At 45.4% G+C, this 57,671-nt stretch carries 51 protein-coding genes, 4 pseudogenes and 1 riboswitch (1 of these 56 running past the window's edge); of the genes and pseudogenes, 40 read left to right on the top strand and 15 right to left on the bottom strand.

The window, feature by feature from the left end; genetic code table 11:
• Positions 1 to 1,407 carry the 5' portion of a YifB family Mg chelatase-like AAA ATPase gene (locus BLO31_RS18460; RefSeq protein ID WP_070970245.1) on the bottom strand. It extends 105 nt beyond the left edge of the window, so the window shows 1,407 of its 1,512 coding nt (coding positions 1-1,407); the start codon lies at positions 1,405 to 1,407; its stop codon lies beyond the left edge, outside the window.
• A 453-nt stretch (positions 1,408 to 1,860) separates the two neighbouring features.
• Here BLO31_RS18460 and ilvG point away from each other — a divergent pair, with 453 nt between their 5' ends.
• From ilvG to acuI, 6 genes and pseudogenes are all read left to right on the top strand, one after another.
• The gene (gene ilvG, locus BLO31_RS18455) at positions 1,861 to 3,507 is read left to right on the top strand and encodes an acetolactate synthase 2 catalytic subunit (protein ID WP_070970242.1); all 1,647 of its coding nucleotides are present in this window, start codon (positions 1,861 to 1,863) and stop codon (positions 3,505 to 3,507) included.
• A 1-nt stretch (position 3,508) separates the two neighbouring features.
• Positions 3,509 to 3,793, top strand: coding sequence for an acetolactate synthase 2 small subunit (gene ilvM, locus BLO31_RS18450; RefSeq protein ID WP_070970239.1), 285 nt, complete (start codon positions 3,509 to 3,511; stop codon positions 3,791 to 3,793).
• 11 nt (positions 3,794 to 3,804) lie between these two features.
• Positions 3,805 to 4,743: a branched-chain-amino-acid transaminase gene (ilvE, locus tag BLO31_RS18445; protein WP_070970235.1), complete on the top strand. Its 939-nt coding sequence runs from the start codon at positions 3,805 to 3,807 to the stop codon at positions 4,741 to 4,743.
• 14 nt (positions 4,744 to 4,757) lie between these two features.
• Positions 4,758 to 6,598, top strand: a pseudogene (gene ilvD / locus BLO31_RS18440) (dihydroxy-acid dehydratase).
• Between the two features lie 4 nt (positions 6,599 to 6,602).
• On the top strand, positions 6,603 to 8,141 hold the full coding sequence (gene ilvA / locus BLO31_RS18435; RefSeq protein WP_070970232.1) for a threonine ammonia-lyase, biosynthetic: 1,539 nt from the start codon (positions 6,603 to 6,605) through the stop codon (positions 8,139 to 8,141).
• A 182-nt stretch (positions 8,142 to 8,323) separates the two neighbouring features.
• Entirely contained in the window at positions 8,324 to 9,304 is a 981-nt protein-coding gene (gene acuI, locus BLO31_RS18430; RefSeq protein WP_070970230.1) for an acrylyl-CoA reductase (NADPH), read from the top strand.
• Between the two features lie 31 nt (positions 9,305 to 9,335).
• Here the strand turns inward: acuI and BLO31_RS18425 are convergent, their stop codons facing one another.
• Together BLO31_RS18425 and BLO31_RS18420 are read right to left on the bottom strand one after the other, a co-directional pair.
• Entirely contained in the window at positions 9,336 to 10,280 is a 945-nt protein-coding gene (locus tag BLO31_RS18425) for a LysR family transcriptional regulator (protein WP_070970227.1), read from the bottom strand.
• Positions 10,281 to 10,443: 163 nt separating this feature from the next.
• Positions 10,444 to 10,629, bottom strand: a complete 186-nt coding sequence (locus BLO31_RS18420; RefSeq protein WP_070970224.1) for a hypothetical protein — start codon at positions 10,627 to 10,629, stop codon at positions 10,444 to 10,446.
• Between the two features lie 128 nt (positions 10,630 to 10,757).
• On the opposite strand from BLO31_RS18420, the gene tusA reads away from it, so the two are divergent.
• The 3 genes from tusA to BLO31_RS18405 all read left to right on the top strand — a co-directional run bounded on the left by tusA (position 10,758) and on the right by BLO31_RS18405 (position 12,669).
• Entirely contained in the window at positions 10,758 to 11,006 is a 249-nt protein-coding gene (tusA, locus tag BLO31_RS18415) for a sulfurtransferase TusA (RefSeq protein WP_070970221.1), read from the top strand.
• A gap of 110 nt (positions 11,007 to 11,116) precedes the next feature.
• Positions 11,117 to 12,106 (top strand): OpgC domain-containing protein, encoded by a 990-nt coding sequence (gene opgC, locus BLO31_RS18410; protein WP_245688523.1) that lies wholly within the window; start codon positions 11,117 to 11,119, stop codon positions 12,104 to 12,106.
• A gap of 122 nt (positions 12,107 to 12,228) precedes the next feature.
• The gene (locus BLO31_RS18405) at positions 12,229 to 12,669 is read left to right on the top strand and encodes a DUF2141 domain-containing protein (protein WP_070970218.1); all 441 of its coding nucleotides are present in this window, start codon (positions 12,229 to 12,231) and stop codon (positions 12,667 to 12,669) included.
• Here the strand turns inward: BLO31_RS18405 and BLO31_RS18400 are convergent.
• The 3 genes from BLO31_RS18400 to BLO31_RS18390 all read right to left on the bottom strand — a co-directional run bounded on the left by BLO31_RS18400 (position 12,666) and on the right by BLO31_RS18390 (position 15,128).
• The gene (locus BLO31_RS18400) at positions 12,666 to 13,997 is read right to left on the bottom strand and encodes a helix-turn-helix transcriptional regulator (RefSeq protein WP_070970215.1); all 1,332 of its coding nucleotides are present in this window, start codon (positions 13,995 to 13,997) and stop codon (positions 12,666 to 12,668) included. The genes BLO31_RS18405 and BLO31_RS18400 overlap by 4 nt on opposite strands.
• Before the next feature lie 172 nt (positions 13,998 to 14,169).
• Complete coding sequence (locus tag BLO31_RS18395) at positions 14,170 to 14,430, bottom strand: hypothetical protein (RefSeq protein ID WP_070970211.1); 261 nt, start codon at positions 14,428 to 14,430, stop codon at positions 14,170 to 14,172.
• A gap of 140 nt (positions 14,431 to 14,570) precedes the next feature.
• Positions 14,571 to 15,128, bottom strand: a complete 558-nt coding sequence (locus tag BLO31_RS18390) for a TMEM165/GDT1 family protein (RefSeq protein ID WP_070970208.1) — start codon at positions 15,126 to 15,128, stop codon at positions 14,571 to 14,573.
• Positions 15,129 to 15,215: 87 nt separating this feature from the next.
• Positions 15,216 to 15,325, bottom strand: a riboswitch (yybP-ykoY riboswitch).
• Positions 15,326 to 15,537: 212 nt separating this feature from the next.
• Here BLO31_RS18390 and glyQ point away from each other — a divergent pair.
• Positions 15,538 to 16,458, top strand: a complete 921-nt coding sequence (gene glyQ, locus BLO31_RS18385; protein ID WP_070970205.1) for a glycine--tRNA ligase subunit alpha — start codon at positions 15,538 to 15,540, stop codon at positions 16,456 to 16,458.
• Positions 16,459 to 16,469: 11 nt separating this feature from the next.
• Positions 16,470 to 18,536, top strand: coding sequence for a glycine--tRNA ligase subunit beta (gene glyS / locus BLO31_RS18380; RefSeq protein WP_070970201.1), 2,067 nt, complete (start codon positions 16,470 to 16,472; stop codon positions 18,534 to 18,536).
• A gap of 38 nt (positions 18,537 to 18,574) precedes the next feature.
• Here the strand turns inward: glyS and BLO31_RS18375 are convergent, their stop codons facing one another.
• Positions 18,575 to 18,943 (bottom strand): hypothetical protein, encoded by a 369-nt coding sequence (locus BLO31_RS18375; RefSeq protein WP_070970198.1) that lies wholly within the window; start codon positions 18,941 to 18,943, stop codon positions 18,575 to 18,577.
• 272 nt (positions 18,944 to 19,215) lie between these two features.
• Here BLO31_RS18375 and BLO31_RS18370 point away from each other — a divergent pair, with 272 nt between their 5' ends.
• Positions 19,216 to 20,466 (top strand): valine--pyruvate transaminase, encoded by a 1,251-nt coding sequence (locus BLO31_RS18370; protein ID WP_070970195.1) that lies wholly within the window; start codon positions 19,216 to 19,218, stop codon positions 20,464 to 20,466.
• Positions 20,467 to 20,506: 40 nt separating this feature from the next.
• Here the strand turns inward: BLO31_RS18370 and BLO31_RS18365 are convergent, their stop codons facing one another.
• The 5 genes and pseudogenes from BLO31_RS18365 to dnaA form a co-directional block, all read right to left on the bottom strand.
• Positions 20,507 to 20,944, bottom strand: a complete 438-nt coding sequence (locus tag BLO31_RS18365) for an Hsp20 family protein (protein WP_070970192.1) — start codon at positions 20,942 to 20,944, stop codon at positions 20,507 to 20,509.
• A gap of 281 nt (positions 20,945 to 21,225) precedes the next feature.
• A pseudogene (gene gyrB, locus BLO31_RS18360) lies at positions 21,226 to 23,642 on the bottom strand (DNA topoisomerase (ATP-hydrolyzing) subunit B).
• Between the two features lie 17 nt (positions 23,643 to 23,659).
• A complete protein-coding gene (gene recF / locus BLO31_RS18355; protein ID WP_070970188.1) occupies positions 23,660 to 24,739 on the bottom strand; it encodes a DNA replication/repair protein RecF in 1,080 nt (359 codons plus the stop codon).
• A gap of 11 nt (positions 24,740 to 24,750) precedes the next feature.
• Positions 24,751 to 25,851, bottom strand: coding sequence for a DNA polymerase III subunit beta (gene dnaN, locus BLO31_RS18350; RefSeq protein WP_070970185.1), 1,101 nt, complete (start codon positions 25,849 to 25,851; stop codon positions 24,751 to 24,753).
• 64 nt (positions 25,852 to 25,915) lie between these two features.
• Complete coding sequence (gene dnaA, locus BLO31_RS18345) at positions 25,916 to 27,319, bottom strand: chromosomal replication initiator protein DnaA (RefSeq protein WP_070970182.1); 1,404 nt, start codon at positions 27,317 to 27,319, stop codon at positions 25,916 to 25,918.
• A gap of 362 nt (positions 27,320 to 27,681) precedes the next feature.
• Between dnaA and BLO31_RS18340 the strand changes: the two genes are divergently transcribed.
• The 24 genes and pseudogenes from BLO31_RS18340 to BLO31_RS18225 all read left to right on the top strand — a co-directional run bounded on the left by BLO31_RS18340 (position 27,682) and on the right by BLO31_RS18225 (position 49,432).
• Positions 27,682 to 28,428: an amino acid ABC transporter substrate-binding protein gene (locus BLO31_RS18340; protein ID WP_070970180.1), complete on the top strand. Its 747-nt coding sequence runs from the start codon at positions 27,682 to 27,684 to the stop codon at positions 28,426 to 28,428.
• 81 nt (positions 28,429 to 28,509) lie between these two features.
• Entirely contained in the window at positions 28,510 to 29,181 is a 672-nt protein-coding gene (locus tag BLO31_RS18335) for an amino acid ABC transporter permease (RefSeq protein ID WP_070970177.1), read from the top strand.
• On the top strand, positions 29,178 to 29,915 hold the full coding sequence (locus tag BLO31_RS18330; protein ID WP_070970174.1) for an amino acid ABC transporter ATP-binding protein: 738 nt from the start codon (positions 29,178 to 29,180) through the stop codon (positions 29,913 to 29,915). The genes BLO31_RS18335 and BLO31_RS18330 overlap by 4 nt, the downstream gene beginning before the upstream one ends.
• 229 nt (positions 29,916 to 30,144) lie before the next feature.
• Positions 30,145 to 30,279, top strand: a complete 135-nt coding sequence (rpmH, locus tag BLO31_RS18325) for a 50S ribosomal protein L34 (protein WP_070970171.1) — start codon at positions 30,145 to 30,147, stop codon at positions 30,277 to 30,279.
• A 46-nt stretch (positions 30,280 to 30,325) separates the two neighbouring features.
• Entirely contained in the window at positions 30,326 to 30,649 is a 324-nt protein-coding gene (gene rnpA / locus BLO31_RS18320) for a ribonuclease P protein component (protein WP_050796250.1), read from the top strand.
• Positions 30,616 to 30,873, top strand: a complete 258-nt coding sequence (gene yidD / locus BLO31_RS23265; protein WP_084659927.1) for a membrane protein insertion efficiency factor YidD — start codon at positions 30,616 to 30,618, stop codon at positions 30,871 to 30,873. Before rnpA ends, yidD begins: the two co-directional genes overlap by 34 nt.
• A gap of 2 nt (positions 30,874 to 30,875) precedes the next feature.
• Complete coding sequence (gene yidC, locus BLO31_RS18315) at positions 30,876 to 32,495, top strand: membrane protein insertase YidC (RefSeq protein ID WP_070970166.1); 1,620 nt, start codon at positions 30,876 to 30,878, stop codon at positions 32,493 to 32,495.
• Positions 32,496 to 32,627: 132 nt separating this feature from the next.
• Positions 32,628 to 33,987: pseudogene (mnmE, locus tag BLO31_RS18305) on the top strand (tRNA uridine-5-carboxymethylaminomethyl(34) synthesis GTPase MnmE).
• A gap of 35 nt (positions 33,988 to 34,022) precedes the next feature.
• The gene (gene mioC, locus BLO31_RS18300) at positions 34,023 to 34,460 is read left to right on the top strand and encodes an FMN-binding protein MioC (RefSeq protein WP_070970161.1); all 438 of its coding nucleotides are present in this window, start codon (positions 34,023 to 34,025) and stop codon (positions 34,458 to 34,460) included.
• Positions 34,461 to 34,899: 439 nt separating this feature from the next.
• Entirely contained in the window at positions 34,900 to 36,795 is a 1,896-nt protein-coding gene (gene mnmG / locus BLO31_RS18295) for a tRNA uridine-5-carboxymethylaminomethyl(34) synthesis enzyme MnmG (protein ID WP_070970158.1), read from the top strand.
• Position 36,796: 1 nt separating this feature from the next.
• Positions 36,797 to 37,429, top strand: coding sequence for a 16S rRNA (guanine(527)-N(7))-methyltransferase RsmG (rsmG, locus tag BLO31_RS18290; RefSeq protein ID WP_070970155.1), 633 nt, complete (start codon positions 36,797 to 36,799; stop codon positions 37,427 to 37,429).
• 14 nt (positions 37,430 to 37,443) lie between these two features.
• A complete protein-coding gene (locus tag BLO31_RS18285; RefSeq protein ID WP_070970152.1) occupies positions 37,444 to 38,217 on the top strand; it encodes a ParA family protein in 774 nt (257 codons plus the stop codon).
• Between the two features lie 24 nt (positions 38,218 to 38,241).
• Positions 38,242 to 39,144, top strand: a complete 903-nt coding sequence (locus BLO31_RS18280) for a ParB/RepB/Spo0J family partition protein (RefSeq protein ID WP_070970149.1) — start codon at positions 38,242 to 38,244, stop codon at positions 39,142 to 39,144.
• 146 nt (positions 39,145 to 39,290) lie between these two features.
• The gene (locus BLO31_RS18275) at positions 39,291 to 39,695 is read left to right on the top strand and encodes an ATP synthase subunit I (RefSeq protein WP_070970147.1); all 405 of its coding nucleotides are present in this window, start codon (positions 39,291 to 39,293) and stop codon (positions 39,693 to 39,695) included.
• Positions 39,688 to 40,512 (top strand): F0F1 ATP synthase subunit A, encoded by an 825-nt coding sequence (gene atpB / locus BLO31_RS18270; RefSeq protein ID WP_084659925.1) that lies wholly within the window; start codon positions 39,688 to 39,690, stop codon positions 40,510 to 40,512. Before BLO31_RS18275 ends, atpB begins: the two co-directional genes overlap by 8 nt.
• Positions 40,513 to 40,547: 35 nt before the next feature.
• Positions 40,548 to 40,763 carry a F0F1 ATP synthase subunit C gene (gene atpE / locus BLO31_RS18265; protein ID WP_084659923.1) on the top strand — a complete coding sequence of 72 codons (216 nt, stop codon included), beginning with the start codon at positions 40,548 to 40,550 and terminating at the stop codon, positions 40,761 to 40,763.
• Between the two features lie 63 nt (positions 40,764 to 40,826).
• Entirely contained in the window at positions 40,827 to 41,297 is a 471-nt protein-coding gene (gene atpF, locus BLO31_RS18260) for a F0F1 ATP synthase subunit B (protein ID WP_070970137.1), read from the top strand.
• A 104-nt stretch (positions 41,298 to 41,401) separates the two neighbouring features.
• Positions 41,402 to 41,842, top strand: a complete 441-nt coding sequence (atpH, locus tag BLO31_RS18255) for an ATP synthase F1 subunit delta (protein WP_245688522.1) — start codon at positions 41,402 to 41,404, stop codon at positions 41,840 to 41,842.
• Between the two features lie 18 nt (positions 41,843 to 41,860).
• Entirely contained in the window at positions 41,861 to 43,402 is a 1,542-nt protein-coding gene (gene atpA, locus BLO31_RS18250; RefSeq protein ID WP_070970134.1) for a F0F1 ATP synthase subunit alpha, read from the top strand.
• A 35-nt stretch (positions 43,403 to 43,437) separates the two neighbouring features.
• On the top strand, positions 43,438 to 44,307 hold the full coding sequence (gene atpG, locus BLO31_RS18245) for a F0F1 ATP synthase subunit gamma (protein ID WP_070970131.1): 870 nt from the start codon (positions 43,438 to 43,440) through the stop codon (positions 44,305 to 44,307).
• Between the two features lie 30 nt (positions 44,308 to 44,337).
• Positions 44,338 to 45,741: a F0F1 ATP synthase subunit beta gene (atpD, locus tag BLO31_RS18240; protein WP_070970128.1), complete on the top strand. Its 1,404-nt coding sequence runs from the start codon at positions 44,338 to 44,340 to the stop codon at positions 45,739 to 45,741.
• 22 nt (positions 45,742 to 45,763) lie between these two features.
• Entirely contained in the window at positions 45,764 to 46,183 is a 420-nt protein-coding gene (locus BLO31_RS18235) for a F0F1 ATP synthase subunit epsilon (protein ID WP_070970126.1), read from the top strand.
• A 149-nt stretch (positions 46,184 to 46,332) separates the two neighbouring features.
• Complete coding sequence (glmU, locus tag BLO31_RS18230) at positions 46,333 to 47,697, top strand: bifunctional UDP-N-acetylglucosamine diphosphorylase/glucosamine-1-phosphate N-acetyltransferase GlmU (protein ID WP_070970124.1); 1,365 nt, start codon at positions 46,333 to 46,335, stop codon at positions 47,695 to 47,697.
• Positions 47,698 to 47,783: 86 nt separating this feature from the next.
• A pseudogene (locus BLO31_RS18225) lies at positions 47,784 to 49,432 on the top strand (diguanylate cyclase).
• On the opposite strand, the gene BLO31_RS18220 reads toward BLO31_RS18225, so the two are convergent.
• Positions 49,433 to 50,173 (bottom strand): amino acid ABC transporter permease, encoded by a 741-nt coding sequence (locus BLO31_RS18220; protein WP_070970121.1) that lies wholly within the window; start codon positions 50,171 to 50,173, stop codon positions 49,433 to 49,435.
• A 92-nt stretch (positions 50,174 to 50,265) separates the two neighbouring features.
• Between BLO31_RS18220 and BLO31_RS18215 the strand changes: the two genes are divergently transcribed.
• On the top strand, positions 50,266 to 51,042 hold the full coding sequence (locus BLO31_RS18215) for a transporter substrate-binding domain-containing protein (protein WP_070970118.1): 777 nt from the start codon (positions 50,266 to 50,268) through the stop codon (positions 51,040 to 51,042).
• A 46-nt stretch (positions 51,043 to 51,088) separates the two neighbouring features.
• Here the strand turns inward: BLO31_RS18215 and fadA are convergent, their stop codons facing one another.
• The gene (fadA, locus tag BLO31_RS18210) at positions 51,089 to 52,252 is read right to left on the bottom strand and encodes an acetyl-CoA C-acyltransferase FadA (protein WP_070970116.1); all 1,164 of its coding nucleotides are present in this window, start codon (positions 52,250 to 52,252) and stop codon (positions 51,089 to 51,091) included.
• A 15-nt stretch (positions 52,253 to 52,267) separates the two neighbouring features.
• A complete protein-coding gene (fadB, locus tag BLO31_RS18205) occupies positions 52,268 to 54,436 on the bottom strand; it encodes a fatty acid oxidation complex subunit alpha FadB (protein WP_070970112.1) in 2,169 nt (722 codons plus the stop codon).
• 283 nt (positions 54,437 to 54,719) lie between these two features.
• Between fadB and BLO31_RS18200 the strand changes: the two genes are divergently transcribed.
• The 3 genes from BLO31_RS18200 to hemG are packed head-to-tail and all read left to right on the top strand — an operon-like array spanning position 54,720 to position 57,388.
• On the top strand, positions 54,720 to 55,343 hold the full coding sequence (locus tag BLO31_RS18200; RefSeq protein ID WP_070970109.1) for a YigZ family protein: 624 nt from the start codon (positions 54,720 to 54,722) through the stop codon (positions 55,341 to 55,343).
• A gap of 50 nt (positions 55,344 to 55,393) precedes the next feature.
• Positions 55,394 to 56,851, top strand: coding sequence for a TrkH family potassium uptake protein (locus BLO31_RS18195; RefSeq protein ID WP_070970107.1), 1,458 nt, complete (start codon positions 55,394 to 55,396; stop codon positions 56,849 to 56,851).
• 9 nt (positions 56,852 to 56,860) lie between these two features.
• Positions 56,861 to 57,388: a menaquinone-dependent protoporphyrinogen IX dehydrogenase gene (hemG, locus tag BLO31_RS18190; RefSeq protein ID WP_070970103.1), complete on the top strand. Its 528-nt coding sequence runs from the start codon at positions 56,861 to 56,863 to the stop codon at positions 57,386 to 57,388.
• Positions 57,389 to 57,671 lie beyond the last annotated feature (283 nt).

The raw sequence follows: 57,671 nt of genomic DNA, 5'->3' as shown, positions 1-57,671 counted from the left end.
AGTCCGCGCCACCTTAATGATCTTGTGATAAGCGCGCACTGACAAACCAAGAGTGTGTAACGCTTGCTCCAAAAATGCTGCATCCTTCTGCGAGACTTGGCATACCGCTTCCATCTCTTTTCCTGCTAACAAAGCGTTTTCAACACCAGCCCAATTAAGCATTTTTTTCCTAGCCAGAATCACTCTTTGCCGAATGGTTGCCGTTTTTTCTCCTCTATCTCCATCTCCTGACAATGCGCCTTTTTCCAACGCAGGGATCTCAACGGACAAATCGAATCTATCTAACAAAGGGCCGGAAAGCCGACTTAAATAACGAAGGGCGGCCACTCTTGAGCCTTCACTGTCGTGAAGCTGCCCTGACGGTGTTGGGTTAAGCGCAGCGATAAGTTGAAACCGAGCGGGAAAGCAGGTTTTTACCACTGCTCTTGAAATGGTGATCTCGCCAGCTTCAAGCGGCTCCCTTAATGCATCTAGCACTCTTCTTTCAAACTCGGGTAACTCGTCTAAAAAAAGAAGCCCGTTATGCGCTAAAGAAATTTCTCCAGGTCTTGGCGTCGAGCCACCCCCGACTAATGCTGCCATTGAGCATGAATGATGAGGCGTGCGAAAAGGCCTTTTTTTCCAATTACTCAAACCAATATCAAACTGAACCAAAGACTGAATAGCGGCACTTTCCAAAGCTTCGTCATCACTCATTTGCGGTAACAAGTCACTCATTCGAGAAGCGAGCATTGTTTTCCCCGTACCGGGAGGACCAATAAAAAGAAGATGGTGTCCACCGGCCGCCGCGATCTCTAACGCACGTTTCCCCTGTTGCTGTCCAATAATATCCGTCATGTCTCTAGTAGAGCTTTCATTGGGAACGCTCTTCTCAACCTCCATAGCAGGCAGTTCACCTTGACCGGACAAATACGCACATACTTCATTTAAGCTCGCCGCACTTGCGTGGTGAGCGTGTTTAACTAAGTCAACTTGCGCTCGATTTAAGCTGGGTACAATCAGCTTTCTGTTCGATTTTTCCGCCTCTATCGCCGCTGGAAGTGCACCAGAAACGGGCCTCAGTTCGCCTGATAAGGCCAGTTCACCGACAAACTCATGATTGTTTAACTCAATGGGGGGCAGTTGGTCCGAGGCCGCCAAAATTCCAAGCGCGATGGGTAAATCAAAACGCCCCCCCTCTTTAGGAAGATCGGCGGGCGCAAGGTTGACCGTAATGCGTTTAGCTGGAAACTCAAACCGAGAGTTTATCAACGCACTTCTAACCCTATCCTTTGACTCTCGTACGGTGGTTTCCGGCAACCCCACCAAGGTAAATCCAGGCATTCCGTGACTGATATGCACTTCAACCGTCACTTCGGGGGCGTGAATTCCTATGCAAGCTCGACTGTGAATGATCGCCAATGGCATTTTCGTTTCTCATATCCACCAGCTGAATAACTGGTTATTTTCTAGCTAATTACTGTTATATAACTTGCTGGCTTAAAGAATTAATGTGAAAAAAGAATGAGTTTTTGCTTGTCAATTAACGGAAATGTGTGATAACACTAAAGGCGAACAAAATTTAAATATAAATAAGCAACACAACTTAAAGAATTAACAATGAATCTCTTTGCTCGCACTAACGCACTCCTAGTCCTGATTATCGTGGTGATTATTCACACCGCGCGGGGGCTTGTGGGCGAGAGATAACCACAAAGATTTAAAAAAACCCCCGCACTGAAAAGTCCGGGGGTTTTTTACAATTATTGATTTAAAAATTAAAGATCGTCAGAGATGACAATCAGATACAGGAAGAATGGGAGCACACATGACGTGCAATAAAACAAAGTCTGGCTGTAGCAACAGCCAAGGGGGCAAACGATGACAGGCGCTCAGTTAGTCGTTTCCGCATTGCGACAACAGGGTATCAAAACCGTTTTCGGTTACCCTGGTGGTGCAATCATGCCAATTTATGACGCACTTTATGACGGTGGTGTTGAACATATTCTCTGTCGTCATGAGCAAGGTGCAGCTATGGCCGCGATTGGTATGGCACGCTCCACTCAAGACGTAGCGGTTTGCATGGCAACGTCAGGTCCTGGTGCTACCAACCTTGTAACAGGGTTGGCAGATGCTCTTCTCGACTCTGTTCCTATTGTGGCGATTACTGGACAAGTTGCCAGCTCACACATAGGTACTGATGCCTTTCAGGAAATGGATGTCATTGGTATGTCCCTAGCCTGTACTAAGCACAGCTATCTTGTTACCTCTATCGAAGATCTAGCACCAACCCTAGCGGAAGCATTTGAAGTAGCCAAAACAGGGCGCCCAGGTCCAGTCGTGGTTGATATAGCCAAAGACGTGCAACTCGCTGAAGCAATAGACACTTTGCTGCCACCATTCACGCCACCAGAAACCCCACAAGTCATCGCGGAAGAGATCGGTACTGCACAAGCTTTGCTATCTGCGAGTTCGCGTCCCGTCCTGTACGTGGGTGGCGGAGTCCAACTAGGCAAAGCGACGGAAACGGTTAGAGAATTCCTGCGTTTGAATCCTATGCCATCGGTTAGTACCTTAAAGGGACTCGGTACCATTGAGCGCCATGACCCGCACTATTTGGGTATGTTGGGCATGCACGGCACCAAAGCCGCCAACCTCATCGTTCAAGAGAGCGATTTGCTGATTGCAGTGGGTGCCCGTTTCGACGATCGCGTTACAGGCAAGCTAGAGACTTTCGCGCCTCATGCCAAAATAATTCACATCGATATTGATGCCGCTGAGATACACAAACTTCGCCGCGCTAACGCGCCTCTACGCGGTCAGGTCAATGATGTACTTCCCCAACTTGAATTAACTCACGACATCACGCCTTGGGTACAGCACAGCGAGAGCTTGCGCAGCGCCTTTAAGTGGCGCTATGACCACCCAGGAGAGCTGATATTCGCTCCGGGCCTGCTCAAGCAACTATCAGACATGATGCCTGATAGTTCCATTGTTTCTACCGACGTTGGTCAACATCAAATGTGGGCAGCGCAGCACATTCAGCCGCGCCAGCCTCAAAACTTCATTACTTCTGCGGGACTGGGCACCATGGGATTCGGTTTGCCAGCCGCAATGGGTGCTGCAGTTGCAAGACCTGAAGATCAGTCCATTCTTATTACTGGTGATGGTTCATTTATGATGAACATCCAAGAACTGGGGACGTTAAAACGCCGCCAGATCCCAGTAAAAATTGTTTTACTTAACAATCAACGTCTTGGCATGGTTCGTCAATGGCAATCCCTGTTTTTCGACGGTCGCCACAGTGAAACCATTCTGGATGACAACCCTGATTTTGTTATGTTGGCGAAAGCCTTCGATATTCCGGGTAAAACCATTACTCGCAAAGAAGAAGTTGAGCCCGCTCTAAAAGAGATGTTGGCAAGTGAAACGTCCTATTTGCTTCATGTTTTAATTGATGAAGAAGAAAACGTATGGCCTCTAGTACCACCGGGCGCATCGAACAGTGATATGTTGGAGAACACCTAAGATGGAAAGATACCTATTAGACATCAAAGCTGACGACAAACCCGTCTTATTAGAGCGTGTTCTTCGCGTTATTCGTCACCGTGGTTTTGTGATCAAGCAAGTGGCAGCGACTCAAAATCACGAGAGTAAAGTCGCCAGCGTTGAAATTATCGTAGACAGTGACCGTCCTATCTCATTTATTACTAATCAAATTGAGAAATTATGGGATGTGAAAAAGGTTGAAGTCACTCAGATCGCCAGTGACGAGCTACCCAATAACAATTTACAACAAAAGATTTGTGCATAAGGAAGGCAATAATGGCAACTACAACAGCAGAATATATTTGGTTCAATGGCAAACTGGTTCCTTGGGCCGAAGCCAATGTGCATGTACTCACGCACGCCATGCACTACGGTACCTCCGTTTTTGAAGGCGTTCGCTGCTACAACACACCAAAAGGACCAATTGTCTTCCGCCACCGCGAGCACGCGCAACGTCTAAAAGACTCTGCAAAAATCTATCGCTTCCCTATTCCATACTCTGTCGATGAAATCATGGAAGCCACACGCGAAACTCTGCGCGAAAACAAACTCGACAACGCTTATATCCGTCCACTCGGTTTTATTGGCAACGTGGGCTTAGGCGTTTGCCCTCCTGTAGATACAGAAATGGATCTGATTATCGCCGCTTTCCCTTGGGGCTCTTACCTAGGTGAAGAAGCTTTGGAAAACGGTGTTGATGCTATGGTTTCGAGCTGGAACCGAGCGGCACCCAATACTATTCCCACTGCTGCCAAAGCAGGCGGCAACTATTTATCTTCACTACTTGTCGGTGGTGAAGCTCGCCGTCACGGCTATGACGAAGGCATCGCACTGAGTGTCGATGGCTACCTGTCGGAAGGGGCTGGTGAAAATATGTTTGTTGTGAAAGACGGCGTGATTACAACGCCACCAGCAACAGCAGCAATTCTACCGGGTATCACACGCGATACCATTATGACTCTGGCAAAAGAGATGGGTTACGAAGTTCGCGAAGCGAACATTGCTCGTGAAGCGCTCTATCTTGCAGACGAAGTATTTATGACAGGTACCGCAGCGGAAGTGGTTCCGGTAAGTACAGTAGACAAAATCCAAGTAGGTGAAGGGAAACGCGGACCTATCACCAAAGCAGTACAAGAGGCTTATTTTGGCCTGTTCAACGGCACCACTGAAGACAAGTGGGGCTGGTTGGATTACGTATACCCAGCAGCGAAGTAAGAGGGAATTGAACAATGCCAAAGTATAGATCTGCCACCACCACGCATGGACGTAATATGGCTGGTGCTCGTGCCTTATGGCGCGCCACAGGTGTAAAAGAAGAAGATTTCGGTAAGCCAATTATCGCCGTTGTGAACTCATTTACTCAATTTGTTCCCGGTCACGTTCACCTAAAAGACATGGGGCAACTCGTCGCCGGCGAAATTGAAAAAGCGGGAGGTATTGCTAAAGAGTTCAATACCATCGCTGTCGATGACGGTATCGCTATGGGTCACGGTGGTATGCTTTACTCTCTGCCTCACGTGAAATCATTGCCGACTCTGTTGAATATATGGCTAATGCACACTGTGCCGACGCTCTAGTGTGTATCTCAAACTGTGACAAAATCACTCCGGGAATGTTAATGGCGGCAATGCGCCTTAATATCCCAGCAATATTTGTGTCTGGTGGTCCTATGGAAGCGGGAAAAACCAAGCTTTCAGAACAAATCATCAAACTCGACCTCGTTGACGCTATGATCCAAGGCGCCGATCCTTTGGTATCGGACGAGCAAAGCCAGCAAATTGAACGTTCCGCTTGTCCTACTTGTGGTTCGTGTTCGGGTATGTTTACCGCCAACTCGATGAACTGCCTAACAGAAGCGCTTGGCCTTTCTCAGCCTGGTAACGGTTCTATGCTTGCTACGCACGCCGATCGTGAAGAGCTATTTATCAATGCGGGTAAACGCATCGTTGAGCTGACTCGACGCCACTACGAGCAAGACGATTACAGCGTGCTCCCACGCAACATTGCCAATAAAAATGCCTTTGAAAACGCCACGGCACTGGACATCGCTATGGGTGGCTCAACCAATACGGTTCTTCACCTTCTCGCCGCAGCAGTTGAAGGCGACGTGGATTTTGATATGGAAGACATCGACCGCATGTCTCGTCAGGTTCCTCACTTGTGTAAAGTGGCCCCTTCGACTCAAAAATATCACATGGAAGACGTTCACCGTGCTGGTGGTGTAGTCGGCATCCTTGGTGAGCTTGACCGAGCTGGGCTCCTTCACAATCAGAACAAGACCGTACTCGGCCTAACGTGGGAGCAGCAACTCGCTCAATACGACATTATGCTGACTGAATCTGACGACGTTAAAGCCTTCTATCGCGCAGGCCCCGCGGGAATCAGAACCACCAAAGCATTTTCCCAAAACTGTCGATGGGACACTTTAGACAATGATAGGGAAGATGGGTGTATTCGCTCTAAAGCACACGCGTTTAGCCAAGACGGTGGCCTAGCTGTTCTTAAAGGCAATATCGCTCTTGATGGCTGTATTGTAAAAACGGCCGGTGTAGACGAAAGCATTCTCAAGTTCACCGGCCCTGCTATCGTATTTGAAAGCCAAGAAGATGCCGTAGAAGGCATTCTTGGCGGTAAGGTAAAAGCGGGTGATGTCGTCATTATTCGTTACGAAGGTCCGAAGGGTGGTCCGGGAATGCAAGAGATGCTTTACCCGACAACTTACCTGAAATCTATGGGGCTAGGTAAAGAGTGCGCTCTACTCACCGATGGTCGCTTCTCAGGTGGTACTTCTGGTCTTTCTATTGGTCACGCTTCTCCAGAAGCGGCGAACGGCGGTGCAATCGGTTTAGTAAAAAATGGTGACCAAATTGCCATTGATATTCCTAACCGAACTATCTCACTAGAAATTTCTGACCAAGAGCTGGCACAGCGTCGCGAAGCGCAAGATAAGCTAGGTTGGAAGCCAGTTGATCGCCAACGCAAAGTCTCTCTTGCACTGAAGGCTTACGCTAGCCTAGCAACAAGTGCTGATAAAGGCGCAGTGCGAGACAGAAGCAAGCTAGAGGACTAGCTTTATGACCTTAAGTACTCAAACTGGCGCAGATTACCTGCGCCAGATCTTACGAGCTCCCGTCTACGACGTCGCAACGGTTACTCCATTGCAGACTATGACGAGGCTATCTAGCCGTATTGGCAACGAAGTACAGCTCAAAAGAGAAGACAGACAGCCCGTCCACTCTTTTAAACTTCGCGGTGCCTACAATATGGTCGCTAACCTGACACGCGAGCAAAAAGAGGCGGGGGTGATTACTGCATCAGCAGGCAATCACGCGCAGGGTATGGCTCTATCAGGTAGCAAGCTAGGTATCAAAACCATTATTGTCATGCCAAAGACCACTCCTGATATCAAAGTGGAAGCCGTGCGCGGATTTGGCGGTGAAGTTGTACTTCACGGCAATAACTTTGACGAAGCAAAAGCCGAAGCAGTGCGACTTGCTGGTGTGAATGGCTATTCCTTTGTCCCTCCGTTCGACCACCCAATGGTCATTGCAGGGCAAGGTACCATTGGCATGGAGATGCTGCAGCAGAATGGTCACTTAGAATATATCTTTGTGCCAGTTGGTGGCGGTGGTCTCGCGGCAGGTGTGGCTGTACTCATTAAACAGTTGATGCCGGAGATCAAAGTCATCGCAGTTGAGCCTGAAGACTCTTCATGCCTTAAGGCGGCACTCGATGCAGGTGAACCCGTGGTACTCGACCAAGTCAGTATGTTTGCTGACGGTGTGGCAGTTAAGCGCATCGGTGAAGAGACATTCAGGCTCTGTGAAAAGTACATCGATGGCCATATCGCCGTTTCCAGTGATGAAATTTGTGCGGCGGTGAAGGACATCTTTGAAGATACTCGCGCCATCGCTGAACCTTCTGGAGCCGTTGGGCTTGCTGGCCTCAAAAAGTTCGCAGAACAAGAGGGCTTGCAAGGAAAACAACTCGGGACCATTTTGTCTGGTGCAAACACTAACTTTCACGGTCTGAGATACGTCTCTGAGCGATGTGAGCTAGGCGAAAAACGAGAAGGTATCTTAGCGGTAACCATTCCTGAACGACAAGGCGCTTTCTTTGAGTTTTGCAACCTGATCGGTGGCCGTGCTGTTACTGAATTCAACTACCGTTACAACGATGATGACTTGGCAAATATCTTTGTCGGTGTCCGCTTGCAGGGTGGGCAGGAAGAGCTTGAACATATCATTCACGACCTGCGAGAAGGTGGCTATCCCGTAGTTGATCTATCCGATGATGAGATGGCCAAGCTACACGTTCGATATATGATTGGTGGCAAACCGTCCAACCCGCTAAAAGAGCGTTTGTATAGCTTTGAGTTTCCAGAGTATCCGGGAGCACTTCTAAAGTTCCTAAGTACTTTGGGCACCAAGTGGAACATTAGTCTGTTCAATTACCGCAACCAAGGTGCCGACTACGGACGCGTCTTATGTGGTTTTGAGCTCGAAGAAAGTGATTTAGCCGAGTTCTCCTCTCACCTGAGAGAGCTGGGCTACCAGTATAAAGACGAAACCGATAATCCTTCCTATCAGTTTTTCTTATCTTCAAAACGCTAAAACGAAGCCGATCTTATGGTCGGCTTCTCTGTTTTAACCAAATACAAACACGCCCTTAAACTATGCGTGAAACGCATAGATATAATGCTAAAGTTTCATTTCTGTCATCCCCCACATGGGTCTACACTAACGGTTCAAGTTATTAAAGAACCCGCTCTATCGAGACCAATGTGGAGACACCTATGTTTAACGCGTTAATCCTAAATCAAGAAGAAAAGCGTACCATCGCAACCATTGAGCAGATCGAAGAGACTCAGTTACCGGAAGGTGAAGTACTGATCGATGTTGATTATTCGTCACTGAACTACAAAGACGGTCTCGCAATCACCGGTAAAGGAAAGATCATTCGATCATTCCCTATGGTTCCGGGTATCGACCTTGCTGGTACGGTGACATCTTCTAAAGATGAGCGTTACCAAGTCGGCGATAAAGTGGTATTAACCGGCTGGGGTGTAGGTGAAAATCACTGGGGAGGTATGGCCCAAAAAGCGAGCTTAAAAGCCGATTGGCTAGTGCCTTTACCTTCAGGTATCGATAGCAAGCAAGCAATGATGGTCGGTACGGCTGGACTGACAGCAATGCTTTGCGTGCAAGCCATCATCGATGGTGGTATTCAACCTAACCACGGAGAGATCCTAGTAACGGGTGCAAGTGGTGGTGTTGGTTCAGTTTCTGTAGCGCTTCTTTCCGCACTTGGCTATCAAGTAGCAGCAGTCACCGGCCGATTAGAGAAAAATGGTCCCCTGTTAAGAGACTTAGGCGCAAGCCGAGTGATTGAACGCAGTGAGTTTGAAGAGCCCGCCCGTCCCTTAGAAAAACAAGTGTGGGCAGGAGCTATTGATACGGTGGGCAGCAAACTACTGGGCAAAGTACTGGCTCAAATGGATTACAACGGTGTTGTTGCAGCATGTGGCCTTGCAGGCGGATTCGACCTACCAACCACAGTAATGCCATTTATTCTTCGCAACGTTCGTCTACAGGGTGTTGATTCCGTTATGTGTCCACGTGAAAAACGCATAGCGGCATGGGAAAAACTGGTTGAGCTACTTCCCCAAAGCTACTATTTGCAAGCTTGTACTGAAATTTCTCTTGAACAAGCGCCAAGTTACGCACAGGACATTACTAACGGACAAGTTACTGGCCGAGTGGTTATCAAGCTTTAGCGTCAATATTAGCCGGGTAAAACCGGCTACCTTATCCTTTTAGATTTAGTACCTGTCCTCGTTGAGCGATCAGTTTACTGCACTCTTGCTTTACTATTTTTCTCAACCACTCCTGTGCTGGTGAGTGCTCACATCTGGGGTGCCAAATCATTGAATAATCAAACGGGGTAAACTCAAAAGGCAAGGGTTTGACAACCAAGTTATATCGCTGCGCAACGAGATAAGCTAAATCTGCAGGCACGGTAATCACCAGCGGCATGGTATCAACAACCGCAAGCGCGGCTTCAAGATGATAAGCCCTGAGTACCAACTTGGGTGCTACATACCCTTCTAGAGCAGCGTCTAACAAGGCTTTTACACCATCGCTAATTGCTATCATCGCGTGAGGACACAAGAGAAAGTCGTCTAATTTCATCTCTTTGTCTGCCAATGGGTGATGTTTGGATAGAAGACAAAGAACGCCGACTTTTCCCAAGGTCTCACTATGAAGCGGTTCAACGGAAGACGTTGGGCGACATATCGCTAAATCTGCTCCTTGATAAGTGAGCTGTTCGTTAAGCCTGTCGTGTTGCAGCGGCTGAAAATCAAAAGAGACATTAGGGGCTTCTGAATAGATTCGCGGCAAAGCAAAAGGCAGAATTGTCTGCATCGCGTAATCAGTAGTGGCGATAGTGAACGTCTGATCGCAAAGGGTCGCATCAAACTCCGTAGGAGAGAGCACCTGCCTTAATGACTCTAATGGTTGACCCAAGGCTTTATCGATCTCCAGAGCTTTTTCGGTCGGGATCAGTTTTTGGCCTTGGCGAGTAAACAGAGGATCGTTAAGTAACGATCGCAACCTTCCTAAAACTCGGCTCATCGCGGACTGACTTAAGCTCAATCGGTCTGCCGCTTTACTTACACTGCTTTCTTCAATCAATACCCGCAGGGCCACCAGCAAGTTCAAATCTCGACGGTAAATTTCTTCCAATTCCAAATTTTCACTCTCTCTTTAGTGAGGCATGGATAGGGCGATTGTACTCTTTAGGCAAAAAAAATCCCGCCTTTCAGCGGGGAAGCCCAAGAAAACTGGGGATAGTGTCGGAATGTATTTGAGCGCAGTTATGTATTTGATAGAAAGTGAACGCCAAGTACTACTATCATTGTTCTTGCTCGTTAGACGTTCCTTTCCAGCGGAACATCTCAAGCCAAATCCCTACAATCGTTGCTAACATGCCAGCCAAGGGCATCAACGATGTTTCAGTTGGCGAACGCAACAAAAGAGCGCAAAATGAAATCAAACAGAGAACCGAATAGATGGTCAGTCTATCGAGAGCCGTAAGCATATTTGCCTCCATTTGTTACCAACTTGTTAACTAAGTTAAAACAAAATGATCTCTTTGCCAAGTGCTTATTGAATATTTTTTCTTCAACAGTATTATCTACGCCTTATTTCGCACTCATTGGACATACTATGAACTTTGATTCAACCCTTGTGACACATACTCTGGAAGCTGAAGGATTGCGTTGCCCAGAGCCTGTGATGATGGTCAGAAAAACCATTCGAACCATGGAAGATGGCGAAATTCTCCTGGTTAAGGCAGACGATCCATCAACAACACGTGATATTCCTAGCTTCTGTCGTTTTATGGACCATCAACTGATCGCTTGCCAAACGGACCAGCTCCCCTATCAGTACATCATTAAAAAAGGTCTCGATTAGTTTTATTAGACATATCCAACACCTTGGATAATATTCCTTCGATACCACACAAATAGTCAGTTTTTAAAATTTCCTCCCTTTAACCTGTAGCGGTTTAGGGAGGAAACTTTATGCAACGAAATCATTCGGTTGATGCCATTCGAGGCACTTTATTGCTGGTAATGACCATCAACCACTTTGTATGGATTACAACGGGATGGGTAGATATTCAGCTACTGACCTTGCAGCCATTTGGACAAGTCGGTGCCGCTGAAGGGTTTATTTTCATCTCGGGCTTGATGGTTGGATTGATCTACTCAGGTGCTGATTTAACCAAGAGCAAAGCTAAGCTGATTCATCGAGCCAAGCAGCTCTACCTCTATCACATCGCAGCGATTCTAACCGTCTTGGCCATCAGCTTGGTCTACATGACCGCAATTAGCGAGACAACTGGCTATTTTCACCGTCTATTTCCATGGCTGATGGAAAGTAAACTCAGTGCGTTGGGACTCAGTTTGACACTGTTACACAAGCCCCAGTATTTTGACATTCTGCCAATGTACATTGTGTTCTTGTTGGGGGCACCTTGGGTTCTTCAACAATTGAACAAGGGGCGAATCATTGCAGTCCTTTTGGTGAGTGTCACTTTGTGGCTATCTAGTCGCTTTATTGACTTATCGACTCTGTTGCGACCTTTCTTTTCTGAGGGAACCTTGAATACTGGGTACTTTAGTTGGTTGGCATGGCAGATGCTCTTTGTATTGGGTATGTGTTTGGGCTTTACCTCTCGCCACAAGTCTATTGATTGGTTTAAGTATCGTTCGCTCACTATCTTGGTGGCGTTAATCGCTGGCACCCTATTCGTATTCCACCGCAATATTTTTGCCGAATATGGGATACATCAGGGTACGTTAGGGCAACTTGCTGACAAGCCTTCTTTGGGTTGGTTGCGAGTATTCAACTTGCTGTTACTCGTCTACCTATTCAGTTACTTGATTCACCTTTGGCCAAATATTTTTGCTTTTAAGCCCCTTGCGCTTTTGGTAGGCACTCGCTTCAAGTATTTACCTTCCACTACATCATTATCTTTGCTCTGGCACCGGTTGCCTTGGGCTTTTTGAATTTTCAACCCAATATTTACATCAGCTTGGCGGTGGTGGCCCTTCTGCTCTTTGTCCCCCCTTTGATCAGAGAGCAAAAGAAAAAGCGATCACTCACTGAACTAAAACGGAGTAATTAAACTATGAAAAAAACACTGATTGCGGTTATGACTTCTGTTATTGCCTTGATGGGCTGTAATGACACCGAACAAGAATCCTTTGACCCAAATGCAAAATATGATTTGCAAGTCAAAGTCACAGGGGTCACTAATGAGGGGGGCAATGTTTACATTGCTGTTCGAGCAGAAGACAAAACGGTTATCGCTGAACATCTCATTCCTGCGAACGAGGCCAGCGCTTCCACACCGATATTGCTAGAGCAAATTCCTTCTGGAAGATACGCCATTTTTACCTTTCAAGATATCGATGGCAACAATGAGTTGACCATGGCAGGAATGATGCCTGATGAGCCACTGGGCTACTCGGGAAATACTCGCTTAATGGGGCCACCTCAATTTTCAGCCACCAGCTTTGCGCTTGTAGACAACAGTCAGCAAACCGTAATGCTATTTGATTACCGTTAACGCTTAGAGACAGGGATAAGTAGCTCAATATGCCACTCTTGTCCCACTATTCTTTTTGCGTAGGTTATCCATTCAAACCCTTGGCGAAGGTAATATTTACTTTCGCTGAGGTAGGAGTAATACAAACTATCCAGATCTTCTCCTATCTGCTCTATGCTGCCTTTCATTACACACTTTAGATAATCCCCACCACCGATATTGGTATTGCCCTCTGCTGTTTTTATCAGATGTTGAACTCGGTAATCGTGCTTAGGTGTGTACTTTTGATCACTCACTCCGCCAATTAGTAAACACTCACTTCCTTGATTAACCTTATCAAGTCGGTCGTCAAATAACTCTAACAAATACGCTATACGCTGGCTTTTGACAACGAGATGATTGGGAATTTGATATGGAATTGCTTGCCCTATTTGATGGTCTAAAGTGAAGGATTGGGTATCCAAACAGACAATACTAGCAGGCAGGCAATCAAAACCACTCGCCGGTTTTAATTCGGCCCAAAAATTCATGCTTCCGTCTTCATCCAATGACCAAATATAGGGTAAACGATTTAGACTTAGCTTATTCTGAAATGTAAAAACCTGATTCAAATAAACAAATAGAGCTTGAATGTAATCTCTGTTAGGAAAAACAAAGTGCCACATCTTCCTCTGGGAGATATCTACCTTTGACAGCTTGTACTCTGATGCTTCTTCCGCACCATCGCACATAGACATCATCTGAAACTCTCCAGACCGGTAAGAGCAATTGTTGCGATATTCTAGCGTGTAATAGTTTCGCTGCGAGTGATCCCAATGACAGGTAGCGTTATTAAACACTTGCCAAAGTTCATCAACCCCATCGTGGATACTCTCTTCATCAAAAAATATCGACTTAAAATTACCGCTAACACCAACAAGATGTTTCTCTGGAAACACCACTTCCTTTGGCGGGTGTTCTAATGTCATTTGGTAGTAATCCAAATAACGGAGGTCAAGGGGAGGAAAGCTAACATACTTAGCCAATATAGGATTGCGCCTAAAGTGTTTAGGCGACACTTCGAAGTTACTTCGAATAGCTCGATACAAGGCTTCTTGAGATTCAAAGCCAAAGTCCAACGCGATATCTATAATGCGCTGATCAGAGTTGGAAACTTGTTCTATGGCCAACGTTAATAATCGAAGTCGGTAATACCTACCTACACTGATACCGGTAAAGCGTTTGAACTCATGTTGGAGGTGCCAACGGCTGACGTTAAGCGTATTGGAGAGTTCTTCCAGATCCAACTTACGTGGTAAGCGCTGTTCAATCGCATCTACGATACGAAAAATAAAGGAGTATTGCCGCATTCAGCCAGTTTCTATTCCAGAACACCATAAATCAATATTATCAAAACCAGTTTTCGCATCACTTCAAACTATAAAACTATTGGGCATTGAGGTCTCTTTGCTTAGAGCCGATATCCCTAGTTGAAAACGTGGTTTGTTAGGGCAATGAAAAAGCAGCCAATGGCTGCTTTTCTTATTCGTCAAAATCGATCCGGTGTACTTCCGATTGCAGCTTGTTTAACTGCTTTTTCATAGACCGAACTTCATTGTGAAGGGGGATGATATGGGCGACGCGTATCCACGCTTCCACTGTCAAGCCTGTCAGGATAATTGCTCCTGCGACCATGGGAAGCCACATATCTGTCAATACCATTCCAAGAAGGGTGAGCGCTAAGCCAAAGGTAAATAAATAACTCTGACTACGAGCTGTCATACCCATGTAACGTGTTAGCATAATTTTGCCCTCTCGCCACTATCAACATCTTTAAGGTAGCATGACAATTGTGACACTTATATGTCAGCGCTCACGCTATCCAGAGAATTTAAAAAGAGTTTGATCTCGCTCAGAATGCACCGTAGCAACAGGGTCTCGTGTTATCCCCAGATAGCCGCTGACACGGCGAGTCCCGCAAACAATAACGCGGTAATTTTTCGAATAAGATCTAGCGGTAATTTGTCCGCAGACAGTTTGCCAACTAATACAACAGGAACATTCGCAATCAACATACCGATAGTGGTTCCCATAGTGACTAACAAAAGTGCACCGGAGAACTGAGCACCGAGTATCGAAGTCGCAATCTGGGTTTTGTCCCCAATTTCCGCGACAAAAAAGGCAATAAAACTCGCCACAAAGGGGCCTTTAGAAGATATCGATTCTTCATCGTCGAGTTTATCTGGAATTAGAATCCAGCCAGCCATAGCTAAAAAGCTGACCACCAACACCCATTTTAACACCTCTTCAGATAAGTAATCTGCAACCACAACACCTAACCAAGCCGCTAACGCATGGTTGAGTAACGTGGCTAGAAATATGGCCAATATAATGGGAACGGGTTTTCTATAACGACTTGCAAGTAGCAATGAAAGCAGTTGGGTCTTATCGCCTATTTCTGCTAGCGCTACTGTAGTTATTGAAATTGCTAAAACGCTCACGACATGCTCATTGAGGTAGGGATTATAGTTTCCTAAGACAAACCTCGTGCCCCACCTCGGTTCACGATGTTTGTCTAAGGTCTTGCTAAACCTGCTAGATGCAAGCCTTGTACGCCACGGTGATGAGCACCAAGTATGTTGACGTACAAACTAACTATTTGAAAATAGTCAGTAAGCTACTCCCCAAAGACAGGCGCAATTTTAATCAGCATAAGGAAAATTCTCAAGCTATAAACTCAGCAAAATGTTCCCTTTAGGAAAAAATCGCACGATAAGGCTAAAAAATTTCACTAAACGCTATTTTTGCCTAGCAATTAATCAATATTAGCTCTACTCCCATGCAGAATATCTGGGTATACTTGATTGTTATTTTTTTCAATTTAGACAGAAGAATCGCGCGAACCTGACTATGCAAAAATTCGATATCAAAACCTTTCAGGGTATGATCCTCGCGCTGCAGGATTATTGGGCCCAACAAGGCTGTACCATTGTTCAACCATTAGACATGGAAGTTGGTGCAGGTACTTCTCACCCAATGACATGTTTACGTGCACTTGGCCCTGAGCCGATTGCCACCGCTTATGTTCAGCCATCTCGTCGTCCAACTGACGGCCGTTATGGTGAAAACCCTAACCGTTTACAGCACTACTACCAGTTTCAGGTGATCATTAAGCCTTCACCTGACAATATTCAGGAGCTATACCTAGGTTCTCTGGAAGTACTTGGTATTGACCCACAAGTCCACGATATTCGCTTTGTGGAAGATAACTGGGAAAACCCAACTCTTGGCGCTTGGGGCCTTGGCTGGGAAGTTTGGTTAAACGGTATGGAAGTCACTCAGTTTACTTACTTCCAGCAAGTTGGTGGTCTAGAGTGTAAACCTGTTACCGGTGAAATCACTTACGGTATCGAACGTTTAGCTATGTACATTCAGGGCGTAGACTCTGTTTATGATCTGGTTTGGACAGACGGCCCACTGGGTAAAGTGACCTATGGCGACATCTTCCATCAAAATGAAGTAGAGCAATCAACCTACAACTTTGAGCACGCAGACGTAGACTTCCTGTTTACTTTCTTTGACCAGTGCGAAAAAGAGTGTAAGGAACTGCTAGAACTAGAAAAGCCACTTCCTCTTCCCGCTTACGAGCGCATCCTAAAAGCAGGCCATGCTTTTAACCTACTTGACGCGCGCAAAGCGATCTCAGTGACTGAGCGTCAGCGTTATATTCTGCGTATTCGCAACCTGACTAAATCGGTGGCGGAAGCTTATTATGCATCACGTGAAGCACTTGGCTTCCCAATGCTTAAGCAATCAGACAAAGAAGCATAAGGGGAAGGATAATGGCAAAAGAATTTTTAATCGAGCTGGGAACGGAAGAGCTTCCACCAACTCAGTTACGCACTCTGGCTGAAGCCTTTGCAGCTAACTTTGAAGCAGAGCTGAAAAGCGCAGAGCTTAACCATCAAGGCGTAAAATGGTTCGCGACTCCTCGTCGCCTAGCACTAAAGGTCGCTCAGCTAGACGAGGCGCAAGCAGACAAAGTAGTAGAAAAACGCGGTCCTGCGATCTCTGTTGCTTTTGACGATGAAGGCAACGCAACCAAAGCAGCACAAGGCTGGGCACGTGGTAATGGCATTACTGTCGATCAAGCCGATCGCTTGAAAACCGATAAAGGCGAGTGGTTGCTATTTAAGCAAGAAGTAAAAGGTCAACCGACACAAGCGATTGTGGCAGACCTTGCTGCAAAAGCCCTCTCCAACTTACCAATCGCTAAGCCAATGCGTTGGGGTGATACTGATACTCAGTTTATTCGACCAGTGAAAACCCTCACCATCTTGTTTGGTGAAGAGTTGATTGAAGGTGAAATTTTAGGTGTCGCTTCTGGCCGCACTATCCGCGGTCACCGTTTTATGGGTGAGCAAGAGTTCACTATTGACTCAGCTGAGCAATACCCTGCTATTCTCGAAGAGCGCGGTAAGGTTATGGCAGATTATGAAGCTCGCAAAGCGATCATTGTTGCCGACTCTCAAAAAGCAGCCGCTGCGGTTGGTGGCAAAGCCGATCTTGAAGAAGACCTAGTTGAAGAAGTGACCTCTCTGGTTGAATGGCCTGTCGTACTTACAGCTAAGTTTGAACAAGAGTTCCTAAAAGTACCGGCTGAAGCTCTGGTTTACACCATGAAAGGTGATCAGAAGTACTTCCCAGTTTACGACGAGAACAAAACACTACTGCCGAACTTTATCTTTGTTTCAAACATTGAGTCGAAAGAGCCACGCCATGTTATCGAAGGTAACGAAAAAGTAGTTCGCCCACGTTTAGCAGATGCTGAATTCTTCTTTAATACGGACCGAAAGCGACCTCTGATTGACCGCCTACCTGAGCTAGACAAAGCTATCTTCCAGAAGCAACTCGGTACGATTAAAGACAAAACTGACCGTATAACTGAACTGGCTGGCTACATTGCAGAAAAGATCGGTGCGGATGTTGAACTTTCTAAACGTGCTGGCCTATTGGCTAAGTGTGACCTAATGACTTCTATGGTATTCGAGTTCACCGATACCCAAGGCGTAATGGGCATGCACTACGCGCGTCACGACGGAGAAGCTGAACAAGTCGCCGTTGCGCTAAACGAGCAGTACATGCCGCGTTTTTCTGGTGACGATCTACCTTCTAACGGTGTCTCCACTGCAGTCGCTATGGCCGATAAACTCGATACCATTGTTGGTATATTCGGTATTGGTCAAGCTCCTAAGGGTTCAGATCCATTTGCTCTGCGCCGTGCATCTCTGGGCGTGCTTCGCATCATCGTTGAGTACGGCTACCAGCTAGATCTGACAGACCTCATTGCCAAAGCAAAGTCACTATTTGGCGATCGTCTCAGCAATGAAAATGTAGAACAAGACGTTGTAGAGTTTATGCTTGGCCGTTTCCGCGCTTGGTATCAAGATGAAGGCTTTAGTGTCGACATTATCCAAGCGGTATTGGCGCGCCGACCAACAAAACCATCTGACTTTGATCAGCGTGTAAAAGCGGTATCTCACTTCCGTGATTTAGAAGCGGCTGAGTCTCTTGCAGCAGCAAACAAACGCGTTGGTAACATCTTAGCTAAGTTTGATGGCGAACTCGCCAATGACATTGACCTATCTCTTCTTCAAGAAGATGCGGAAAAAGCACTGGCTGAAAGTGTTGAAGTGATGACAGAAGCGCTGGAACCAGCCTTTGCTACAGGTAACTACCAGGAAGCACTCAGCAAGCTAGCAGATCTTCGCGAGCCTGTTGACGCCTTCTTTGACAATGTCATGGTTATGGCCGACGACGAAGCGCTAAAGAAAAACCGTCTGACGCTGTTAAACAACCTAAGAAATCTCTTCCTACAGATAGCCGATATTTCGCTACTTCAGAAGTAATAGGAAAAAGGGAAGCAATGCTTCCCTTTTTTGTTCCATTACGATTTTTCTGCATTAATGCCGTCACAGCGATGAACATCAAAGTGTTCAGTACGCCCGCCTTTGCCTGTAAACGTCATTTTAATCACAAAACCAAGCTCTAGAAGCTCGTATAAGTCCTCACAGGCCACTTGTCGACTATGGCTTCTGATCACGGTTGTTTTCCACTGATAGCCATTAGGCACTTGCTCTATGTACTCAATGTATCCTTCATCACTGACAGTCACATGTTCTACATCAGCAAATGCAGCTTGCGCCTGTTGAATGTCATACCGTTCAACGTAAGGCTCTGCGGTTTGGGTATTGGTAGACTGACAACCTAACAACGCAAAGGCTGCGGCAAAACAAGCAATAAATACTCTTTTCATTATTTATTATCCTCAACTTAATTTTTTTAGATAATAAATAGACAACAAATTGAATAATAATGAAAGTTGCGATCATTTTTGTAAAAGTTTGACGATTTTCACTGCAATCCCTTTAGCTAACAGAAGACAGATACCAGCCGAATTCCCATGTACTGTCAATTTATCCCCTTGCGAATTTGTAACATTGATGTATGTTCAACTATTACTCTAGTTATCAGCAATGCACTGATATCAATCTAATAAGCAATCACAACTATTCAGGTACAACAAACATGCAGTTTTCTAAGTTTGGTGAGAAATTTAATCAGTATTCAGGTATTACTCAGCTAATGGACGACCTCAATGACGGTCTTCGCACTCCCGGTGCTATTATGCTGGGGGGAGGCAACCCAGCCGCCATACCTGCCATGCTCGATTATTTTCAGCAAACCAGTGAAGAGATGCTCGCCAGTGGTGAGCTGGTAGCTGCGATGGCGAACTATGACGGCCCCCAAGGTAAAGATGTATTTGTTCAATCTTTAGCAAAGCTGCTTCGCACAACTTACGGATGGGATATTACCGAAAAAAACATCAGCTTAACTAACGGTAGCCAAAGTGCGTTTTTCTATCTGTTTAATCTACTGGCTGGCAAACAGCCCGACGGCTCACACAAGAGAGTGCTACTGCCCCTTGCACCTGAATATATCGGGTATGGAGACGCGGGTATTGATGAGGACTATTTTGTCTCCTACCGTCCTGAAATTGAGCTTTTAGACAAAGGGCAATTTAAGTATCACGTCGATTTTGAACAGTTGACAGTGGATGACTCAATAGCCGCTATCTGTGCCTCTCGCCCAACTAACCCAACAGGTAATGTCCTCACTGACGAGGAAATACGCAAATTAGACAAGCTCGCCAGAGACAATGATATTCCGCTTATCATAGATAATGCTTATGGCTTGCCTTTCCCTAGTATCATTTTTGAAGACGTTGAGCCGTTCTGGAATGGAAACACCATCTTGTGCATGAGTCTATCTAAGCTAGGCTTACCCGGTGTGCGCTGCGGTATTATTATTGCCAGCGAGTCCATTACCCAAGCGTTGACCAATATGAATGGTGTGATTAGCTTGGCCCCTAGCAGTATTGGACCCGCTATCGGTCAACACATCATTGCTAAAGGTGACTTATTGCCTTTAAGCCAGAATGTTATTCAGCCTTTCTATCGTCAGAAGTCGCTGCGAGCCGTCGAACTATTACAGCAGGCAATTCCCGATTCGAGATTCCGCATTCACAAACCGGAAGGCGCTATTTTTCTTTGGCTTTGGTTTGATGAGTTGCCGATCACCACAATGGAACTCTACAAGCGCTTAAAAGCAAGAGGAGTACTCATTGTTCCCGGCGAATACTTCTTTATCGGTCAAGACGATAGCTGGCCACACGCCCACCAATGCTTGCGTATGAACTATGTTCAAGACGATGAAATGATGCAAAAAGGCATTGCTGTTATCGCTGAAGAAGTTGAAAGGGCCTATCGAGAAGCATAAAAAAATGAGCGCCTTAGGCGCTCATTCTCTTTATGGGGATTTACTCGTTTTCAATTAAGTGTTTACCGTTAATGGCAATTTTCCTCGGCTGCATAGCTTCTGGTATTTCGCGAACCAAGTCTACGTGTAGCAAGCCATTTTCCATCTCAGCACCGACAACTTTTACATAGTCCGCCAGTTGGAACTTGCGTTCAAAATCACGCTCTGCAATACCTTGATAAACGTAGTTTTTGCCTTCTTCAGCTTTTCGCTCGCCTCGAACAATCAGCAGATTCTCTTTTTGAGTAAGATCGAGCTGGTCTTCGGCAAAGCCCGCTACCGCCATAGTAATACGGAAGCTGTTTTCATCTTTTTGTTCGATGTTGTAAGGGGGGTATCCCGCTGAAGCATTTTTTCCCGCACTGGTTTCCATCAGGTTAAATAGACGGTCAAAACCAATGGCGTTACGGTATAAAGGTGAGAAATCTACATTACGCATAATACTATCCTCTAGATAAGCAATAGTCTGATCCCGGCAATGGTCGGTATCAGCACTCTACCACTTATTTCTTCACAAACATAAGGGGAAGACATTCAATTTATAGTGCCGTCTGTGCTTCCTCTCTTGAGCGAAGTCAGTTCAGCCGTTTCCAAGACCCAATAAGGCGTCTCTTCATAAAAAGATATAGGGGTGGCGAATTAGCGTTTCAAGGCATATAAATAAAAAAGGTAAAAAAAACGCCGCAGTGTAGTGCGGCGTTTTACATAAGACATTGAAAACTATACGTCTAAGTTAGCTACCTTCAGTGCGTTTTCTTCAATAAAGTTACGGCGAGGTTCAACTTGGTCACCCATCAACGTAGTAAACAACTGATCAGCACCAACCGCATCTTCGATGGTTACTTGCATCATTCGGCGTGTATCTGGATCCATTGTGGTTTCCCAAAGCTGATCTGGGTTCATCTCACCCAGACCTTTGTATCGTTGTAGACTTAGACCACGACGTGACTCTTTAACTAGCCAGTTCAAAGCATCCACGAAGTTCGTTACCGCCAAAGTACGCTCACCACGTTGAACGTAAGCACCCTCTTCAATCAAACCGTTCAGCGCTTCAGAAAGCGTTGCTAGCTTGTTGTACTCTTTTGAGTTCAACAGATCGACACTGAGAACATGCTCATGAGTCACACCGTGAGTACGCACGATGATCTTAGGTAGATTAACACCCAGCTCAGCGTGCTGTTCTACCTCATAGCTGTATTGGCTTGCACCTACCTCTTTGGCATTGAGCTGCTCAACCAATTGTTTGGTCCAAACATCTACCGCTGCTTGATCGTGGCACTGCTCCGCCGTTAGACGCGGCGTGTACACCAACTCGTGAATTAGAGCTCGCGGATAACGGCGGCTCATACGCTCTACCAGCTTCATACCAGCATTGTACTGTTGTACAAGATGCTCTAATGCTTCGCCGCTTAACGCTGGTGCTTCTGGGTTAACGTAAAGTGCCGCATTATCAAGAGCAAGAGAAACCTGATACTGGTTCATTGCATCTTCATCTTTAATATACTGCTCTTGTTTGCCTTTTTTCACTTTGTACAGTGGCGGCTGAGCAATGTATACATAACCACGCTCGATAAGCTCAGGCATTTGACGATAGAAGAAGGTCAGCAACAGAGTACGAATGTGAGAACCATCCACGTCCGCATCGGTCATGATGATGATATTGTGGTAACGCAGTTTATCTGGGTTGTACTCATCGCGGCCGATACCACAACCTAGTGCAGTGATCAGCGTTGCTACCTCTTGAGAAGAGAGCATTTTATCAAAACGCGCTTTCTCTACGTTGAGGATTTTACCTTTTAGCGGAAGAATCGCCTGATTCTTACGGTTACGACCCTGCTTAGCACTACCACCCGCAGAGTCACCCTCCACTATGTAAAGTTCGGAAAGCGCTGGGTCTTTCTCCTGACAGTCAGCCAGTTTACCTGGTAGACCTGCTAAATCGAGCGCACCTTTGCGGCGAGTCATTTCACGAGCTTTACGAGCCGCTTCACGAGCACGGGCTGCATCGATAATTTTGGTACAAACCGTTTTCGCTTCATTCGGGTTTTCAACCAAGAACTCCGACAGTTTCTCACCCATTGCGGATTCAACCGCTGACTTCACTTCAGAAGAAACCAACTTGTCTTTAGTTTGGCTTGAGAATTTTGGATCTGGAACTTTAACGGAAACAACCGCAGTTAGGCCTTCACGAGCATCATCACCAGAGGTGGCCGCTTTGGCCTTTTTAGAGAAGCCTTCCTTATCCATAAAGCTGTTAAGCGTACGCGTCAGCGCTGCACGGAAGCCTGCTAAGTGAGTACCACCATCTCGTTGAGGGATGTTGTTGGTAAAACAGTAAATGTTCTCTTGGAAGCCGTCATTCCACTGCATAGACACTTCAACAGAAATACCGTCTTCGCGTTCTGAGTTAAAGTGGAAAACTTTCTCGTGAATTGGCGTTTTGTTGGTGTTCAGGTGTTCAACAAACGCTTGAATACCACCTTCATACATAAAGTGGTCTTGCTTGTCTTCTTCACGCTCGTCCAGCAGCTTGATCGATACACCAGAGTTCAAGAATGACAGCTCACGTAGACGCTTAGCTAAAATGTCGTAGTGAAACTCAGTAAGGGAGAACGTTTCATGCTTGGCCAGAAGCGAATTTTTGTTCCTGTTGCTTCCGTTTCGCCCACAACTGCCAGCGGTGCTTGTGGCTCACCGTGGTGGTAGGTTTGTGTGTGGATCGAACCGCCGCGATGAATCGTTAGCTCTACTTTCTCTGAAAGCGCGTTTACTACAGAAACACCTACACCGTGCAGGCCGCCAGAAACCTTGTACGAGTTATCATCAAACTTACCACCAGCGTGAAGTACTGTCATGATAACTTCTGCCGCAGAAACGTTCTCTTCTGGGTGCATTTCTGTAGGAATACCACGGCCGTCATCACTGACCGAAACCGAGTTATCTTCATGAATCGTGACTACAATGTCTTGACAGTGACCTGCCAACGCTTCATCAATAGAGTTATCCACCACCTCGAAGACCATGTGGTGTAGGCCGGTACCATCATCGGTGTCGCCGATGTACATCCCTGGACGCTTGCGAACCGCATCCAGACCCTTTAGTACTTTAATACTCGATGAATCGTAATTTTCAGACATGAGTTATCTTCCACTATTTATATTGGCTCTATCTGGCCCTGTTCCACATGGAACACCTTGCCGTTGTCTTCTCGCATATCTGCAATCTGACTTTCAGTGATAGAGCTTACGAAAACTTGAGCCCCCGTCGCTTTTAAACAGTCCGCTAAGCGCTGTCGACGTTGGCTATCTAATTCAGAAGCAAAGTCATCTATCAAGTAGATACACTGCTTTCCAGTTTTACTGGTTAAGTGCTGGCCTTGTGCAAGCCTTAACGCACATACCATTAATTTGAGCTGCCCACGAGATAATACATCTTCTACTGGCGTATTACTCACCTTGATGCGTAAATCTGCTTTATTTGGTCCACTTACGGTATACCCAAGGGACTGATCGCGCTCAAAGTTGCTTGCTAGTATCTCTTGGTAAGGCGTTTCTTTGTCCCACCCTCGATAATACTGCAACTTAATATCAAACTCTGGCAAAAACTCTCGACATATCTGTTCAGCTTGCTGTGACATTTGAGCCACATACTCACTGCGCCAGAGGCTAATCTGCTCAGCTAAACGAGCCATCTCTTGGTCCCAATAACTAAGCTCTCGATAGCTGGTCGCCGTTTTAAGCAGCGCATTGCGTTGCTTGTTTAAGCGCTTAAATCGACCCCATGCATCATAAAAAGCGCTTTCGGTGTGAAACACTCCCCAATCGATAAACGCTCGGCGGTGTTTCGGACCATCCGTTAACAACTCAAACCCTTCTGGGTGAATAAGTTGCAACGGTAGAACTTGTGCAAGTTGGGCCAGCTTTTGTCCAGACTGACCGCCTATTTTAACCTCTGTTGAGCCATCGCGCTGCTTATTAATACCAATTGGTAGCTCAAATTGATCCGAGTTCAAAAAACGGCCATGTACAAACAGCTGATCACGCTCGTTTTTTATCACTCTACCAGTCAAAGTACTCTTAAAGGACCGACCGTGGCCCAACAAGTAAATCGCTTCTAAAACGCTGGTTTTCCCGCTACCGTTGACACCAACAAGAAAATTAAAGCCTGATGACAGTTCTATATCACAGGCTTCAATGTTCCTAAATTGCTGAATAATAAGTCTGGTGAGAGGCATTCATTCACTTATTAAAGGCGGATAGGCATAACGACATACATGGCACTGTCATCGGCGCCATTTTCGATCAGTGTACTCGCGTTTGCATCGGTCATAGAGATCCGCACTTGTTCGCAACGCAATGTATTCAGTACATCGAGCACATAACTCACGTTAAAGCCTATCTCGATAGCGTCACCTTCAAACGCAACGTCTAAGGTTTCTTCCGCTTCTTCCTGTTCAGGGTTGTTCGCCGTGATACGCATTTCACTATCATCAAGATTGACTCGAACGCCACGGAATTTTTCATTCGACAATATAGCGGCTCTTGAAAACGCCTGACGCAGTTCATCACAACTCGCCATCAAAGTCTTATTTGTGCTTTGTGGCAGCACGCGACGATAATCTGGGAAGCGACCGTCCACTAACTTAGAGGTAAAGATAAAGTTATTGACCTGCGCGCGCACATTAGAGCTACCTATCTGTAGAACAACGCTGTCTTCTGGCGCATCGAGCAGTTTGACAAGCTCAAGCACACCTTTGCGAGGAACTATAATCTGTTGCTTAGCAAATTCAGCTCCCAATTGCGTTTGTGCAACCGCCATTCTGTGCCCGTCAGTCGCCACACTGCGCAATGTGGTTGACTCAATCTCAAACAGCATACCATTGAGGTAGTAACGCACGTCTTGGTTAGCCATAGAGAACTGTGTTTTCTCGATCAATCCGCGTAACTCACCTTGAGTAAGCTCGATATTAACTTCGCTTTGCCAATCTTCGATGTTTGGAAAATCGTTGGCAGGTAAGGTAGATAGCGAGAAACGGCTGCGACCAGAGCGCACCTGAACTCGATCACCTTCCAAAACAAAAGTGATGATTGCTTCGTCTGGCAGTCCACGACAAATATCTAAAAACTTGCGTGACGGAACCGTTATGTTGCCCGCCTCAAAATCACCTTCTAGTTGAACACTACTGATCAACTCAACTTCTAGGTCGGTGGCCGTAAGAGACAATTGCCCCTCTTCAACTTTGATTAGCAAGTTCCCCAAAATAGGCAGCGTCGGTCGCCCCCCTAGGGCTCCAGATACTTGCTGTAGAGGCTTGAGTAGATGGTTACGCGCAATGGTAAATTTCATAGTCAACTCTGTACGAAGTCCGCTTTTGTTATTCTCACCAGCAGCATAGCTGGCTTTACTTCAATTAAGAAGACAAGGTGCGGATAAGGTTTGAATAATCTTCTTTTATATCGTGGCTTTCTTCACGCAGTTGCTCGATTTTTCGGCACGCGTGTAAAACTGTCGTATGGTCTCGACCACCAAATGCATCACCTATTTCAGGCAAGCTGTGGTTAGTCAGCTCTTTGGCGAGGGCCATCGCCAACTGTCTTGGTCTTGCAACCGAACGAGAGCGGCGTTTAGAAAGTAGGTCAGCGACTTTAATTTTGTAGTATTCAGCCACGGTTTTTTGAATATTGTCTATCGTGACCAACTTCTCTTGAAGCGCGAGTAAATCTCTTAGCGCTTCACGTACAAAATCGATGGTAATAGGACGACCTGTAAAATTGGCGTTAGCAATCACTCGGTTTAAAGCACCTTCAAGCTCACGCACATTAGATCGAAGTCGCTTCGCAATAAAGAAAGCCACTTCATCGGCTAAGTGAATCTGATGGTCTTCCGCCTTTTTCATCAAGATCGCAACGCGAGTCTCTAACTCAGGCGGTTCTATGGCGACTGTCAGTCCCCAACCAAATCGAGATTTAAGACGATCTTCCACACCGCTGATCTCCTTTGGATAGCGATCGGATGTCAGTATGATCTGCTGATTGCCTTCTAACAGTGCATTGAACGTGTGGAAGAACTCTTCTTGTGAACGTTCTTTGTTAGCGAAAAATTGAATGTCATCGATAAGCAATGCATCTACGCTGCGATAGTAGCGTTTAAACTCTTCAATCGCGTTGTTTTGCAACGCTTTAACCATATCTTGTACAAAGCGCTCAGAGTGCATATACACAACTTTGGCATTTGGCTTATTGTCGACGATAGCATTGCCAACAGCGTGTAAAAGGTGAGTCTTACCTAAGCCAGTCCCACCGTATAAAAACAACGGGTTGTAGGCAGCACCAGGGTTATCAGACACCTGACGAGCAGCGGCTAAACCCAACTGGTTTGATTTACCTTCAACAAAATTATTGAACTTGTGTTTAGGGTTAACGTTGGAACGGTGATTAATATCAGCGGCTGGCGCATCATCGTCCCAAGTTTTGTGAACGGGTTTGCGAGCTTGTAATTGTGCTGGCGCAGAAGATTCTGCCGCAACATCAGCCTGAGTGCGTGTCGGTTCAGGCTTAGGTGCCGCAACAGGTCGACTGCCGACTTCAAACCTCAAGCTGGGAATGTCATTCCCACAATATTCTTGAAGCAGACGATTGATGCTGTTGAGGTATTTGTCGCGAACCCAATCCAATACAAATCGGTTTGGAGCAAATAAAGTGAGAGTATTGTCATTGAGCTCTGCTTGTAGTGGTCGAACCCACATACTGAACTCTGTAGCTGGTAACTCTTCCTGGAGCCGTTGCATACACTGCAACCAAAGCGAAGATGACACGGTGCCCTCACTCTTAATTAATTTATCTGAAAAGATTGGTAATTTTACCTGTTGATAACCAAGATCGCCAGCAATTGATCGAAGATCCAGTGAATAAGATCTAAGTTATTCACAATTTTTCCGATGTTATTGCTAAGATCCCCACAAACAGCCCCGTTTTTACTCACACTTTGATCCACATTTGTCTGTTTTGGGCAAGATCTTTGTGTTGGTGATAAGTCTGTGGGTTAAGTTTTTTCATTACAAGTGAATCGATCAAATACAACTTATAGCTAAGTGCTCTATTTTATTGCTTCTGGTTATTTATATTATTGAGTATTTTAACAGTAGTATTTGCATCCATAATTATACGGAGTTGCACTATGAAAAACTGGATTAAAGCTGCAATTGCAGTTATCGCTCTATCTGCTGCCACTGTTCAAGCCGCTACTGAAGTAAAAGTAGGTATGTCTGGACGCTACTTCCCGTTCACTTTTGTTGAACAAGACAAGCTTCAAGGCTTCGAAGTAGACCTGTGGGACGAAATTGGCAAGCGCAACGATTACAAAGTTGAGTACGTAACAGCAAACTTCTCTGGCCTATTTGGTCTGCTTGAAACGGGACGTATCGACACTATCTCTAACCAGATCACTATGACTGAAGCGCGAAAAGCCAAATACCTTTTTGCAAACCCATATGTTGTTGACGGTGCGCAGATCACCGTACGCAAAGGCAACGACGAGATCAAAGGCATTGAAGATCTAAAAGGCAAAACGGTTGCAGTTAACCTAGGTTCTAACTTTGAGCAACTGCTACGCGATTACGATAAAAATAAAGAGATCAACATCAAGACTTACGACACGGGTATTGAACACGATGTCGCGCTAGGTCGTGCTGATGCCTTTATTATGGATCGCCTATCTGCTTTAGAACTGATCAAGAAAACTGGTCTACCTTTGCAACTTGCAGGCGAACCCTTCTCTACGATTCAAAATGCTTGGCCATTTGTAGACAATGAAAACGGTCTAAAATTGCAAGCAGAAGTCAATGAAGCACTTGCAGCAATGCGTGCAGATGGCACACTAGCAGACATTTCTAAGAAATGGTTTGGCGCGGACGTTACTAAATAAACAATTAGTTCGCACATCCAAACAGTTTAAAGAAGGTGGAATCTGTGTATTCCGCCTTTTCTCGTCTTTAAAGGTAAGTTTATGGGTTTTGACTTTGATTACATGATGGGGCTAATGCCGATACTGCTCAAGTATCTGGGCACTACCATGGAAATGGCGACATGGGGATTAATTTTCTCTCTCATACTCGCGGTAATACTGGCAAACATTCGCGTGTTTAAAGTACCAGTGTTAGATCAACTGAGTCAGCTATATATTAGCTTCTTTCGCGGTACACCACTTTTAGTGCAACTTTTCCTTCTATATTACGGTTTGCCACAAGTATTCCCATTTATGGTCGGGCTGGATGCTTTTTCAGCCGCTGTTATTGGACTGACACTTCACTTTGCCGCCTATATGGCTGAGAGTATTCGAGCAGCCATTATCGGTATTGACCGCAGCCAGATGGAAGCCAGCCTTTCGGTAGGCATGACAACAAGCCAAGCGATGCGACGCATCATTTTGCCTCAAGCCGCTCGTGTCGCTTTACCTTCACTGATGAACTACTTTATCGATATGATTAAGTCGACATCACTCGCTTTTACCCTAGGCGTTGCAGAAATCATGGCCAAGGCTCAAATGGAAGCCTCTTCTAGCTTCCGATTCTTTGAAGCGTTTTTAGCCGTCGCTCTGATCTATTGGGTGGTAGTCATTATCCTGACCCGTGTTCAAATCTGGGCTGAGGCCAAACTAAACAAGGCGTATGCGCGATGATTAAGTTATCTAACATTCACAAGTCGTTCGGTGATACCAGAGTGTTGGCCGGTATTGACCTTGAGATCCAGCAAGGGGAAATCATCGTTATTATCGGTTCGAGCGGAACGGGTAAATCCACCTTGCTGCGCTGTGTCAATTTCCTAGAACAAGCAGACAAAGGCCAAATTGCGATTGATGATATCCAAGTGGATTGTCAAAACCACACTAAGTCTGAAGTGCTAGCACTGCGCCGCAAGACAGGATTCGTCTTTCAGAACTACGCGCTGTTTGCCCATATGACCGCGAGACAAAACATCGCCGAAGGTCTGGTTACGGTCCGCGGCTGGAAAAAAGAAGATGCATTAAAACGCGCTCAGCAAATCCTCGATGATATTGGTCTAGGGGAGAAAGGCGATAGCTATCCTGCCGCTTTGTCAGGTGGTCAACAGCAACGAGTTGGCATTGGCCGTGCTATGGCTTTGCAACCAGAGCTGCTGCTTTTTGACGAACCTACCTCGGCTCTTGATCCAGAATGGGTCGGTGAAGTACTGAGTTTAATGAAAAAACTGGCCACTCAACACCAGACGATGCTAGTGGTCACTCATGAAATGCAATTTGCTCGTGAAGTCGCTGATAGAGTGATCTTTATGGCAGAAGGCAACATTGTGGAGCAAGGTTCTCCACAGGATATTTTTGGTAATCCACAAGATCCTCGCCTGAAGAAGTTTCTTCGTCAGGTAGGTATGGAGTAAAGATCGTACGAAAGGATCGATCGATCCTTGAGATTTTGCTCACACTACGTATAATCGCTCGGCCGGAATGTAAGCCCCCTTCTGTCATTGACAGCAATGAGAAGTGTGATTACAATTCCGCCTCTTTGTTGAGAGGCGTCGGTGGTGCCCTCTTTATATATAGAGAAGCCCATAAGCCCACGCCGGGTTAACATTGACCTAAAACTACTGATCAGTAAAGGTAATTAACATGAAACGCACTTTTCAACCTTCAGTTCTAAAGCGCAAGCGCAGCCACGGTTTCCGTGCTCGTATGGCTACTAAGAACGGTCGTAAAGTTATTAATGCACGTCGTGCTAAAGGCCGTAAGCGCCTATCAAAATAATCGCTAGTTTATTTTGAATACGCACGCGTTCAATCGGGAGTTACGTCTGTTAACTCCCGAGCATTATCAAAATGTCTTCCAGCAAGCTCATAGAGCTGGCTCACCCCATTTCACAATCATTGCTCGTAAAAACTCCCTGTCTCATCCAAGACTTGGTCTCGCTGTACCTAAAAAGCAAATTAAAACCGCTGTAGGTCGCAATCGTTTTAAACGACTTGCACGAGAAAGCTTTCGCAACAAACAACATCAACTTCCTAACAAAGATTTTGTTGTTATTGCAAAGAAAAGCGCGCAAGATTTAAGCAATGATGAAATGTTTAAGTTGTTTGATAAGTTATGGCAGCGCCTTTCTCGCCCTTCGCGTGGTTAGCTATTGGCCTTGTACGCCTTTACCAATGGGGGATTAGTCCACTCATTGGACCTCGCTGTCGCTTCACACCCACCTGTTCTCAATACGCTATAGAAGCGTTGAAAGCTCACGGTTTTGTAAAAGGGTGTTGGTTATCAGGCAAACGTCTATTAAAATGCCACCCTTTGAATGAAGGGGGATATGACCCCGTTCCTCCGGTCCAGAAAACTGACAGAGATAAATAACGATGGATTCTCAACGTAATATCCTGTTAATCGCATTGGCGCTGGTTTCTTTTTTACTTTACCAACAATGGAATGTATCTAAGAACCCTGCACCACAGCAGATTGAACAGGCACAATCAAGCAGTACGCTTCCAGCACCATCTTTTGCCGAAGAGATGGATCCTGCGCCTTCTCAACAAGCTTCTGCAAAAACTATTGCGGTTACAACAGATGTACTTACTCTGTCAATTGACACAGTAGGTGGTGACATTGTCTCTGCAGACCTCAATCAATACGCTGCAGAAATGGACTCCGACGACTCGTTTGTTCTACTGAAAAACGAAGCTGGCCATCAATTTATCGCCCAAAGTGGTCTTATTGGCCCTCAAGGTATTGATTTAAGCAGCGCAAACCGCCCTCAATACTCAGTGAGCAGCGACAGCTTCAACTTGGCAGAAGGTCAAGATGAACTTCGCATTCCTCTTACTTTTGCGGCCAATGGTCTAGAGTACACAAAAACCTTCATCCTTAAGCGCGGAAGCTACGCGATTGATGTTGAATACGATGTTGTGAATAACTCAGGCAGCAACGCAACATTTGGAATGTATGCACACCTTCGTCAAAACTTGTTAGACGCTGGTGGCAGTATCACAATGCCAACCTACCGCGGTGGAGCATACTCTACGGAAGATACTCGCTACAAGAAGTACAGCTTCGACGATATGCAAGATCGCAACCTCTCTATCACACTATCTGATGGTCAAGGTTGGGCGGCTATGATTCAGCACTACTTCGCAACAGCATGGATCCCTCGCAATGAGCCAGGCACTAACTTGTACACTCGCGTTATCGGCAACTTGGGTGACATTGGTGTTCGCATGCCAAACAAAACCATCGCAGACGGAGATTCAGCGAAGCTACAAGCAACCCTATGGGTAGGTCCAAAGCTTCAAAAAGACATGGCCGCTATCGCGCCTAATCTCGATCTCGTTGTGGATTATGGCTGGCTATGGTTTATCGCCAAACCTCTGCACTGGTTGCTTTCATTTATCCAAGGATTTGTCAGTAACTGGGGTGTTGCTATTATCCTTCTAACGCTAGTTGTACGTGGTAGCATGTACCCACTAACTAAGAAGCAATACACCTCTATGGCGAAAATGCGTATGCTTCAGCCTAAGCTACAAGCAATGCGCGAGCGCATCGGTGATGACCGTCAGCGCATGAGCCAAGAAATGATGGAGCTGTACAAAAAAGAGAAAGTGAACCCACTTGGTGGTTGTTTACCTCTTATCTTACAGATGCCTATCTTTATCGCACTTTACTGGGCGCTAATGGAGTCGGTAGAACTGCGTCACTCACCGTTCTTTGGTTGGATTACGGACTTGTCAGCTCAAGACCCATACTACATCCTGCCATTGCTAATGGGTGCAAGTATGTTCCTTATCCAAAAGATGAGCCCGACAACAGTAACGGATCCAATGCAACAGAAGATCATGACCTTTATGCCAGTTATGTTTACGGGATTCTTCTTGTTCTTCCCATCGGGCTTGGTCCTATACTGGTTGGTATCGAACATTGTAACTTTGGCTCAACAGTCAATGATATACAAAGCTCTAGAGAAGAAAGGTTTGCATTCTAAGTAACAATTGTTGTTAGACGAATCACTATCAAAGGCGGCCAAAAGGTCGCCTTTTTTATTTGAGCTGATTACAATTGCGCTAATCAGAAAGAATCGGAGTGATGGCAAAGCGCCTCACCCTCAAATAGGCAAGACTATGACAACCGATACTATTGTAGCTCAAGCAACCGCCCCCGGACGTGGAGGGGTTGGCATCATTCGAGTTTCAGGGCCAAAAGCATCTCTAGTAGCACGAAGCTAACGGGTAAAGAATTACGCCCTAGATACGCAGAGTATCTGCCCTTTATCGGAAAAGACGGCCTAGAGATAGACCAAGGCATCGCTCTCTACTTCCCAAACCCTCATTCGTTTACCGGTGAAGACGTATTAGAACTTCAAGGACACGGTGGTCCTGTCGTGATGGATATGCTAATAAAGCAGATCCTCACCATCGAAGGTATACGCACCGCAAGACCTGGAGAGTTCTCAGAGCGCGCGTTTCTAAATGACAAATTGGATTTAGCCCAAGCGGAAGCCATCGCTGATTTGATTGATGCCAGTTCAGAACAAGCGGCAAAATCCGCTTTGAAATCTCTACAGGGCGCCTTTTCAAACCGAATACAGACCCTTGTAGAGTCTTTGATTCACCTTCGCATCTATGTTGAAGCAGCAATAGACTTTCCCGAAGAAGAGATCGACTTTCTTGCTGACGGCAAAGTGGCTGCAGATCTTCAGGCATAATTGATAATCTTGCCGCGGTAAAAAAAGAAGCCAACCAAGGCGCTATTATGCGCGAAGGCATGAAGGTCGTGATCGCTGGTCGCCCAAATGCAGGAAAATCTAGCTTGCTCAATGCGTTGTCGGGTAAAGAGTCAGCTATTGTCACCGACATCGCCGGTACAACAAGAGATGTACTTAGAGAGCACATACATATCGATGGTATGCCTTTACACATTATCGACACTGCAGGTCTTAGAGACGCTTCAGACGAAGTAGAAAAAATTGGTATAGAAAGAGCTTGGGAAGAGATCGAACAAGCCGACCGCGTTCTTTTTATGGTCGACGGGACAACGACAGATGCCACCGATCCAAAAGAGATATGGCCAGACTTTGTTGATCGACTGCCAGAAAACATCGGGATCACTGTCATTCGCAACAAGATAGATCAGACAAAAGAAGATTTGGGTATCTGTCATGTTAACTCTCCAACTTTGATACGATTGTCTGCAACAACAGGACAAGGAATAGAAGCCCTAAGAAATCACCTTAAAGAGTGCATGGGGTTTTCTGGTGGCAACGAAGGGGGCTTTATGGCTCGTCGTCGTCACTTAGAAGCACTGGAAAAAGCCGCGGAGCATTTAGATATAGGTCAGCAGCAGCTTGAAGGTTATATGGCTGGTGAGATTTTGGCAGAAGAGCTTCGCATCGCTCAGCAACATCTGAGTGAGATTACAGGAGAGTTCAGCTCTGATGACTTACTCGGCCGTATTTTCTCTTCATTCTGTATAGGAAAGTAGATCCGTCCACGGGATCTAAGAACAAAGGAACACTCATGATACATATAATAACAGGCAGCACTTTAGGTGGTGCAGAGTACGTTGGGGACCACCTCAGTGATATTCTCCAAGAAAATGGGAAGTCTACTACAATTCACAACCAACCGACTCTTGAGTCCATTCCCAATGAAGGAGTCTGGCTTTTAGTAACCTCTACCCATGGCGCAGGTGAGTATCCGGATAACATCAAACCCTTTATTGCCGCCTTGCAAAGCACTCCGCCAAAAATGCAAGACGTTAAGTTTGCGGTCGTTGCAATAGGAGACTCCAGTTACGATACCTTTTGCGCTGCTGGCAAACATGCACATGATCTACTCACTGACATTGGTGGTACCTCAATTGATGACTGTTTGACCATAGACGTGCTCAAACATCCAGTCCCAGAAGAGGCCGCTGAAGAGTGGATAAACGACCTTCTCAACAAGTTTGATTAATATAAGAAGCGGCAATAGCCGCTTTTTTTCTACCTGAATTGTTCTAACCGCTCAAAAAAACACCAAACGAACTGTGGATAAGTATAGATCTATCCGGTGATTATCCTATAGTTATCCAAATAATAACTTTGCACCTAAGATCCCCCTGTGCATAACCATCAATTTTGATCTCAGGAAATCCTCGATCTGATCAAAGTTAGATCACAACAAATGATCCGCTCAAGAACCATGATCTTATTGATCATTTATCACTTATCCACAGAGATCGTCGATCCTAATAGTAGATCTAATAAAAGATCTATATAAAGATCTATATATATTTACTAATCAGCCCTTTATTCGAAAAAGCTCAAAAGCGATTTTCTCCCTTGATGAAAGAAGGTAGAATAGCGCTCTTTTATCTGTTTACACGATACATTGAATATCTGAGGTTTTATCCATGCTGTATCATGAAAAATTTGACGTCATCGTTGTTGGTGGTGGTCATGCTGGAACGGAAGCCGCGCTCGCCTCTGCGCGTACAGGTCAGAAGACACTTTTGTTAACCCATAACATTGATACGCTAGGTCAAATGTCTTGCAACCCAGCGATTGGCGGTATTGGCAAAGGACATCTGGTCAAAGAAGTGGACGCTCTTGGCGGCCTAATGGCACAAGCCATCGATCACGCAGGTATTCAATTTCGAACTCTAAACGCTTCAAAAGGGCCTGCTGTTAGAGCGACTCGTGCTCAAGCGGATCGCGCACTTTACAAAGCTTACGTAAGAGATGTTTTAGAAAACACTGAACACCTCACTCTCTTCCAACAATCGGTTGATGATCTTATTGTTGAACAAGATCGTGCAGTGGGTGTAGTGACCCAAATGGGGCTCAAATTCTACGCCAAAGCGGTTGTATTGACCGTTGGCACCTTCTTAGGGGGGAAGATCCATATTGGTATGGAAAACTTCTCAGGAGGCCGTGCAGGCGATCCACCATCAATCGCTTTGGCGGATCGATTAAGAGAACTCCCTTTTAGAGTCGATCGTTTAAAAACAGGTACACCACCGCGAATTGATGCGCGCAGTGTTAACTTTGACGATTTAGAAGTTCAACACGGAGATAACCCAACACCGGTTTTTTCATTTCTAGGTAAGCGAGAACAGCATCCTCGTCAGATCCCGTGTTTTATTACTCACACCAATGAGCAAACTCACGACGTCATCCGTACCAACCTCGATCGAAGCCCAATGTACGCTGGAGTTATCGAAGGTATAGGTCCGCGTTATTGCCCATCTATCGAAGATAAAGTGATGCGCTTTGCAGACAAAAGCAGTCATCAGATCTTTGTTGAACCTGAAGGGCTTACTACCCACGAACTTTATCCAAATGGCATTTCCACCAGCTTGCCTTTCGATGTGCAAGTTCAAATAGTACGTTCAATGAAAGGGTTTGAAAACGCTCATATCGTTCGTCCGGGCTACGCGATCGAATACGATTTCTTTGATCCAAGAGATTTAAAACAAACTTACGAAACAAAATTTATCTCAGGTCTTTTCTTTGCTGGCCAGATCAATGGTACAACTGGATACGAAGAAGCGGCGGCTCAAGGCCTAATGGCAGGCTTGAATGCAAGCCTTCACGCTCAAGAAAAAGAAGGATGGAGCCCGCGTCGCGATCAAGCTTATATGGGAGTATTGATCGATGATCTTTCCACTATGGGGACCAAAGAACCATACCGAATGTTTACCTCACGGGCGGAATATCGTTTGTTATTACGCGAAGATAATGCAGATTTGCGTTTGACCGAAATGGGTCGTGAGCTCGGTTTAGTCGACGATGTTCGTTGGGCACGTTTTAACGAAAAAATTGAAAACATGGAAACGGAACGCCAGCGCTTGAAAAGCACGTGGATCAATCCTAAATCTGAAGGTGTTGACGAGTTAAACGCATTGCTCAAAACGCCGATGGCAAGAGAAGCCAGTGGCGAAGATCTACTTCGCCGACCTGAACTCACTTACGATCAGCTTACTCAATTGGAGACATTTGCACCTGCGCTAGAAGATCAGCAGGCTGCCGAGCAAGTTGAAATTCAAGTGAAGTACGAAGGCTATATCAAGCGACAACAAGACGAGATAGAAAAGTCTCTTCGTCACGAACATACTAAATTGCCTACAGACATAGATTATTCCGCGGTTAAAGGCCTCTCAAACGAAGTTGTTGCCAAGTTGAATGAAGCAAAACCAGAGAGTGTAGGTATCGCGTCACGGATTTCGGGCATCACACCAGCCGCCATTTCGATTTTACTGGTTCACCTTAAAAAACATGGCATGTTGAAAAAGGGTGAGGAAGCGTAATATGAGCACCTTAGAGCAACGATTTGATGCGCTATTAGCGCAGACCACATTGTCGGTTTCACAAAAGCAAAAAGTGCAATTGTTGGATTTTGTGGGCTTGTTAAATAAGTGGAACAAAGCTTATAACCTGACTTCCGTTCGCAACCCTGAAGAGATGTTAGTAAAACACATACTAGACAGTATGGTAGTAAGTGAACACTTACAGGGAGAGCGTTTTATTGACGTGGGGACAGGGCCTGGGTTGCCCGGTATCCCATTGGCAATTATGAATCCAGATAAAACTTTCTTTTTGCTCGATAGCTTGGGCAAGCGGATTAGATTTATCAAACAGGTGTTACACGAACTCAAAATTGATAATGTGACGCCGATTCAAAGTCGAGTCGAAGAATTTAAACCTGAAGAAAAGTTTGATGGTGTACTGAGTCGTGCCTTTGCTTCCATGGTAGATATGGTCACTTGGTGTCATCATCTGCCGAAAGAAGCAGAAGGCAAGTTTTTTGCGTTGAAGGGGCAGATGCCTGAAGATGAGATAGACCTGTTACCTGACTGGTGTTCTGTGACCGAGGTCAAAGCTTTGCACGTTCCTGAATTGGAAGGACAGCGTCATCTTGTAATCTTATCGCGCAAGGGATAAAAGCGAGGTTAAGCGTGGGAAAAATTGTAGCAATAGCCAACCAGAAAGGCGGGGTTGGAAAAACAACGACTTGTATTAATTTGGCTGCCTCTATGGCCGCCACTAAACGCAAAGTTTTAGTTATCGATCTCGATCCACAAGGCAATGCTACAATGGCCAGTGGAGTCGACAAGTATCAAGTGGATGCTACGGCATACGATCTGCTTGTCGAAGACATCTCTTTTGAGGAGGTGGTGTGCCGCAAAACAACAGGCCATTACGACCTGATTGCCGCGAATGGTGACGTGACGGCAGCGGAAATCAAATTGATGGAAGTGTTTGCTCGTGAAGTTCGATTAAAGAACGCGTTAGCATCAGTTCGTGATAACTATGATTTCATCTTTATCGATTGTCCTCCATCCCTAAACCTACTTACAATCAATGCGATGGCTGCTGCGGATTCCGTTTTGGTACCGATGCAGTGTGAGTACTTCGCTCTAGAAGGGTTAACAGCATTGATGGATACCATTAGCAAACTTGCTGCTGTGGTGAATGAAAACCTGAAGATAGAAGGTCTGTTGCGCACTATGTATGATCCGCGCAACCGTCTGTCGATAGAGGTGTCCGATCAACTTAAGAAACACTTTGGAAACAAAGTGTATCGCACTGTTATCCCGCGTAATGTACGATTGGCAGAAGCCCCTAGTCACGGTAAGCCTGCTATGTATTACGACAAGTATTCTGCCGGCGCTAAAGCTTATTTGGCCTTGGCGGGTGAGATGCTTCGACGCGAAGAAGTCCCTGCGTAAATCAACTAAAAGGAATTCCTGCACATGTCTAAACGTGGTTTAGGTAAAGGGCTTGATGCCCTTCTATCGACGAGTTCGCTCGCTAGAGAAAAGCAACAGACTGCTCAGCATAGCCAAGATATATCAACCGATGGTGAACTGACGGAGCTGTCCGTTTCTCAATTAAAAACCGGTATGTACCAACCGCGAAAAGATATGTCATCGGAGGCGCTAGAAGAGCTAGCGGCTTCCATAGAATCTCAAGGGATTATTCAACCCATCGTTGTTCGTGGCACCGATGATGGTAAGTATGAAATTATCGCCGGTGAGCGACGTTGGCGAGCAGCCCGTAAAGCTGGCTTAAAACAGGTGCCATGTATTGTAAAAAAAGTCGAAGACAGAGCCGCTATTGCTATGGCTTTGATCGAAAATATTCAGCGCGAAGATCTGAATGTTATCGAGGAAGCTCAAGCCCTCGAAAGGCTACAAGAAGAGTTTTCTTTGACGCATCAGCAAGTCGCTGAAGTAATTGGTAAATCGAGAACAACAGTCACCAATTTACTGCGTTTGAATCAGCTTGAAATGGATGTGAAGTATCTTCTGTCCGAAAAAATGCTCGAAATGGGGCATGCGCGAGCTCTACTTGTTCTCGAAGGCGAGCAGCAAGTAGAAATTGCAGAACAAGTGGCTAAGAAAGGTTTAACTGTTCGTCAGACAGAACAGCTTGTTAAGAAAACGTTAAGTGCTGACGAGAAACCAGAAGTTACAAAATTTTCAGTAAATGAGTCCACCAAAGAGAGTCTAGATTTACTTCAAGAAAAACTAGGCACTAAGGTCGCTATACAAGTATCCAAGGGCGGCCTAGGCAAAATCCTTATTAATTTTGAGGATGAAAATCAACTTGGCAACGTGATAAAACATTTAGAAATAATTACTAGGTCTTCCTAGGTCACAGAATGGTTGTCAAATAAACAACTTCGTAACTATTACGATTGTGTTTTTCTTAAACGTGGATATAATTTTTCGTGCTTTTTCCACTGCTCCTTATGAATAAATCCGAGGGACAGTGTTGGATACATTAACAGGAACTTGCGATGTTGTTAACAAATCGAAGCAAGCAAGGAAATGCTGCGCTTAAAGTCGTTCATTTTCAGCTTTTATTTGTCATAATCATCGGAAGTGCGGCAAACATGTGGCTGGATAAAGAGGTCGCCCGATTCTTAATGAAGGGTGGAGCGATCGCTGTGATTGGCAACTACGTGTATGCACTGTTGGCCTTTATTCCAAAATCAGACTCTGACGGTTCTGTGCTGTTGGGGTTTATCTTTTTGGGATGGGTCATGAAACTAGTGTTCACTATTACTATATTCGTGATGGTTTTTAGCTTCGTTGATGTAGATCACCCTGGTGCTATGTTTTCGGGCTATAAATTGGCGATTTTAATGTTTTGGTGTGCACCTATTATACTCACCGCAAAAAATGGGATTCACCATGGCTGATACTCCAAAGGAATATATCCAGCACCATTTAACAAACGCAAAAGTGTGTTTGGTCGATGGTAGCGTTGCGACCAACTATGGTTGTGCGGATGCTGGATTCTGGACTTTACACTGGGACTCTTTAATGATGTCAGTGGGTCTAGGAGCTCTGTTTTTGTGGTTGTTTTATCGTGTCGGAAAAAATGCAACCACGGAAGTTCCTGGTAAATGGCAATGTTTCGTTGAAATGCTTATCGAGCAAGTTGACGGCCTTGTTAAGGGAACTTTTCATGGCAAGGACAAGTTAGTAGCTCCTCTGGCATTGACCATTTTCGTCTGGATTTTCCTGATGAACACAATGGACTTGATTCCGGTTGACTACGCTCCACAAATCGCTAAAGCAGCGGGTGCTGACTACTTCAAAGTTCTACCTACCGTAGACTTGAACATTACTCTTGCAATGGCGTTGAGCGTCTTGATCTTAATCGTGGTTTACCAGATTAAGTACAAGGGCTTTATGGGGTTTGTTAAGGAATATACGCTTCATCCGATTCAACACAAGGCGTTGATTCCTTTTAACTTGGTACTTGAGACGGTCTCATTATTGGCTAAGCCGATATCACTATCTCTTCGTTTGTACGGAAACATGTACGCAGGTGAACTGATCTTTATCTTGATCGCTATCACCTACACTGCAGGTACTGTACTTGGCGGATTGGGAGTGGTCGCGCATGTCTTATGGGCTATCTTCCATATTCTTGTAATTGTTTTGCAAGCCTTTATTTTTATGATGTTGACCATTGTTTACCTAAGCATGGCAAGCAATGACTCACATTAATCGTTAAATTACTAACTATCTATTTGGAAATTATTATGGAAACTTATTTTGTTGTTGCTCTACTATTGGGTATGTGTGCTCTAGCAACTGGTATTGGTTTTGCGATTCTAGGTGGTAAATTTCTAGAGTCTGTTGCACGTCAACCAGAGATGGCACCAGTTCTACAAACGAATATGTTCATTATCGCTGGTCTTCTTGATGCGGTTCCAATGATCGGTGTTGGTATCTCAATGTACATGCTGTTCGCATAATCCAGTCCCTTCCTTAATCCCTCGGTTTGAGGGAAGTGATAAGCATGATAAAGGAGAGACGTTGTGAACATTAATATGACTCTAATAGGCCAAACGATAGCGTTTATTCTCTTCGTTTGGTTCTGTATGAAGCATGTATGGCCACCAATTCTGACGGCTATCGAAGAGCGTCAAAAGAAAATCGAAGACGGTTTAGCTTCTGCACAACGTGCAGATAAAGCTCTTGAGCTTGCTCAGCACAATGCTGCTGATCAGCTAAAAGATGCAAAGCAACAAGCCGCTGAGATCATTGAGCAAGCGAACAAGCGTCGCGCTCAAATCGTTGACGAAGCTCGTCTAGAAGCTTCCCAAGAGCGCGAACATATTCTTGCTCAAGGTAAAGCTGAACTAGAAGCTGAAACTCTTCGCGCTCGAAATGAGCTACAAAAGGACGTAGCTGCTTTAGCTATTTTAGGTGCAGAGAAGATCATTGAACGTTCTATCGACCCTGAAGCTAATCGAGATATTCTTGATAATATTGCAGCGAAACTATAACGGGAGGGCATCAGCATGTCGGAATTGACAACTATTGCTCGACCATATGCCAAGCAGCCTTCGGCTATGCCAGCGATAACGGTGCCGTAGATAAATGGTCCGAAATGCTAGCGTTTGCCAAGGAGCTCTCTTTAGTACAAGAACTGAAGACAGCGGCGTTAAGCCTACAGCCTCAGCAGTTGGCGCAATTGTATGTTGATGTGGCCGGTGACAAGTTTGATCCAGCTTTCACGAACTTCTTGAAAGTATTGGCTGAAAACCACCGCACCTCAGCGCTAAGCGATATCTATCTACAGTTTCAAAGTCAGACTACCCTTGCTTCTAACTTAAAAGAAGTGACAGTTACTTCACCTAATGAACTAACTGAAGCACAGGTAGAAACTCTAAAGGCAAGTATCGAGAAACGTTACGATTGCCAGGTTCAAATGGAGTGTCTGGTTGACGAAGCTTTGGTAGGTGGCGTGGTTATTCGTGTCGGTGATACCGTTCTGGATAACTCAGTAGCTAGCCGTTTAACTCGTCTTAAAGACGTTATAAAGCCTTAACTTAGGGGAATTGGAGCAATGCAACTTAATTCCACGGAAATCAGCGAGCTAATCAGACAGCGTATTGAGCAGTTTGATGTGGTTTCTGAAGCTCGTAATGAAGGTACTATCGTTTCTGTAAGCGACGGTATTATCCGCATCCACGGTCTTGATGACGTGATGCAAGGCGAAATGATTGAGCTTCCAGGCAATCGTTTTGCACTCGCACTTAACCTTGAACGCGATTCAGTTGGTGCGGTTGTTATGGGTCCTTACGCGGACCTAACAGAAGGTATGAAAGTTACTGGTACTGGTCGTATTCTTGAAGTACCAGTTGGCCCTGAGCTACTAGGTCGCGTAGTGAACACACTAGGTGAGCCTATCGATGGTAAAGGCCCAATCGATGCCAAACTATCTTCTCCAGTAGAAGTGATTGCTCCAGGTGTAATCGACCGTAAGTCGGTAGATCAGCCTGTACAAACTGGTTATAAGTCTGTTGACTCAATGATCCCTATCGGTCGTGGTCAGCGTGAGCTTGTTATCGGTGACCGTCAGACGGGTAAAACCGCAATGGCGATTGATGCGATCATCAACCAAAAAGACTCTGGTATTTTCTCAATCTACGTTGCAATTGGTCAGAAAGCATCGACTATTGCTAACGTAGTACGCAAGCTAGAAGAGCATGGTGCACTGCAAAACACAATCGTTGTTGTTGCTTCTGCATCAGAATCTGCGGCGCTTCAATATCTAGCTCCTTATGCTGGATGTGCGATGGGTGAATACTTCCGTGATCGCGGTGAAGATGCACTGATTGTTTATGATGACCTATCTAAGCAAGCCGTAGCTTACCGTCAGATCTCGCTACTACTAAGACGTCCGCCAGGTCGTGAAGCATTCCCAGGTGATGTATTCTACCTTCACTCTCGTCTACTAGAGCGTGCTGCTCGTGTAAGCGAAGACTACGTAGAAAACTTCACTAAGGGCGAAGTGAAAGGTAAAACAGGTTCTCTAACTGCACTGCCTATCATCGAAACTCAAGCTGGTGACGTATCTGCATTCGTACCGACCAACGTAATCTCGATTACCGATGGTCAGATCTTCCTACAGACTGAGCTGTTTAACGCGGGCGTACGTCCAGCTGTTGACCCAGGTATCTCGGTATCTCGTGTAGGTGGTTCTGCGCAGACGAAAATCATCAAGAAGCTATCAGGTGGTATCCGTACAGCACTAGCTGCATACCGCGAACTAGCGGCATTCGCTCAGTTCTCTTCTGACCTTGATGAAGCGACGAAGAAACAGCTAAACCACGGTCAAAAAGTAACAGAACTAATGAAGCAGAAGCAGTACGCTCCTATGTCTGTATTTGACCAAGCACTGACTATCTATGCGGCAGAGCGTGGTTACTTGGATGATGTAGAACTGAACAAAGTTCTAGATTTCGAAGCCGCTCTACTATCGTATGCTCGCGGTCAATACGCTGATTTTGCAGCTGAGATCGACAAGACGGGTGCTTACAATGATGAAGTTGAAGCTCAGCTTAAGAAACTGACTGACGATTTCAAAGCAACCCAAACTTGGTAATTACAACCTTGTTTTGTAATTAACGGAGAGCAACGATGGCCAATACAAAAGAAATTCGTAGTAAGATTGGTAGTGTTAAAAGCACTCAGAAAATCACGAAAGCGATGGAAATGGTTGCCGCTTCCAAAATGCGTCGTACTCAAGACGCAATGGAAGGCCCTCGTCCGTACGCTGAAACTATACGTAAAGTCATTGGTCATATGGCACACGGCACACTGGAATATAAACATCCTTTCCTAGTGGACCGTGGTGCTAAGCGCGTTGGTTATATTGTTGTATCGACCGATCGTGGTCTTTGTGGTGGCTTGAACATCAACATGTTCAAACAAGCCGTTTCCCACATGAACGAATGGTCTGATAAAGGGGTAGACATTGAGTTGTCTGTAATCGGCTCTAAAGCGACCTCTTTCTTCAACAGTATTGGTGCAAAGATTGTGGCTCAGACTGCTGGTCTGGGCGACTCGCCATCATTGGACGACCTAATTGGTCCTATCAATGTCATGCTTCAAAAGTATGAAAATGGTGAAATCGATCGCTTGTACTTGGTGTTTAACGAGTTTGTTAACTCGATGACCCAACAACCAAAAATTGACCAATTATTGCCCTTGCCTAAATCACTGAGCGATAACGATGAGCAGTTCAAACATGCATGGAGTTACATGTTTGAGTCTGACCAAAAGTCTCTGATGAATATGCTGATGAATCGTTACATCGAATCTCAGGTTTATCAAAGCGTTGTCGAGAACTTAGCGTGTGAAATGGCAGCTCGTATGGTTGCTATGAAGGCGGCATCCGACAATGCAGGAAACCTAATTGAAGAATTAGAACTTGTGTACAACAAGGCGCGTCAAGCGGCGATTACACAAGAGCTATCTGAAATTGTATCCGGTGCTGCGGCAGTGTAATTTAGGTAAAACAAATTTAGAGGATTAACGATGGCTACAGGTAAGATCGTACAGATCATCGGTGCAGTAGTCGACGTAGAGTTCCCACAAAGCGAAGTACCTAGTGTATATGACGCTTTGAACGTGACTGAATCGAAAGAGCGTCTAGTTCTTGAAGTTCAACAACAGCTAGGCGGTGGCGTAGTTCGTTGTATCGTGATGGGTAGCTCTGATGGTTTACGTCGTGGTGTTGAAGTAGTTAATACAGGCGCACCAATTTCAGTACCAGTAGGTACTAAGACGCTAGGTCGTATCATGAACGTTCTTGGTGACGCGATTGACGAGCGTGGCGAAATCGGTGCAGAAGAGAACTACTCTATTCACCGTGAAGCTCCTAGCTATGAAGAACAGTCAAATGTGACTGAGCTACTAGAAACAGGCGTTAAAGTAATCGACCTAATTTGTCCATTCGCTAAGGGTGGTAAAATCGGTCTATTCGGTGGTGCTGGTGTAGGTAAGACCGTTAACATGATGGAACTTATCAACAACATCGCACTTCAGCACTCTGGTTTATCTGTATTCGCAGGTGTAGGTGAGCGTACTCGTGAGGGTAACGATTTCTACTTCGAAATGCAGGAAGCAGGTGTTGTAAACATCGAGAAGCCTGAAGAATCAAAAGTAGCGATGGTTTACGGTCAGATGAACGAGCCACCAGGTAACCGTCTACGTGTTGCACTAACTGGTCTAACAATGGCTGAGCGTTTCCGTGACGAAGGTCGTGACGTTCTTCTGTTTATCGATAACATTTATCGTTACACACTAGCAGGTACTGAGGTATCAGCACTTCTAGGTCGTATGCCATCTGCGGTAGGTTACCAGCCTACACTAGCAGAGGAAATGGGTGTGCTTCAGGAGCGTATCACGTCAACTAAGCAAGGTTCTATCACGTCTGTACAGGCGGTATACGTACCTGCGGATGACTTGACTGACCCTTCTCCAGCAACGACGTTCGCGCACTTGGATGCAACGGTTGTACTTAACCGTAACATCGCTGCTATGGGTCTATACCCAGCGATCGACCCACTAGATTCATCATCGCGTCAGCTTGACCCACTTGTTGTTGGTCAAGAGCACTACGATATCGCTTCAGGCGTTCAAACAACGCTTCAGCGCTATAAAGAGCTAAAAGACATCATTGCTATCCTAGGTATGGACGAGCTGTCTGAAGAAGATAAGCAAGTTGTATCTCGTGCACGTAAGATTGAACGTTTCCTAACTCAGCCTTACCACGTAGCAGAAGTCTTTACTGGTGACCCTGGTGTTTACGTACCTCTTAAAGAGACCCTACGTGGCTTTAAAGGTCTTCTAGCTGGTGATTACGATGATATCCCAGAGCAGGCGTTTATGTACTGTGGTGCAATTGACGACGCACTAGAGAATGCTAAGAAGCTATAAGTAGAGACTTTAAGGAGGCGTTATGTCAGTAACCTTTCATTTGGATGTAGTGAGCGCTGAAGAACGAATCTTCTCTGGCCTTGCGAGCAGCATTCAAGTCTCGGGTGAACAGGGTGATTTAGGTGTACTAGCGGGCCACACGCCGCTACTTACCAGAATTCGTCCTGGGATGGTTCGTATCGTCGATAAGAAAGGTAACGAAGATATTGTTTACCTTTCTGGTGGGATCTTAGAAGTCCAAGCACATGACGTAACCATTTTGGCGGACACTGCGATCCGAGGTGAAGATCTCGATCAAGCAAAAGCAGAAGAAGCGAAAAGACGTGCACAAGAGTTGATCAACACACCTCACGGTGATGCTGACTTCGCTCGTGCATCAGCTGAACTCGCGAAAGCGATTGCTCAGTTGAAGGTTATCGAACTGGTCAGAAAGCGTCGCTAGAACAAAGCAGCGTGATTAAAGTGATAAAGGCGGTCGAAAGACCGCCTTTTTGTATATTAATATCCAGAAATTGAAGATTAGTATTTAAATAAACACACTTCGACCGATAGAATGTTAAACATTAGCAAATAATAAATCAGTAGGTAAAAATGAAGTTTAGTGCTGTCATCTTGGCTGCGGGGAAGGGAACCCGCATGTACTCAAATATGCCTAAAGTACTGCATGCGCTTGCGGGGAAACCAATGGTGAAACATGTCATTGATACGTGTGCTGGCTTAGGGGCTCAGAATATACACTTAGTATTTGGTCACGGTGGAGACCAGATGCAAGAAGCGTTAAACACCGAGCCGGTTAATTGGGTACTTCAAGCAGATCAATTAGGAACGGGTCACGCGGTTGATCAAGCGTCAGATAGTTTTGAAGACGATGAAAAAATACTGGTTCTCTATGGTGACGTACCACTAATTTCTGAAGAAACGATAGAAAACCTATTAGACGCACAGCCAACGGGTGGTATAGCACTGTTGACCGTGGTGTTAGACAACCCGAGTGGCTACGGACGTATCGTGCGCCGCAATGGACCAGTAGTGGCAATTGTAGAGCAGAAAGACGCGACGGAAGAGCAGAAGCTAATCAAAGAGATCAACACCGGTGTAATGGTGGCTACAGGTGGCGATCTTAAGCGCTGGTTATCTGGTTTAAATAACGATAATGCCCAAGGTGAATACTACCTTACTGACGTCATTGCTGCTGCTCACTCTGAAGGCCGAGCTGTCGAGGCAGTATACCCTGCTAACCCTATTGAAGTGGAAGGGGTTAATGATCGCTCTCAATTAGCGAGATTAGAGCGCGCCTACCAAGCAATGCAGGCGGAAAAGTTACTCCAACAAGGCGTGATGCTTCGCGATCCTACTCGTTTTGATTTGCGCGGTAGTTTGCAATGCGGAATGGACGTGGAAATCGATACTAACGTGATTATCGAAGGCAATGTGACCATAGGTAACAATGTTCGAATCGGCACTGGATGCGTACTAAAAGATTGCGAAATTGATGATAACTCCCTTATTCGTCCGTACAGTGTTATTGAAGATGCCACTGTAGGTGAAGCGTGTACTGTTGGTCCGTTCACCCGCTTGCGTCCTGGAGCTGAGCTTCGCGATGATGCCCATGTCGGTAACTTTGTCGAAATGAAAAATGCCCGCCTAGACGAAGGATCGAAGGCCAATCATCTAACCTATCTTGGTGATGCTGAAATTGGCAAGCGTGTAAACGTAGGGGCTGGTGTGATTACCTGTAACTACGATGGTGCGAATAAACACAAAACCGTCATTGGTGATGATGTATTTGTTGGCTCTGACAGCCAATTAGTTGCACCGGTAGAGATAAAAAGTGGAGCAACAATCGGAGCAGGAACTACACTTACTAAAAACGTCGAAGAAAACCAGTTGGTTATCACTCGCGCAAAAGAGAAACGCGTTAGAGATTGGAGCCGACCAGTTAAAAACAAGTCATAGCTAGGTGATACTAACGGGGAGGTCTTTTGAAAATCCAGGCATTTGGGCGCTTTCAATACCTCCCTATCTTTGCCCTGATCGTATCTATGATCATTGGGGGCTACTTTTACAATAGAACTCTTGATAATTGGCTCAAGCATATCGTCAGCAACTATATGTTCAGTTTGATGGAGGATGTCGCTTTTCAAATTGAAGACAAGCACCTTGACTTGTTTGAGATGTCGGAAGGTGAAATAGATGCATTTCTCGATACTCTATCTCAGTCCAGCTCTGGACGTCGGTTCACCATCATTCACAGTTCAGGAAAAGTTTTGGGTGACTCTCAGCTCACTGCCAGAGATTTACACCATCTAGAGAACCATAGCAACAGACCTGAAATTATCGCTGCACTTGAGTCGGGCTTTGGAGAGGCGAAGCGGTATAGCCTCACTCTTGGGCAAGATATGCTGTATGTGGCAAAGAAACTAAAGTTAACAGAATTGGGTCTCGAGCATGACGAAGTGTACGTACTCAGATTAGCGATGCCTATGACGGCGCTTTATGCCATGTCCAGTGAACTGGAGTTGATCGTTTTTGCTCTTATGGGAAGTTCGGTGGTTATCTTGATTATTTTCTCTTGGTACAGCAACCGACATATTTTCAAACTGATTAATCGAGAAAGAGATAAACAAGAAGAGCGCATTCAACAGCGAACGCGAGAAATTGAACTCCTTCATCGATTGGCGAACATGTTAGCCGCTTGTAATAGCCTAAGTGAAGCACAAGATGTGGTATCCGATATCATTCCGCGCATACTGGGCAAGGTAAATGGTTGTGTAGCGATTATGCGTGAGTCCCGTAACCAATTAGAGGTTCAACTTGATTGGGGAGCGAGTGGCCGGGAAGCAAGGTATATTCGCCCAGTGAGTGTTGGGCGCTGCGCAAAGGGAAGTCCCATCTATCTCATGATCAGTTACACGAACTGCCGTGTTCACATATGGGAGATGCTATTCAAGATGGGCAAACACTGTGTGTGCCTCTAACCGCACACGGCAATACGGTTGGAATGTTTCATCTCTATTTTGCTCACAAAAAACAGATCGAAGAGGAAGTGCAGCAATTAGCGTTTACTATCGCGGAACATCTAGGTTTGGCTTTGGCCAATTTGGGACTTCAGCAAAAGCTTCGCTCTCAAGCCTTGAGTGACCCACTAACGGGTTTGTTTAACCGCCGTTATTTTGAAGAGACCATAGAAAGCGTCTGGATGAAGAGTCAACAAGATGGTCAACCCTTTTCACTGCTGATGTTAGATCTCGACCACTTTAAACGCTTCAACGATAATTTTGGTCATGACGCTGGTGATTATGTGCTGAAAGAAGTGGCAAAGTTGTTGATGGAAAAAAGCAGGGATGAAGACGTGGTTTGTCGGTTAGGGGGAGAAGAGCTGGCGATACTCAGTCCTAATACCGATAGCGAAGCGTCGACATTGCTGGCGAATGATATCGTGGAAAGTGTTGCGAATCTGCATTTGGAGCTAAAAGGCTTGTCATTGGGGCAACTTGGAGTCTCTATCGGTATTACAACGTACCCCAATTTTATTGGCCCACCGGAAGCATTGGTTAAAGAAGCGGACAAAGCACTTTATCTAGCGAAGGATCAGGGTCGTAGCCGATCCATACACCAGTTAAACATGCAAAAGAACGCGGCAGTGACCTCTATTACTAAGGGCAGTAGCAATAAAGCGGAACCCGTGTAGTTAAATTTGATCTATTGCGAGTTTGGACTCTAGTTTTCTCACCCCATAAGACACGATTAAAATGAGTATCAAATACTCCAATACCAAGAAGGTATAGATCTCAAGTGGGAGATATTCATTGACCACCAGCTCATTGGCGCGCCTAGTTAGGTCGCTCAAGCCAATGACACTGACCAAAGAGCTCATTTTGAGGATGTAAACAAACTGGTTTCCCAAAGGGGGTAGAATTTGTCGCAATGCTTGAGGAAGTATGATCAACCGCATTTTCTGCCAGTAATTAAGTCCCAGCGACTCGGCTGCTTCATGTTGGCCTTGGGGAATGGCTTGAATGCCACCGCGAAACACCTCTGCCATAAAAGCACTTTCAGCAATCGTTAAAGCGATTACCCCCGCCCAAAAATAGTTTAAGGAAACGTCCAATAGAGTCGGCATACCGTAGTAGACCCAAAGCAGTAGCACCAGTACCGGGATTGAGCGAATTACTTCTACATAGATTCGGTTAACTGATTTTAAGTAACGATTGTCTGAGAGTGCGGGCAGTGCGACAAGCAAGCCAATGGTCATGGCAAACAACATACTGAGCAGTGAAACCGAAATGGTGTCATAAAATCCAGCCGTTAGAAAAGCTATGTTGGTTCGCCCCTGCTCAGTAGAAGGGTCGAGAACGTACCAACCCCATTGATAATCTGAGCAACCTGTCAGTAATAAAAGCGCGAAAAGCCAGAAATATCGATAGGTCACACTACACCTTGTGTTTACTAAAAAAATCAGTTTATTACTGCTATGTTATCAATGTTGCAGTGCTATATGTTAACTATTTTAAGGAAATAACAATGAAGAAATACTTGGTTGCGCTAGGAATATGCTTGTTAACACTATCAGGTACGGCTTTGGCCGAAAGCCGACTTCAAACCATTTTGGACAGCGGTGTTTTACGCGTAGGAACGACAGGGGACTGGAATCCCATGACCATGAAGGATCCAGCGAATAACAGCTACCGCGGTTTTGATATTGATGTCACCACAGAGTTAGCAAAAGATTTAGGAGTGAAAGTTGAATATGTGCCTACCGATTGGAAGACATTAGTCAACGGGATCACCGCGAACAAATACGATATTACTGGCAGTGCTTCACTTAATATGTCACGAGCAAAAGTGGCGGGTTACAGTCAGCCTTACTTCTATTTAGCCTTTGTACCTGTTGTTCAAAAGAAAGATTTACAACGTTTCTCGGATTGGAGTGACTTTGATAAAGCAGAAATAAAAGTAGCGGCTACACTGGGTACCGTTCAAGAAAAGATGGTGAAAGACTTTTTCCCATCCGCACAACATGTGGTGATTGAAGCGCCAGCACGTGATTTTCAGGAGCTATTGGCTAAACGCGCAGACGTATCTGTCACTTCGAACGTCGAAGCCGCGACGCTGGTGGAGAAGTTTAAGCAGTTAGCGATTGTTCCGGTTCAAAAACCGCGTAAGCCGACACCGATAGCTATGTTACTTCCACAAGACGACAGTGTGTGGATTAACTATATTAATCACTGGGTTGAATTGAAGAAAACGCAGGGCTTTTTTGACAGAACAGCAGAAAAGTGGGGACTAAAAAGTCTTTGATAAAAAAGAGAGCCGCGCTTGCGGCTCTCTTCTTATCAACACTCACTTAAGGTCTTTCCAACACCGTAGCAATCCCTTGGCCTAAACCTATACACATCGTCGCCAAGCCGTATTTCGCTTCTTTGGCTTCCATTAAATTGATCAGTGTTGTGGTAATTCTTGCCCCCGAACAACCGAGCGGATGGCCTAGTGCTATCGCACCACCATTCAGGTTCACTTTCTCATCCATCACATCCAATAAGCCAAGGTCTTTAGCACAGGGAAGAGATTGAGCGGCAAAGGCTTCGTTGAGTTCAATGACATCCATGTCTTCAATAGTTAAACCCGCGCGTTTGAGTGCTTTTTGGGTAGCAGGAACGGGACCGTATCCCATAATAGAAGGGTCGCAACCAGCCACGGCCATTGCTTTAACTCGGACGCGAACTTGTAAACCGAGTTGCTGAGCTTTTTCTTCACTCATAATAAGCATGGCAGATGCGCCGTCAGACAGAGCAGAGGAACTACCTGCAGTGACCGTTCCGTTGGCTGGGTCAAACACTGGACGGAGTTGACGCAATCCCTCAACCGTAGTTTCAGGTCGAATAACTTCATCGTGATCTAAGGTAAAGAGTGTGCCATCAGTCGCATGCCCCTCAGTGGGTAAAATTTCATTTTTAAAGCGACCTTCAATAGTGGCTTGATGAGCTCGGGCATGAGAACGAGCTGCAAACTCGTCTTGATGTTCACGACTAATACCGTGCAATTTGCCCAACATTTCGGCGGTCAGCCCCATCATGCCAGATGCTTTGGCAACGTGTTTAGACATACCAGGGTGAAAGTCGACACCGTGATTCATAGGTACGTGCCCCATGTGTTCCACGCCACCAATTAAGCAAATATCAGCGTCGCCAACCATGATGGCTCTCGTTGCGTCGTGCAGCGCCTGCATAGAAGAACCACATAGTCTATTCACGGTAACCGCACCTATTTCAATGGGCAAGCCTGCCAGCAGAGCCGCGTTCCGTGCTACATTAAAACCTTGCTCTAAGGTTTGTTGGACACAACCCCAATAAATATCTTCGATATCAGAAGGGTTTACTTGAGGATTTCGCGCCAGAATTCCCTTCATCAAATGTGCTGAGAGATCTTCGGCGCGAGTGTGACGGAATGCGCCACCTTTAGAGCGACCCATTGGGGTGCGAAGACAATCGACTATTACTACGTTTTTCATCTTATTTACCTCTCCCTAGATCGAGCTCTGTTGCTGTTGGTCATAAAAGGTTTCGTGTTTATCTGCCATGCCAATAATGATGTCGGGTACGTGATACAAGGCACCTAGATCTTGGTATTGGTTAGCCATCTCAATATAGTTGGCCAGACCTATGTTATCGAGATAACGGAACACGCCTCCGCGGAAGGGAGGAAAACCGAGTCCGTAAACCAAAGCCATATCGGCTTCTTGAGGAGTCGCAACAATTCCTTCCTGTAGGCAAAGAGCAACTTCATTGATCATAGGCACCATCATTCGCTCAATAATGGTTTGTGCGTCAAAATCTTGCTTAAGATCTGTAACTGAAGACAGAATAGGAGCAATATCTTCGGAGAAGGACTTTTTAGGTTTGCCCTTTTTGTCGGTGGTGTACAGATAAAAACCTCTACCGTTCTTCTGGCCAAAACGCTCAGCTTCAAATAGAGCATCAATGATATCGCGATCTTGTTTTGCCATACGCTCTGGGAAACCTTGCGCCATAACTGACTGAGCATGATGAGCAGTATCGACACCTACGACGTCTAGTAAGTATGCAGGCCCCATCGGCCAACCAAATTGCTTTTCCATAACCTTATCAACTTGCGTGAAGTCAGCACCGTCTAACATCAGCTTGCTAAACCCGCCGAAGTAAGGGAAAAGGACACGGTTAACAAAAAAACCAGGGCAATCGTTAACAACGATGGGTGACTTACCCATTTTAGCGGCGTAAGCGACTACGCGATTGATAGTTTTATCTGAGGTGTGTTCGCCGCGAATAATTTCAACAAGAGGCATGCGGTGTACAGGATTAAAGAAGTGCATACCGCAAAAGTTTTCAGGTCGTTGCAGTGATTTAGAAAGTAAATTAATGGGTATCGTCGATGTGTTGGAAGTAATCACCGTGTCTTCATTTACGAGTTGTTCAACTTCACTCAAAACACTGGCTTTTACTTTCGGATTTTCAATAACCGCTTCAACAATAATGTCGGCTTCTTGGATACCGCTATAGTGCAAGCTAGGGGTGATAGAAGCCAGAATACCAGCCATCTTAAAGCCGTCGATACGACCTCTTTCCAATCGCTTGTTTAGGAGTTTAGAAGCTTCTGTCATACCTAAATCAAGGGAAGATTGAGCAATATCTTTCATCAATACGGGGATGCCTTTTGAAGCAGATTGATAGGCAATTCCCCCACCCATGATTCCCGCACCTAGCACTGCTGCTTTTTGCGTCTTGAAACCTGCTTTTTCGGCTTGCTTAGCTAGCCCCTTTATATACTGATCGTTTAAGAAAAGGCCTACCAGAGCGTTAGCTTCTTCAGACTTGGCGAGTTTTACAAAGTGCTTCCTCTCAATATCTAAAGCTTCTTTTCGCGCAACATGGGCACCCTTCTCAATAGTAATGACTGCCGTCATAGGTGCTGGGTAATGAGGGCCTACTTTCTGAGCGACTAAGCCTTTTGCCATGGTAAAGCTCATCAAGGACTCAAGCTTGCTTAGAGTGAGTGGTGTAGTTTTCTGTTCACGGCGAGCTTTCCAACTGAGGCTTTCATTGATCGCTTGTTCTAGCGTCGTAAGTGCAGAGTCTAGTAAAGAATCGGAATCAACCACTGCGTCGAGTAGACCTACCTTAAGTGCCTCTTCGGACCGACAAGCTTTACCTTGAGTAATGATTTCCATAGCACTATCTGCGCCGATGACTCTCGGTAATCTGACACATCCCCCGAATCCGGGCATGATGCCGAGTTTCGTTTCTGGCAATCCAATGCTGGTGGTTTTGTCCCCAATTCTAAAGTCGGTAGCAAGTACACACTCACATCCGCCACCTAGGGTATGGCCTTTTAATACTGAAAGAGTGGGGACAGGAAGGTCTTCGAGTTTGTTAAAAATGTTGTTGGCATATTGAAGCCATTGGTCAAGTTCCTCTTCCGGCTTGGAAAATAGGCCCAAGAACTCAGTAATATCAGCACCAACGATAAAAGAGTCTTTATTAGAGGTAAGTAAAAGGCCTTTTAGCGCGGGGTAATGTAGTAAAGCATCCAATGCTTCATCGAGTGATTTTAAGGTTGCTAAGTCCAGCTTGTTGACGGTTCGGGGAGAGCAAAAGCTTAACTCGGCAATACCATTTTTAACTTCCTTTACTTGTAGGGTTTCGGCTTGGTAAATCATTGTCTATCTCCGTGACATACAATCTTTGATTGTAACTGCCAGTTACTCAGCAACTGGACAGAGAAAAAGGTTTTATAATTATTCTGGTATGACCAGTTTGTTTAGTTTGGACTCGCTTTTGTTTAATTTCAATACATTTTTTAAACAACTGTTTAACATTGTGTCGTTAAACCAGTTATTACCCTGTGCCGATGTTCATTTTCAGAGTTAGTTATGTATAGAAATGCAACATTTGTTTTCGCTCATGATAAGATGCCGCCATCTGACTTAATCAGCGAAAAGCATGAACGATAAACCCTATTTCATTCCGGCCTCTCCAGTGAGTTTTGAAGAAGAGATAAAGAAAAGTGTCTTTATTACTTATCTCGCACATACGCCGAGTATCGAATCAGCAAAAAGTTTTGTCGATGGGATAAAGAAAAAGCATGCTGATGCAAGGCACAACTGCTGGGGATTCGTCGCGGGTCGACCAGAAGACTCAATGAAATGGGGCTTTAGTGATGATGGAGAACCATCTGGTACAGCTGGTAAGCCCATATTGGCGCAGTTAAGCGGTTCTGGAGTAGGAGAAATCAGCGCCGTTGTCACCCGTTATTCCGGTGGTATAAAGCTTGGAACGGGTGGATTAGTAAAAGCATATGGCGGTGGAGTTCAACAAGCTCTCAAGCTGCTTCAAACAATTGAGAAAAAAATAACCACTCAATTGCGCTTAACGCTAGACTATGGCTTTATGCCCATTGCTCAGTCAGTCATAAACCAGTTTGAAGCAGCGGAGTTGCAAGCTGATTACAGTGATGAAGTTATCTTAATCGTTGAAATAGAAGTGCGGCAGGTTGAGGCTTTTACTCAAGCTATTATAAATAAAAGTGGTGCCAAGGCGATAGTCACACCACTGAAGGAACGTTAATAACAATCATAATGGGAATTTAGAAGCAGAGCTTCGACTAACAGCAACTCATGCAATTTCGTTCAATTATCCGTATTGTTGGGCTACTACTGGCACTGTTTAGTGTCACTATGCTCGCTCCAGCCTTGGTCGCACTGATTTTTCGCGACGGTGCTGGTGTACCTTTTGTTACCACTTTCTTTGTATTACTTCTATGCGGAGCGGTGTGCTGGTTTCCCAACCGGCATTATAAGCAGGAGCTTAAAGCGCGAGACGGTTTTTTAATCGTTGTATTGTTTTGGACTGTACTAGGCAGTGCTGGTTCCCTCCCTTTCTTAATAGCTGACAATCCCAACATTTCAGTGACAGATGCCTTCTTTGAATCGTTTTCAGCACTGACGACTACCGGTGCGACGGTAATAGTGGGTTTGGATGAACTACCCAAGGCGATTCTTTTTTATCGTCAGCTACTACAGTGGTTTGGTGGTATGGGGATCATCGTATTGGCCGTAGCTATTCTTCCCGTGTTAGGGATTGGTGGCATGCAGCTGTACCGCGCAGAAATACCGGGGCCAGTCAAAGACAGTAAAATGACCCCAAGAATTGCTGAAACCGCAAAAGCGCTTTGGTATATCTACTTGAGTTTGACAATCGCTTGTGCGACGGCATTTTGGCTAGCGGGCATGACGCCTTTTGATGCCGTTAGCCACAGTTTTTCTACCATCGCAATAGGTGGCTTTTCTACACATGATGCCAGTATGGGGTATTTTAACAGCTACGCTATTAATATGATCACGGTGGTATTCTTATTGATATCAGCGTGTAACTACTCACTACACTTTGCCGCTTTTGCCTCTGGCGGAGTGCATCCTAAGTACTACTGGAGAGATCCCGAGTTTAGGGCTTTTTTGTTTATCCAAGCTTTGCTGTTCATTGTTTGTTTCCTAGTCTTACTCAACCACCACTCCTATGAGTCGTCATTTGATGCTTTTGATCAAGCCCTGTTTCAAACCGTTTCAATATCCACGACTGCCGGATTTACAACAACGGGATTTTCTGAGTGGCCATTGTTTTTACCAGTGCTATTGCTGTTTTCATCTTTTATAGGGGGATGTGCAGGGTCGACAGGCGGTGGAATGAAAGTGATTCGAGTGTTACTGCTGACTTTACAAGGGGCTAGAGAGCTAAAGCGATTAGTTCACCCAAGAGCGGTTTACACTATCAAGGTAGGCGGTACAGCATTGTCACAACGAGTAGTCGATGCGGTATGGGGATTTTTTTCAGCTTACGCATTGGTCTTTGTTGTTTGTATGCTGGCGTTGATTGCAACGGGAATGGACGAACTCAGCGCGTTTTCCGCAGTAGCCGCAACCCTGAATAACCTAGGACCAGGATTAGGTGAAGTAGCTCTGCATTTCGGCGATATAAATGACAAAGCGAAATGGGTATTGGTCGTGTCTATGCTTTTTGGTCGACTTGAGATTTTCACTCTACTAATTTTATTAACGCCCACATTTTGGCGAAGTTAAGGAGTTTCTATGGATAAAGTCCTATTTCTCTATTCAAGCCGAGAAGGTCAAACTAAAAAGATTCTCAAATATATAGAGAGTGAACTAGCTTCTAGCGATTGCGAAATAAGAGATCTTCACGACGTGACTTCTATAGACTTTAGCCAATATAGCAAGGTGATGATTGGCGCTTCAATTCGCTATGGCCACCTTAATAAAAAGCTTTATCAATTTATCGATGCTAACCTAGCTCAACTAAAAGCGAATAATGTGGCGTTCTTTTGCGTCAACCTTACCGCGAGAAAAGAAGACCAAGGTAAAGATACGCCAGAAGGCAGCGCCTACATCAAAACCTTCCTTAAAAAGTCCCCATGGCATCCAAAGCTAATCGGTGTATTTGCAGGAGCACTGCGTTACCCGCGTTACAATTGGTTCGATAAAATGATGATCAGGTTCATTATGACTATGACGAAAGGCGAAACAGACACTAGTAAAGAGGTTGAGTATACCAACTGGGAAAAAGTTGCTCTCTTTGCTAATAAGTTTGAAAAAATGTAGAGATAATAGTCACTTTTAACCGCTGAAGGTCGTTTTTTATTCGAATGATAAAAAAAACAAGAAAAAGATAAAAAAAGGGTTGCCAAGAACACTCCGATCTCTATAATGCCCCCTCGCTGACACGGCAACGCTCCAAAAGGAATGAAGACGAATTAGCAAGGCACTTTTAGCCAGATAAATTATCTGAAAAAAGTTTTGAAAAAAGTGGTTGACACTAAAACTTAACTCGCTAAAATAGCCGTCCGTTTTGAGTAGAAGCAAGCTTCTAGTTAAAGCGAAAGCT

It is taken from the genome of Vibrio sonorensis (assembly GCF_001854765.1).
Taxonomy (GTDB): Bacteria; Pseudomonadota; Gammaproteobacteria; order Enterobacterales; family Vibrionaceae; genus Vibrio; species Vibrio sonorensis.
The sequence above is the reverse complement of the archived record's forward strand: the minus strand, read 5'-3'. Positions and strand labels throughout refer to the sequence as shown.

Excerpts from the sequence above, each read along its gene's own strand:
- mnmG (WP_070970158.1), top strand. The coding sequence starts at position 34,900 with ATGCTGTATCATGAAAAATTTGACGTCATCGTTGTTGGTGGTGGTCAT.
- ilvM (WP_070970239.1), top strand. The coding sequence starts at position 3,509 with ATGGAAAGATACCTATTAGACATCAAAGCTGACGACAAACCCGTCTTA.
- dnaN (WP_070970185.1), bottom strand. The coding sequence starts at position 25,851 with ATGAAATTTACCATTGCGCGTAACCATCTACTCAAGCCTCTACAGCAA.
- BLO31_RS18280 (WP_070970149.1), top strand. The coding sequence starts at position 38,242 with ATGTCTAAACGTGGTTTAGGTAAAGGGCTTGATGCCCTTCTATCGACG.
- BLO31_RS18375 (WP_070970198.1), bottom strand. The coding sequence starts at position 18,943 with ATGAAAAGAGTATTTATTGCTTGTTTTGCCGCAGCCTTTGCGTTGTTA.
- BLO31_RS18275 (WP_070970147.1), top strand. The coding sequence starts at position 39,291 with ATGTTGTTAACAAATCGAAGCAAGCAAGGAAATGCTGCGCTTAAAGTC.
- fadB (WP_070970112.1), bottom strand. The coding sequence starts at position 54,436 with ATGATTTACCAAGCCGAAACCCTACAAGTAAAGGAAGTTAAAAATGGT.
- fadA (WP_070970116.1), bottom strand. The coding sequence starts at position 52,252 with ATGAAAAACGTAGTAATAGTCGATTGTCTTCGCACCCCAATGGGTCGC.
- BLO31_RS18235 (WP_070970126.1), top strand. The coding sequence starts at position 45,764 with ATGTCAGTAACCTTTCATTTGGATGTAGTGAGCGCTGAAGAACGAATC.
- opgC (WP_245688523.1), top strand. The coding sequence starts at position 11,117 with ATGCAACGAAATCATTCGGTTGATGCCATTCGAGGCACTTTATTGCTG.
- yidC (WP_070970166.1), top strand. The coding sequence starts at position 30,876 with ATGGATTCTCAACGTAATATCCTGTTAATCGCATTGGCGCTGGTTTCT.
- BLO31_RS18395 (WP_070970211.1), bottom strand. The coding sequence starts at position 14,430 with ATGCTAACACGTTACATGGGTATGACAGCTCGTAGTCAGAGTTATTTA.
- BLO31_RS18215 (WP_070970118.1), top strand. The coding sequence starts at position 50,266 with ATGAAGAAATACTTGGTTGCGCTAGGAATATGCTTGTTAACACTATCA.
- glmU (WP_070970124.1), top strand. The coding sequence starts at position 46,333 with ATGAAGTTTAGTGCTGTCATCTTGGCTGCGGGGAAGGGAACCCGCATG.
- mioC (WP_070970161.1), top strand. The coding sequence starts at position 34,023 with ATGATACATATAATAACAGGCAGCACTTTAGGTGGTGCAGAGTACGTT.
- BLO31_RS18330 (WP_070970174.1), top strand. The coding sequence starts at position 29,178 with ATGATTAAGTTATCTAACATTCACAAGTCGTTCGGTGATACCAGAGTG.
- yidD (WP_084659927.1), top strand. The coding sequence starts at position 30,616 with ATGGCAGCGCCTTTCTCGCCCTTCGCGTGGTTAGCTATTGGCCTTGTA.
- BLO31_RS18400 (WP_070970215.1), bottom strand. The coding sequence starts at position 13,997 with ATGCGGCAATACTCCTTTATTTTTCGTATCGTAGATGCGATTGAACAG.
- BLO31_RS18365 (WP_070970192.1), bottom strand. The coding sequence starts at position 20,944 with ATGCGTAATGTAGATTTCTCACCTTTATACCGTAACGCCATTGGTTTT.
- BLO31_RS18335 (WP_070970177.1), top strand. The coding sequence starts at position 28,510 with ATGGGTTTTGACTTTGATTACATGATGGGGCTAATGCCGATACTGCTC.
- ilvG (WP_070970242.1), top strand. The coding sequence starts at position 1,861 with ATGACAGGCGCTCAGTTAGTCGTTTCCGCATTGCGACAACAGGGTATC.
- atpA (WP_070970134.1), top strand. The coding sequence starts at position 41,861 with ATGCAACTTAATTCCACGGAAATCAGCGAGCTAATCAGACAGCGTATT.
- atpB (WP_084659925.1), top strand. The coding sequence starts at position 39,688 with ATGGCTGATACTCCAAAGGAATATATCCAGCACCATTTAACAAACGCA.
- rsmG (WP_070970155.1), top strand. The coding sequence starts at position 36,797 with ATGAGCACCTTAGAGCAACGATTTGATGCGCTATTAGCGCAGACCACA.
- BLO31_RS18370 (WP_070970195.1), top strand. The coding sequence starts at position 19,216 with ATGCAGTTTTCTAAGTTTGGTGAGAAATTTAATCAGTATTCAGGTATT.
- BLO31_RS18340 (WP_070970180.1), top strand. The coding sequence starts at position 27,682 with ATGAAAAACTGGATTAAAGCTGCAATTGCAGTTATCGCTCTATCTGCT.
- atpE (WP_084659923.1), top strand. The coding sequence starts at position 40,548 with ATGGAAACTTATTTTGTTGTTGCTCTACTATTGGGTATGTGTGCTCTA.
- BLO31_RS18420 (WP_070970224.1), bottom strand. The coding sequence starts at position 10,629 with ATGCTTACGGCTCTCGATAGACTGACCATCTATTCGGTTCTCTGTTTG.
- glyQ (WP_070970205.1), top strand. The coding sequence starts at position 15,538 with ATGCAAAAATTCGATATCAAAACCTTTCAGGGTATGATCCTCGCGCTG.
- BLO31_RS18200 (WP_070970109.1), top strand. The coding sequence starts at position 54,720 with ATGAACGATAAACCCTATTTCATTCCGGCCTCTCCAGTGAGTTTTGAA.
- BLO31_RS18405 (WP_070970218.1), top strand. The coding sequence starts at position 12,229 with ATGAAAAAAACACTGATTGCGGTTATGACTTCTGTTATTGCCTTGATG.
- BLO31_RS18195 (WP_070970107.1), top strand. The coding sequence starts at position 55,394 with ATGCAATTTCGTTCAATTATCCGTATTGTTGGGCTACTACTGGCACTG.
- recF (WP_070970188.1), bottom strand. The coding sequence starts at position 24,739 with ATGCCTCTCACCAGACTTATTATTCAGCAATTTAGGAACATTGAAGCC.
- ilvE (WP_070970235.1), top strand. The coding sequence starts at position 3,805 with ATGGCAACTACAACAGCAGAATATATTTGGTTCAATGGCAAACTGGTT.
- atpH (WP_245688522.1), top strand. The coding sequence starts at position 41,402 with ATGCTAGCGTTTGCCAAGGAGCTCTCTTTAGTACAAGAACTGAAGACA.
- atpD (WP_070970128.1), top strand. The coding sequence starts at position 44,338 with ATGGCTACAGGTAAGATCGTACAGATCATCGGTGCAGTAGTCGACGTA.
- acuI (WP_070970230.1), top strand. The coding sequence starts at position 8,324 with ATGTTTAACGCGTTAATCCTAAATCAAGAAGAAAAGCGTACCATCGCA.
- atpG (WP_070970131.1), top strand. The coding sequence starts at position 43,438 with ATGGCCAATACAAAAGAAATTCGTAGTAAGATTGGTAGTGTTAAAAGC.
- ilvA (WP_070970232.1), top strand. The coding sequence starts at position 6,603 with ATGACCTTAAGTACTCAAACTGGCGCAGATTACCTGCGCCAGATCTTA.
- hemG (WP_070970103.1), top strand. The coding sequence starts at position 56,861 with ATGGATAAAGTCCTATTTCTCTATTCAAGCCGAGAAGGTCAAACTAAA.
- rpmH (WP_070970171.1), top strand. The coding sequence starts at position 30,145 with ATGAAACGCACTTTTCAACCTTCAGTTCTAAAGCGCAAGCGCAGCCAC.
- glyS (WP_070970201.1), top strand. The coding sequence starts at position 16,470 with ATGGCAAAAGAATTTTTAATCGAGCTGGGAACGGAAGAGCTTCCACCA.
- tusA (WP_070970221.1), top strand. The coding sequence starts at position 10,758 with ATGAACTTTGATTCAACCCTTGTGACACATACTCTGGAAGCTGAAGGA.